Below are 54,837 nucleotides of genomic sequence, written 5' to 3'. Positions count from 1 at the left end.
GCCGCGGGGGGCCGCGGGCGCCGGCAGACTGTTCCGGGGACCTTGGGGGCTCCCGGAGCGGTTCCGTCGGCAGCATAAGAAGAAAGGGTTGGAATCGTGACGACAGCGTCTTCGGCGGACCATCCGACACGCCGTGATTTCTTATTCGTTGCAACGGGGGCAGCTGCAGCAGTAGGGGGCGCAGTCGCGCTCTGGCCCTTTATCCATCAAATGAATCCGGACGCCTCGACCATCGCCGCCGGTGCGCCGATCGAGGTCGATCTGAGCCCCGTCGCGGAGGGACAGGACATCAAGGTGTTCTGGCGCGGCAAGCCGATCTACATCAGCCACCGCACCAAGAAGCAGATCGACGAGGCGCGCGCCGTTCCCGTGGCGAGCCTGCCCGATCCGCAGTCCGACGAGGCCCGGGTCAAGGCCGGCCATGACCAGTGGCTGGTCGTGATCGGCATCTGCACCCATCTTGGCTGCATCCCGATCGCCCATGAAGGCAATTACGACGGGTTCTTCTGCCCCTGCCATGGTTCGCAGTACGATTCGTCCGGCCGCATCCGCCAGGGGCCCGCGCCCGCGAACCTGCCGGTGCCGCCGTACCAGTTCGTTTCCGACACCAAAATCCAGATCGGCTGAGCTTCGGACCCGCGTCCGAAGCCTCGAACCGTCTCGTCGTATTATTTCCTCAGGATCGCATCATGAGCGGACCATCCGAATTCAAGCCGAGCAACCCGGCCCTGCAATGGATCGAGCGACGTCTGCCGATCATGGGTCTCGTGCACTCCTCCTTCGTCGTCTATCCCACCCCGCGTAACCTGAACTACTGGTGGACGTTCGGCGCCATCCTCTCCTTCATGCTGGGGATGCAGATCCTGACCGGCGTGATCCTGGCGATGCACTACACGCCGCATGCCGATCTCGCCTTCAGGTCGGTCGAACTGATCGTTCGTGACGTGAACTTCGGCTGGCTGCTGCGCAACATGCATGCCTGCGGCGCGTCGATGTTCTTCTTCGCAGTCTACGTCCACATGCTGCGCGGCCTCTATTACGGCTCCTACAAGGAGCCGCGCGAGGTGCTCTGGATCCTCGGCGTCATCATCTATCTCCTGATGATGGCGACGGGCTTCATGGGCTACGTGCTGCCGTGGGGCCAGATGAGCTTCTGGGGCGCCACCGTCATCACCAACCTGTTCTCCGCCATTCCCTATGTCGGCGAGAGCATCGTGACGCTGCTGTGGGGCGGCTATTCGGTCGGCAACCCGACGCTGAACCGCTTCTTCTCGCTGCACTACCTGCTGCCGTTCCTGATCGCGGGCGTCGTCGTGCTCCACGTCTGGGCGCTGCACGTGGCCGGCCAGAACAATCCCGACGGCGTCGAGCCGAAGACGGAAAAGGACACGGTGCCGTTCACGCCGCATGCGACCATCAAGGACGGCTTCGGCGTCGCCTGCTTCCTGCTGCTCTACGCCTGGTTCATCTTCTACATGCCGAACTATCTCGGCGACGCCGACAATTACATTCCGGCGAACCCGGGCGTGACGCCGCCGCACATCGTGCCGGAATGGTATTACCTGCCGTTCTACGCGATCCTGCGCTCGATCCCGAACAAGCTCGCGGGCGTGATCGGGATGTTCTCGGCGATCATCATCCTGTGCTTCCTGCCCTGGCTCGATGCCGCCAAGACCAGGTCGTCGAAGTATCGTCCGCTGGCCAAGCAGTTCTTCTGGATCTTCGTCGCGGTCTGCATCCTGCTCGGCTATCTCGGTGCGCAGCCGCCGGAAGGCATCTATGTGATCGCCGGCCGCGTCCTGACGGTCTGCTACTTCGCCTACTTCCTGATCGTGCTGCCGCTGCTCGCGCGCATCGAGACGCCGCGGCCGGTACCGAACTCGATCTCGGAGGCGATCCTCGCCAAGGGCGGCAAGGCCGTGGCCTCGATCGCGGTCGCGCTCGTTGCTGCCGGCGCGCTGTTCGCCGGCACCTTGCAGGATGCCCGCGCCGAGGAAGGCGGCACCAAGCCGCCGGGCAACAACTGGTCGTTCGCGGGCCCTTTCGGCAAGTATGACCGCGGTGCGCTCCAGCGCGGCCTGAAGGTCTACAAGGAAGTCTGCTCCAACTGCCACGGCCTGTCCTACATCGCCTTCCGCAACCTCGCGGATGCCGGCGGCCCCGGCTATTCGGTGGCGCAGGCGGCGGCGTTCGCCTCCGACTACAAGATCAAGGACGGTCCGAACGATGCGGGCGACATGTTCGAGCGTCCGGGCCGCCCGGCCGATTACTTCCCCTCGCCGTTCCCGAACGAGCAGGCCGCGCGCGCGGCGAACGGCGGCGCGGCGCCGCCCGATCTGTCGCTGATCACCAAGGCGCGCTCGTATGGCCGCGGCTTCCCGATGTTCCTGGTCGACTTCTTCACCCAGTACCAGGAGCAGGGCCCCGACTATGTCTCGGCGGTGCTGCAGGGCTTCGAGGACAAGGCGCCGGAAGGCGTGAGCATCCCGGAGGGCTCGTACTACAACAAGTTCTTCCCGGGCCACGCCATCAAGATGCCGAAGCCGCTCAGCGACGGCCAGGTGACCTATGACGACGGCTCGCCGGCGACGGTCGCGCAGTACGCCAAGGACGTCACCACGTTCCTGATGTGGACCGCCGAGCCGCACATGGAAGCGCGCAAGCGCCTCGGCCTCCAGGTCTTCGTGTTCCTGATCATCTTCGCGTTCCTGATGTACTTCACCAAGAAGAAGGTCTGGGCCGACTCGCACTGAGCGGCCGACGCGAAACGAGACTGAAGAAGCCCCCGCAAGGGGGCTTTTTTGTTGCACACGCGCGTGTGTTGTTCGGCGCGATTGCCTATCGCGCGCGCAGCCGCCAAAATACCGCCAACCGCTCCCCAGAAACCCATCGGAGGACACCATGGGAACCGCCATCACCTTCAAGCGTCCGGACGGCAAGGACGCCTCGGGCTATCTTGCCAACGCGGCGCGCGGCAACGCGCCGGGCGTGGTCGTGATCCAGGAATGGTGGGGCCTGTCGGACCAGATCAAGGGCCTGTGCGACCGCTTCGCGCTCGCCGGCTTCGATGCACTGGCGCCCGATCTCTACAAGGGCAAGGTGGTGCCGTATCACGACACGGATGCGGCCGGCAAAGAGATGAACTCGCTCGATTTCATGGATGCCACCACGCAGACGGTGCGCGGCGCCACGCAATATCTGTCGCGCAACGGCGCCAAGGTCGGCCTGACCGGCTTCTGCCTCGGTGGCGCCGTCACCATCATCGGCTCGGTGCATGTGCCGGAGCTCGCCGCCGGCGTCGTGTTCTACGGCATTCCGCCGGAGCAGGCGGCCAAGCCCGCCGACGTCAAGATCCCGCTGCAGGCCCATTTCGCCAACAAGGACGATTGGTGCACGCCGGAGCTGGTCAACGGCTTCGAAAAGGCCATGAAGGCCGCCGGCAAGTCGCTCGAGCTGTTCCGCTATGACGCCGAGCACGCCTTCGTCAACGAACAGCGCCAGGCCGTGCACGACCGCGAAGCCGCCGAGCTCGCCTGGGGCAGGGCGACGGAGTTTTTCCGGAAGCATCTGGGGTAGCCTCCGTAGCCCGGCGTGCGGGGTGGCGCCCTTGACGCCGTCCCCGCGCCATGGTGAGTATCCGCCCCATGAGCACCGCAGCCCGCCCATCCCGTCGTTGGTGGCGCACCTCCTAAGAGGTGGCCGGTGCGATTTATTTCCCCCCAATCGCTAGAGGTCGCCAGCACAGCGCGGCGGCCTGATCGTTTGTCCTGTGTGGTGTTCCCTCGGCAAGTTTCGTAAGAGGACCCCATGAACAGGACAGTCTTTGCCCTCCCGGCCAGAAGCGACTACGTCACCCGCGGCGGTCTCGCGATCACGCGCGTGGCCGAACAGTTCACCGGCCACGCCGACCGGCTCGACGATCTTATCAGCCTGCTCGATCGTCGCCGTGGCGTGGTGCTGTCCTCGGGCACGACCGTGCCCGGCCGCTACGAGAGCTTCGACCTCGGCTTTTCCGATCCGCCGCTCAAGCTCGAAACCACCGGGGTCAATTTCAAGCTCGAAGCGCTCAATGCGCGTGGCGAGGTGCTGATCGCCTTCCTCGCCGACGTTCTGCGCGAACCCTGCGTCGTGATCTCCGAGAAGACCACGACGCGGCTTGCCGGCCACATCATCCGTGGCGACGCGCCGATCGAGGAAGACCAGCGTACGCGGCGCGCCAGCGTGATGTCGCTGGTGCGCGATCTCGTCGCCGCTTTCTCGTCCAATGACGATGGGCTGCTCGGCCTGTTCGGCGCCTTCGCCTACGATCTCGTGTTCCAGATCGAGGACCTCGTGCAGAAGCGTCCGCGCGAGAATGATCAGCGCGACATCGTGCTCTACGTTCCCGACCGCTTGCTTGCCTATGACCGCGCCACGGGGCGGGGCGTCGTGCTCAGTTACGATTTCGCGTGGAAGGGCAAATCGAGCGAAGGCCTGCCGCGCGAGACGGCCGAGAGCCCGTATCTGAAGACGGGGCGCCAGGGCTTTGCCGATCACGCGCCCGGCGAATATCAGGCCACTGTCGAGACTGCGCGCGCGGCCTTTGCCCGCGGTGATCTCTTCGAGGCCGTGCCGGGCCAGCTCTTCGCCGAGCCGTGCGAGCGCTCGCCGGCCGAAGTGTTCCAGCGCCTCTGCGTCATCAACCCGTCGCCCTATGGCGCGCTGATGAATCTCGGTGACGGCGAATTCCTCGTCTCCGCTTCTCCGGAAATGTTCGTGCGCTCCGACGGACGCCGCGTCGAGACCTGCCCGATCTCGGGCACGATCGCGCGCGGCACCGATGCGATCGGCGATGCCGAGCAGATCCGCCAGCTGCTGAACTCGGAGAAGGACGAGTTCGAGCTCAACATGTGCACCGACGTCGATCGCAACGACAAGGCGCGCGTCTGCGTCCCCGGCACGATCAAGGTGCTGGCGCGGCGGCAGATCGAGACCTATTCAAAGCTGTTCCATACCGTCGATCATGTCGAAGGCATGCTGCGTCCCGGCTTCGATGCGCTCGACGCCTTCCTCACCCATGCCTGGGCCGTGACCGTCACAGGTGCGCCAAAGCTCTGGGCGATGCAGTTCGTCGAGGATCACGAGCGCTCGCCGCGGCGGTGGTATGCCGGCGCGATCGGCGCGGTGAATTTCGATGGCAGCATCAACACCGGTCTCACCATCCGCACCATCCGCATGAAGGATGGTCTCGCCGAGGTCCGCGTCGGCGCCACCTGTCTGTTCGACTCCGATCCCGCCGCGGAAGACCGCGAATGCCAGGTGAAAGCCGCAGCCCTGTTCCAGGCGCTGCGCGGCGATCCACCGAAGCCGCTGTCCGCGTTTGCCCCCGATGCCACCGGTTCGGGCAAGCGCGTGCTGCTGATCGACCACGATGACAGCTTCGTCCATATGCTGGCAGATTACTTCCGTCAGGTCGGCGCCAGCGTCACCGTGGTCCGCTATGTGCATGCGCTCGACATGCTCAAGCAGAAGAGGTGGGACTTGCTGGTGCTGTCGCCCGGCCCGGGCCGCCCGGAGGATTTCGGGATCAAGACAACCATCGATGCGGCGCTGGAGAACAAGCTGCCGGTGTTCGGCGTCTGCCTCGGTGTGCAGGCGATCGGCGAATATTTCGGCGGCGAGCTCGGCCAGCTCACCCATCCCGCGCACGGCCGGCCCTCGCGGGTGCAGGTGCGCGGCGGGCGCTTGATGCGCAATCTGCCGAACGAGATCGTGATCGGTCGCTACCATTCGCTCTTTGTCGAACGCGACAGCATGCCGGATGTTCTGAGCGTCACTGCGAGCACCGAGGATGGCGTCGCCATGGCGCTGGAGCACAAGACCCTGCCGGTCGCAGGCGTCCAATTTCACCCGGAGTCGCTGATGTCGCTCGGCAACGAGGTCGGCTTGAAGATTGTCGAGAACGCGTTCCGGCTGGATGCGCCGGTCAATTGAGAGGCACCAATGACCTTTGACCACGACCTGAAGGCGAGCGTCCGCACCATCCCGGATTATCCCAAGCCGGGGATTATGTTCCGCGACATCACGACCTTGCTCGCGGACGCACGCGCCTTCCGCCGCGCGGTCGACGAACTGGTGAACCCCTGGGCCGGCAACAAGATCGACAAGGTTGCCGGCATGGAGGCGCGCGGCTTCATCATCGGCGGCGCGGTGGCGCATCAGCTCTCGGCCGGCTTCGTGCCGATCCGCAAGAAGGGCAAGCTGCCGCACACCACCGTGCGCATCGCCTATTCGCTGGAATACGGCATCGACGAGATGGAGATGCACATCGATGCGATCCAGCCCGGCGAGCGCGTGATCCTCGTGGACGATCTCATCGCCACCGGTGGCACCGCGGAAGGTGCGGTGAAGCTGCTGCGCCAGATCGGCGCCAATGTCGTCGCCGCCTGCTTCATCATCGACCTGCCCGATCTCGGCGGCGCCGCCAAGCTGCGCGCGATGGACGTGCCCGTGCGTACGCTGATGACGTTCGAGGGGCATTGAGCAGCCGCCGCGGCGATCGTCAGATCGCCTCGGCCTTCAGCTCCGTCAGCCAATGCAGCATGCGCTCCTTCAGCAGCGCGTTCCTGACATAGGCGCTTTCCTCATCTTCCAGCCGTTCGCATTCGCTGAAGGTCAGGCCGGCCTCACCATGCGCCTTCCAGGCGGCCTGAAGGCTGCGGCAGGGGTGGCTGCCCTGGCGCAGGGTGAACCAGATGCGGTTCTGGATGGTCTCCAGGTTCGGTGCCTGGCCGACCCAGGCCTCGCCTGAGGCCGCGCAGCGGACCGCATAAATGCCCGCAACGGTCTTCCGCTCCTTGTAGGCGGCGATGGCTGCTTTCCGGTCGATGCTCACGGCTGGGCCCTGGCTGGAGGGGACGTTGAAGCTCGTCTCACTACGCCCAACGTGGCCAGTCGTCAATATTATCCGGGTATAATTTGCGACCTAGGAGCGTTGCAGGATCAGGCTGAGCTCAAGTTCGCGGAAGGCGAGGTAATTGCGCCGGGTCCATTGGTGCAGCTCGGTCGAGGAGTCCTTCTCCTGGCGCAAATAGCCGGTGAAGGAGAAGTTCAGCCGGTCGATATAGGTCTTGAGGAAGCCCGGCAGCGCCGGCAGACGGAACAGCCGGCCACCGGCCATCGCGGGCGGCAGCTCGCCGCGGATGACGAACTCGTTGTCGACGGTGATCAGGTTGATCCGCGGGATCTGCTGGCGCAGCATCTCATGGGCGCGGGCCGAGACGCGGTCGGTGTCGGCGACGAACAGGATCATCGGCGCCACATGCCGGCGCGCCGCTTCCTTGAGCAGGCCGATCTCTTCGGTCATCTTGAAGAATTCGTCGAAGGCGTGGAAGCCGAGGTCGATGACCTTGGCAAGCCCGTCATCGACGATGACGCGGTCCATCAGCTGCATCTTGCCGTAGGTGTCGACCACGTCAGCGGTTTCCGTGACCTTCGGCAGATAATCGAGCAGCGACGGTTCCTTCAGATTGACGTCGAAGGCCGTGACGTTGCCGTTCTTGAGCAGCAGGAATTCGGCGAGCAGCCGCGCCAGCAGCGTCTTGCCGACCTGCGGGCGGGGCGAGCAGATGATGTAGAGGGGCGTCGCGGACATCGACAGCTATATCAGGCCAACTTGCCGCCCAATCCAGCCGTATCAGCCCGGCCTGCGCAACTATTTTTCGCTGTTGCGGGAGGTGGGCTTCGAGCCGACGATGTCTGTCAGCCGGATCCGGTCGAATTCGCTCCAGACGTTCGCCAGCCAGTGCCGGACATAGCCGCGCAGCACGAACGAATAGTTCGCAGCCTCGTCGTTGATGCCCTTGTTGGCGACGAATTTCAGGAACGGAACGGACGAGACCTCGACCTGTTCATAGGCCATTTCGTTGAGCTTCGGGATCGTCAGCTCGGTCGCATCCTTGATGCGGTGGAAGTAGGAATTGTAGGTGGCCTGGTCCCACTGGAAGAACTGGGTGTCGTTGATGAAGTTCTTTACCAGGAAATATTTTGCGCCGGTCATGAACCCGGCCGTCTCGGCGATCTCCTCGAGCGAGGCGATCGAGGGGCCGAGGATGTGGAACACCGCAAAGGTGATCTGGCCGGCCTTGGCGGCATCGAGGAAGCCGATGTCGCGCAGCGACGCCAATGCCGGCGAGAGCAGGCCGGCGCGGACGTCGATCACGGTCACCGACGGGCTCACGGCGTTCAGCGTGTCGAAGATCTTCATCTGGTCCGACGTCGTCGTCATGTCGACGATCTCGGTAATCTCCGGGTGGAAGCGCTTCAGCGTTCCGCGCGGTGACTCCGTGTCGAAGGCGCGCGTTTGCACGTTGTTGGCGGAAAAATAATCGAGCAGGGTGCGGGACACCGTCGTCTTGCCGACCCCGCCCTTGTCCGCGCCCACCACAACCACTGCCGGCTTTGCCATTGCTGTCCCCTAACGCGCCCCCGATCGCGAGGTCGCAATCGGCCGGGCCCCAAATCGATGTCCCAAGGATGTCCCAAGGAAGTCCCAAGTCTGCTGTTGGGCGCGAACATGGCAGAAACAAGGGAGAATTCAAATCTCTGGCACAGCTCGGCGGCAATTCCCGCAGTTTTTCCCAAACGTTGTGAAACCGGCGCGAGGCGCGGCAGATCGCAAGCTCAGTGGCGGCCCCACGGACCCATGGGATTGCCGATGGGACCCAGCGGATTGCCGGCTGCGGTTCCGGCAGGGCTCGGTGCAGGCACGGGCGGCGGACCGGGTGGGTTGCCTGCATCGTTCCACGGGCCACGCGGGACCGGAGGAGGGGCGTTCTGCGGATCGGTCTGTGCGTCGGGCTCGTCGGTCTCGGGCTGGTCCGTCTCCTCAGAGGGTGGCGGCAGCGGACCGGGATCATGGCCGCCGGCGAACTTGACCAGCGCGTCGACGCGGGACTGCACCGAGGGGTGGGTCGCGAACAGATCCGAAAAGCCTTCGCGCGGATTGTCGAGGCAAAGCTCCATCACCGCGGAGGTCGCGCCCGGCAATTCGCCGCGGTTCTCGATCTTGCGCAACGCGGAGATCATGGCATCGGGATTCTTGGTCAGCTCGACCGAGCCGGCGTCGGCCAGATATTCGCGCGATCGCGATAGCGCCAGCTTGACCACTTGCGATACCAGCCAGGCCACCACGATCAGCACGACCGCGATGATGATGACCACGATGGCGCCGCCGCCTGAGCTCTTGTTGTCGCTGGACGAAGAGGACGACCGCGACGACGAGGAAGAACCCGACGACCACGAGCCGCCACCGGAGCTCCAGCTCAAATTGGTGAACAGCCGGAAGAACAGTTCGCCGAAGAAGCCGACCACGCCGGCGATGATGACGGCGACCACCATCAGCTGCACGTCGCCGTTCTTGATGTGGGTGAGCTCGTGGCCGAGCACAGCCTCGATCTCCTGGTCGTTCAGCGCTTTGAGGAGGCCCGTTGTGACGGTGATCGCATATTGCCGCGGGTTGAGGCCGGTCGCGAATGCGTTCAGCGCCGGGCTCTCCATGATCTTCAGCTTCGGCATGGTGATGCCGCGCGAGATGCAGAGATTTTCCAGCAGATTGTAGAGCCGCGGCTCCTCCTGCCGCGTGACGTCATGGCCGCCGGTCACCGCGTCGATCATCGACTGATGGAAGAAATAGGCGATGATGATCCAGGCAACTGCCGCGATCGTCGCAAAGGGGAAGGCCTTGAGCAGGTCAGCAAAGGCGCGGCTCAGATAATAGGCGACGGTCTGGTTGCCGTTGCTGACGACCTCGGCGACCAGCGCGCCGGCATAGACCAGCACATAGACCAGCGCGAACAGGCCGGCGAGCAGCAGCATCGAACGAAACTTGTTCGAGGCGATGTGCGTGTAGAGACCATACGCGGCCATGACGCGTTGCCCTGCCGGTCTGTCGGCTCAGATCAGAACTTCACCTGAGGCGCAGCCTCGACCTCGGCGCGGCTCGCGCCCAGATCGAAGAAGTCCTTCTTGGTGAAGCCGAACATGCCGGCGAACAGAGCCGCGGGCATCTGCTGGATGCCGGTGTTGTATTCCTGGACCGCGTTGTTGAAGAAGCGGCGGCTGGCCGCGATCTTGTTCTCGAGGTCGGAGAGCTCGGACGCGAGCTGCTGGAAATTGGCGTTGGCCTTGAGGTCGGGATAGGCCTCCGACAGCGCGATCAGCCGGCCGAGCGCGCCGGAAAGCTGGTTTTCGGCGGCGGATACTTGCGCCGGCCCCTGCGCCGACATCGCCGAATTGCGCGCCTTGATGACGTCGTCGAGCGTGCCGCGCTCGTGCGAGGCATACCCCTTCACCGTCTCGACCAGGTTCGGGATCAGATCGTGACGCTGCTTGAGCTGCACGTCGACGTCGGCAAAGGCCTGGCCGACGCGCTGGCCCAGCGCTACCAGCCGGTTGTAGGCGCTGAAAGCGAACAGCACGAGGACGACGATGACGCCGAGAACGATCCAGCCGGTCGACATGGAGAACTCCTGAAGGGGAATTGGGGCGGACAGCGTAACCCAAAATGGGGCCGGGGCGAGCCCCGCGCGGAGGGAAGGTAAGACTTGGTCGGATCGGGAGCCATCCGAGTTCAAGGGAAAAACCCGGAACGGGGTTAACTTTCGGACAGAACGGCATCGCCCCAGCGCCAGCGACGGGCGCCTGCATAGGCGGCCTTGTCGCGCCGCGCGACCTTGGCGAGTTCGACACCGTCCTTCGTGCAAAGCTTGGCCGTGATCTCGGCCTTGCCGACATCTGGCGGCGCCAGCACGCGCGCGGCGCGCGCTGCCGGCGGTGTGCGGGTCAGGGCAACGTAGATGAAGCGTTCGTCCTCGAACGGCACCTCGGCGCCCTTGATCTGGCGGTGCGCCTGCGAGCGTGGCAGGCGCTGGTTGAAATGGCACCAGTCGGGCGCAACGAGCGGGCAGGGCCTTTCGTGTGCGCAGGGCGCGGCTACAAAAGCGCCAAGCGCGGTCAGTTGCTGGCGCAGTGCAAGGATGCGGGCATAACCGGCGGGCGTGCCCGGCTCGATCACGACCAGTGCGTGGCGCGCTTTGGCCCACATCGTCGCTGCGAGCTTGCGCTGATCGCTCTCGCCGAGCTCACCGATGACGTAGCTCGCGACGACGAGATCGGCTTGCGGCACCTCGGCGAGGTTGGTGCCGGCATCGCCTGGCAGATAGCGGCAATCCGCGAGGCGCGAGCTGTCGCGCACGAGCTCGAGCGCGAGCCGGCTCAGCGTGGCGTTGGCGTCGAGCAGCGTAAAATCCTGCAGCGACGAAAAGGCCTCCGCGGCGGCCCAACTCGCGGTGCCCGGGCCCGCGCCGACGTCGAGCAATGTTTCGGGAGCGAGATCCGGCGCAATCTCGGTGAGCGCGCTCAGGCTTGCGGCGACGGCCGCGTAAGTCGCCGGCATCCGCGCCAGCGCATAGGCAAGCGCATCGGCTTCCGACTTGATCGTGGCGGAGCCGCCGCCGGCGCGATAGGTCGTCGAGATTTTCTGCGATCGCTGCGCAGCGTCGGTGCGGGAAAAGCCCTGCAGCCTAGCGTCGAGCGCAGCTTTGAGTTCGGCGGGGAGGGTGGGTGAGATCATGATGGCCTACCGTCATCCAGGGTTCTCGCTCCGCGAGGTCCGGAATGACGGCAGAGATATCACGCCACGTTCTGATCGAGAATGTCCACGGCTTCGGACAGGCTCACCGAGACGAGTTGGGAGACGCCGCGCTCGGCCATGGTGACGCCGAACAGGCGGTTCATCCGCGCCATCGTGATCGGATTGTGCGTGATGATGACGAAGCGCGTGTCGGTCGAGCTGGTCATTTCGTGCAGGAGGTTGCAGTAGCGTTCGACGTTGTGGTCGTCGAGCGGCGCGTCGACTTCGTCCAGCACGCAGATCGGCGAGGGGTTGGTCAAGAACACCGCGAAAATCAGCGCCATGGCGGTCAGCGCCTGCTCACCGCCCGAGAGCAGCGACAGCGTCTGCGGCTTCTTGCCCGGCGGCTTTGCGATGATTTCGAGGCCGGCTTCCAGCGGATCGTCGCTTTCGATCAGGTGCAGCGCGGCCTCGCCGCCGCCGAACAGCTCGACGAACAGGCGCTTGAAGTGGTTGTTGACAACCTCGAACGAGGTCAGGAGCCGCTCGCGCGCTTCCTTGTTGAGGCTCTGGATGCCCTGGCGCAGCCGCTTGATGGCTTCGACCAGGTCGTCGCGCTCGGTAACGAGGCCCGTGTGCTGGGTCTCGACCTCGCGCAGCTCTTCCTCGGCGCGCAGGTTCACGGCACCGAGGCGCTCGCGATCCCGGCGCATCTTTTCGAGGTCCTCCTCGATGTCGTGCAGCGGCGGCAGCTCCGCGCCGGGCTCGAGCTCGGCGAGGCCGGCGACGGCCTGCGGCTCGACTTCGAGCATGTCGCGGATCTCGCGCTCGATGTCCTCGAGCCGGCGCCGCGAACCTTCCATGCGCTCCTCGGCGCGGGCAGTGGCTTCGCGCGAGCTGGAGAGCGCTTCGAGGGTCAGCTTGGCGACACGATCGGTCTCGGCCATCGCGGTCTCGGCGGTGGCGAGCGCATCGGCGGCCATGCGGCGGTCGTTCTCGGCGTACTCGATCTCGGTGATCAGCGCGCTGCGCTTCTCGGCGAACACGGCGGGCGCGTTCTCGAGGTCGCTGCGCTCGATCGAGACCTCGGTGATGCGGGTCTGGATGGTGTCGATATGGGAGGCCGCGCTCTCCTTGCGGTTCTGCCATTCGGTGCGCTCGGCGAGGATCGCCTGGACGCGACGGTCGGCGAGCTCGGCCTCGCGCGCCAGCGCCTGGGCCTCGGCGCGAACCTGCGCGGCCATGCGGCGATGGTTTTCGATGTCGCTGCGGACGGCGGCGAGACGGGTCTCGGTGTCCTCGCTCGACGGCAGCTCACTGATGCCGGCCTCGGCGTATTCGTAGGCGGCCTCGGCCTCGGCGCGATCGGCGGCGAGACGGCTGTGCGCTTCCGACAGCGTCGCCTTGCGCGCGGCGTGGCGGCTGATCTCGCGCTCGGCCGTGGCGTGGCGCTCGCGTGCGACGTTCAGCTCGCGCTGCGCGGCGCGCCAGGCCTCGCGGCTGGCGCCTTCGGTGCTGGCGGCCATCTGCAGTTCGGACTCGGCGTTTTCCAGCGCCTGACGCTTGATCTGCGCGTCGATGCGGGCCTGCTCCAGCTCGTTCTCGATGTCGACGAGACGGGCGCGCTCGGCGAGGCGCCGCGCGGCGCCGGTCGGGGCGTGGGCGGCGGCGACAAAGCCGTCCCAGCGCCAGACGTCGCCTTCGGGCGAAACCAGCCGCTGGCCGGTCTTGAGCTGCGACACCAGCTCGGCACCGCGCTCGCGCGGCACGACGCCGATCTGCGCGAGGCGGCGCGTCAGCTCGGCCGGCGCCTGAACATGGTTGGCGAGCGGCGTGACGCCTTCGGGCAGTTCCGGATCGCCCTCGGTGACGCCGGCATTGGTCCAGCGCATCGGCGCCGACGGATCGACGGGCGCATCGAGATCGTCGCCGAGCGCGGCGCCGATGGCCTTTTCAAAACCCTTGTCGACCGTGATGCCGTCGATGATCGGCGGCCACAGATTCTTGGTCTCGCCGTTGACGATCTTGGAGATCGTGCGCGCCTCGGTGTCGAGCCGCTGCACGCGCTTGTCGGCTTCGACCAGCGGCGAGCGCGAGGATTCCAGCGTCTGGCGCGCGGCGACGTGCGCGGCTTCGCTCGCCTGCGCGGCAGCTTCGGAGGCGGCGAGCGTCTGCTCGGCGGTCTCGACCACGGCGGTCAGTTCGTCGAGATCGCCGAAGCCGCCGGTCTCAGTGGCCAGCTTCTGCTCTTCCGCGGAGACGTTCGCGATCTCCTGGTCGAGACGCGCGAGCTTGTCGCGGTGGGTACGGACGTTGGCTTCAAGCTGGTTGCGCTTGGCGGTCAGGTCGGCGAGCGCGGTGGTGAGCTCGGAAAACTGCTGCTCGGTTTCGGTCAGCACCGCCTCGGCCTCGCCGACACGTTCGTCGACGCCGGAGCGCTTCTCGACGCGCGACTTGATTTCTTCCTTCAGCTCGGCATCTTCGGTGTCGAGCCGCTGCAGCGCGACGTCGGCGTCCATGGTCTGCTGCTGGGCGCGGGAGATGTCGCCCTCGAACTGGGCGAGGCGACGCTCGAGCTCGGCGACACGCTCCTTGGCGCGCTCTTCCTCGCGGTCGAGCAGCTCGCGGGCATTGGTCAGGCGCTGCAGGCCGGCGGCGGCGCGCGCTTCGGCATCGCGCAGCGCCGGCATTTCGGCGGCGCGGATCGCCTGGATACGGGCGGCTTCGGCCTGATGCTGGGTACGCTCGGCCATCTCGCGCACGGCGAGATCATGGGTCTGGCCGGATTCATTGACATCGGCGTGCGCGCCGATCCAGCGCAGGTGGAACAGCGTGGCTTCCGCCTTGCGGACCTTGGCCGCGACCTCGCGATAGCGCACCGCCTGGCGGGCCTGCTTTTTCAGGCCTTCCATCTGGCCGGAAAGCTGGCCGATCACGTCCTCGACACGGGTGAGGTTGGTCTCGGCCGCCTTCAGCCGCAGCTCGGCCTCGTGACGGCGGGCGTGCAGACCGGCGACGCCGGCGGCGTCCTCCAGCACGCGGCGGCGCTGCTCGGGCTTGGCCTGAATGATTTCGCCGATCTTGCCCTGGTGGACGAGGGCGGGCGAACGCGCGCCGGTGGCGGCGTCAGCAAACAGGATCTGCACGTCGCGGGCGCGGACGTCACGGCCGTTGATGCGATAGACCGAGCCGGCTTCGCGCTCGATGCGGCGAGAGATTTCGAGCAGCTGGCTGTCGTTCATCGCCGCAGGCGCGGTGCGATCGGCATTGTCGATCGTCATCGTCACTTCGGCGTGGTTGCGCGCGGGACGATTGCCGGAGCCGGCGAAGATCACCGCGTCCATGTCGGCGGCGCGCAAGCTCTTGTAGGACGTCTCACCCATCGCCCAGCGCAGCGCCTCGACGAGATTCGACTTGCCGCAACCGTTGGGGCCGACCACGCCGGTCAGGCCGGGCTCGATGACGAAGTCCGTGGGCTCAACGAAGGACTTGAAGCCGTGCAGGCGTAGGCGGGTGATTTTCATAAGCACGCATCTCTGTTGGCAGGCGCGAATCCCCCTGCCGAGACAATACCATGGAAGGCAATGTCACTCTCTGGGGCGAGTCGCGCTCGGCGCCTCATGCGGCGGACAATGGCCGTGGTGTGCCGCGAGGGCAACCTGCGAAAGCCGCTTTTCCCAAGGGATTTATGCCGGGAAAGCTACGGCTTTCGAGATGCGAATCAGGATCTTGACGAGCGAATCAGCTCTTCAGCAGCGGATTGATCTTCTTCGCGAATTCCTCGAACGAGGTCTCGCCCTTGATCTTCTCGCCGTTGATGAAGAACGTCGGCGTCGAATCGACCTTCAGAACGTCGCTGGCATATTTCTGGTCGGCGGCGATCTTGTCGAGCAGCGCTTGGTCCTTCAGGCAGGCTTCCACCTGCTGCTGGGTGAGGCCGGCCTGCTTGCCGATCCGCGTCAGCGTCTCGGTGGTGTTCTTCATCACCCAGTCGTTCTGCTGGCGGAACAGCATGTCGGTGACGGCGAAATATTTCGGCGCGTCGCCATTGGCGATGCAGCGCGACAGCATCGAGCCGGCGGCGGCCTTGATGTCGAGCGGGAACTCGCGGAAGACGTAACGGATCTTGCCGGTGTCGATGTATTCCGACTTGATCTTGGGGAACACCTGCTCGTTGAAGGCTGCGCAATGCGGGCAGGTCATCGAGGCGAATTCGGTGATGGTGACGGCGGCGTCCTTCGGGCCGAGCGCCATGTCGGGCAGCGACACCGGCTTGGCGACATCGCCGGCGGCCTGAGCCATTGCTTCGGAGATGAACCGCAGCGGCGAGAGCCCGGCGAGCGCGGCAAGACCGGTCAGCGACAGCATCGTGGTGAAGGCGCGGCGGGTGATGATCAAGGTCGGCTCCCGAATTGGCGTGGTCTCGCGCCCTGAGCTCCCATCAGGGTTCCCGGGCGGCCTGTCGCTAGCTTGAAACGTGGTTTGAGGCAATGGCGAGCGGCAGGGACGGGTCCAGATTGGCCGCGAAATGAGGCTCAATTTCGCTTGATGGCGGCCCCGAGCCGCGCCAGCGCCGTCTTCAGTTCTTCATCTTCGATATCCCCCAGGCTCTCCGCCACCTTGGCGACGGCCTTGGGGTCCGGCGGGGCGGGCCGGGCCGGGCGGCGGGCACGCGACAGGGGGCCTGGCGGAAGGCGAGCTTGCCGACCGCGCTCCAGCCGAAGAAGCGGTTCACCCGCTCCAGGATCACGTCGGCCGAGTGCTGGATCTCCAGCGCCATCGGGCCCTCGACCCGCAACACCAGCGTCGCCGGCTCCTGCGGCTGGCCCTCGACCGGCCGCGGCCATTGCATCTTGAGCGGCTCGGCATGGGCGGCGATCTCGGGTCCCGCAATCTGCTCCCACCGCGTCACCAGCTCGCGCGCCGCAAAACCCTGCTTGGCATAGGCCTCGGCAAAGACGTCGTTGAGCAGGATCCCGAGCGGCTTGGCGCTGATGGGGCCGGGTTTGGGAGGGAATTTGGCCATGGGCCGTGTCCGCTACGCTGCCGCGCGAGGCCGGATGGCCTTGAGGTCGCGGTCGATCTCGCGCCGTCGCTGCATCAGATCGTAGTCCATCTGGAGCCCCAGGAAAAAGCCCTCCGACAGACCAAAATAGCGGGCAAGCCGCAGGTCGGTGTCAGCCGTGATGTCGCGCTTGCCGAGTACGATCTCGTTGATCCGCCGCGGCGGCACGCGCACAGCGCGCGCCAGCGCATTCTGGCTGAGGTCCATCGGCTTTAAGAACTCCTCGAGCAGGATCTCGCCGGGATGAGGATTGCGGAGGAGCCCGTTCCTAATCGTGGTAGTCGACAATTTCGACATGTTTCGGTCCTCCGTCATCCCAGACAAAACAGATGCGCCACTGATCATTGATCCGGATCGAATGCTGACCTTGGCGATCGGCCTTCAGTGCTTCGAGCCGGTTGCCCGGGGGAACCCTGAGATCGGTCAACACCCGCGCTTGATTGAGTAAACGCAGTTTTCGCAAGGCTACATTCTGAATGTCGGGCGGCAGTTTCCTGCTGCGTCGCCCGGACCAGATCAGCTCTGTCTCGGAGTCGGCGAAGCTCTGGATCATGTTTGTGTATAACGCAAGGCGTTATAGCCCGCAACGGTCGGGTCGCGCTGGCCACAGGCGAAATCCTCCTCTAGTAAAGGCGAATGTCCTCCACGACCGCGCGCAAGAAGGAGCGGAGCACCACGGCGACCACGCCGTCGGCTCGCCCCACATTGCTGCTCGCCTGGTACGACCGCCACCGCCGCAGGCTGCCGTGGCGTGCCGCGCCGGGGGAAACGTCGGATCCCTACCGTGTCTGGCTGTCGGAGATCATGCTCCAGCAGACCACCGTGAAGGCGGTCGGGCCTTACTTCGAAAAATTCGTCGCGCGCTGGCCGGATGTCACGGCGTTGGGGAACGCCTCGCAGGATGATGTGCTGCGGATGTGGGCCGGGCTCGGCTATTATTCGCGGGCGCGCAATCTCTACGCTTGCGCTGTGGCGGTGACGCGCGAGCACGGCGGTGTCTTCCCCGATACGGAAGAGGGGCTGCGTGCGCTTCCGGGTATCGGGCCCTACACGGCCGCGGCGATCGCGGCGATCGCGTTCGACCGCCACACCATGCCCGTCGACGGCAATATCGAGCGCGTGGTGTCGCGCCTGTACGCGGTCGAGGAGGAACTGCCGCAGGCAAAACCGCTGATCCAGCAGCTGGCGGCAACGCTGCTCGCCAATTCCCGCGCCGGCGATAGCGCGCAAGCCTTGATGGATCTCGGCGCCTCGATCTGCACGCCGAAGAAGCCGGCCTGCTCGCTGTGTCCGCTGAATGAGGATTGCACGGCCCGTGCGCAGGGCACGCAGGAGACGTTTCCACGCAAGGCGCCGAAGAAGAGCGGAACGCTGCGGCGTGGGGCCGCTTTCGTCGTCACGCGCGGTGACGAGCTGCTGGTCCGCTCGCGGCCCGAGAAGGGTCTGCTTGGTGGCATGACCGAGGTGCCGGGCTCCGACTGGCGCGCCGGCCAGGAGGACACGGCGGCAAAACAGCAGGCGCCGGAATTAAAAGGGCTGTCGCGCTGGCAACGCAAGGTCGGCGTGGTCACCCACGTCTTCACGCATTTCCCGCTGGAGCTCGTGGTCTACACCGCGAAGGCGGAGGCGCGCACGCGCGCGCCCGAAGGCATGCGCTGGGTGCCGATCGCGACGCTCGCCGACGAGGCGCTGCCCAACGTCATGCGCAAGGTGATCGCGCACGCGCTGGACTGAGGCTCAGGCGGCGCGCGCGGCGCGTTCGTCCTCCGCCGGCATCAGGAAGGTGCGGTTGCGTCCCGTTTTCTTGGCCACATAGAGGCCCTGGTCGGCGCGCTCGATGACGTCCTGCACGTCGCGGTCGGCTTCGTCGAACAGTGCAAGCCCGACCGAGACGGTGAGGGGGATGACGGTGTCGCCATGGCGCACCGTGGTGCTCGCGATCGAGGACCTGATGCGGTCGGCGAGCAGGATCGCAGTCTCCTGGTCGATTTCGCGCAACAACACCACGAACTCCTCGCCGCCGAAGCGGGCCGCCTTGTCAGTGGTCCGGATCGACTGGCTGACGATCTCGGCGACACGCTTGATGGCGTCGTCGCCGGCGGTATGGCCGTAGGTGTCGTTGATCTTCTTGAAATGATCGATGTCGATCATCAAGGTCGCCATGTTGCGCTTGTAGCGGCGGCTGAACGCGACCGCGTCTTCGGCGACGGCGAGGAAGGAGCGGCGGTTCATCAGGCCGGTCATGAAATCGGTGTCGGCGAGATGGCGCAGCTTCAGCATGTCCTCCTGGAGCTGCAGCGCATTTTCGGTGGCGCGCAGCTCGGCTTCCTTGGTGCGTTCCTCGGCATGACCGATGCGGCGCAGCAGCGAACGCAGCGCACGCGAGAGCTGGACGACCTCCACCGAGCCGCTCTGCCGCGCCAGCATGGTCGGTCCATGGGCGCGTCCGATACGGTCCGCCTCCTGCGTCAGCGCGATGATCGGGCCTGCGATCCGGCGCGAAACCAGCACGGCCAGCGACAGCGCGATCAGGGCGGTGACCCCGCCGATCGCCAGGATCGTTTGCGCTGACGACATCGCGGCGGCGAGCGCCACGCTCGCGGGCTGGCTTGCGGTGACGATCCAGTTCAGGCCCTGGTAGTCGCGGTAGCCGTGGCCGACGTGGAACGCCGTCAGCATCTGCTGTCCGTCCGCCGTCTCGCGGAAGGTGCCGTCGCGCGCCGTCAGGATGTCGGCGAGTTGGTCGCCACCGTAGCGGATGGTTTCCTTCTGCGGACCGACCAGCACCATGCCGCCCTTGCTCAGGATCGTCAGCCGCGTATCGGTATTGCCGTCGTTGGCTTCTGCGTCCTTGATCAGGTTGCTGGCCCAGGTCCAGTCCAGATGTCCGCCCAGCACGCCGAGCACCTTGCCGGAGGCATCGCGCACCGGCACGGCGATATCGACGAAACGATAAGGCTCGTTGTTGGCGCGCTGCGTCAGCAGCGAGGCCAGCAGGATCGCCTCGTGCACGTCGCTGACGGCGATCTTTTCAAGACCCTGCTTGAACCAGGGGCGCGCGGTCACGGATTTGCCTTGCAGCAGGCCGCCGGTCGAGGCGACGACGTTGCCGTCGATATCGGCAAAGCCGATCCAGGCGAAATCGAAGGAATGCTGGAGCGCCTCGAGCGCGCTGCGCAATTCGTCGGGATTGCCCTGCCACAGATGCTGCATCGGCTGCAGCTCGGCGAACAGCTTCATCTCCTGCTGGCGCGTCGCCATGAAACGGTCGAGCCGGCCGGATGTGGTCGATGCAATTCCGGCCAGGCTGTTCTCGACCAGCGCGGCGGTGCGCTTATAACTGATCAGTGCGGCGCCTGCGGCGAGCGTGCCCACGAGCACGATGGACATGGCAGCGACGGCCGCAGCGATCTGCGTCCGTACCGTCAGTCGATCTTCGATCGCGTGCAGGTGGTCTGTGATCCGTTGAAGGAAAGTCCGCATGGAAGGCTCCGGTGTCACCGTCGCTCATGCCATGTCGTAACTTCCAACCGCTTACCGGCCGATTGCTCAATTGGATCGTATTGAATCGGTCGTGAAACCGGTTGGTTGAAGCGGGCTTAATCGGGCGCGCAATGCCCTGAATTCGTACAGTTTTCCGTAATTTTCCGGGAGTTTGTGCTGCGGCGGATCGCCTGCTGCCATGAGGCTGTCAGCAGGTCTACGCTAGGTCTTGACGGTCACGGAGGTTCGCATGGTCAAGACTGCGCTCGACAACTTCAAGAGACCGCCCTGCGCCGAGCTGCTCGGATGGCGCCTGCTCGATGCCCGTCCCGAGGACGGCTGGATCAAGCTCGGCTTCGACGGCAGACCTGAGTTCTGCAATCCCGCCGGCTTCATCCAGGGCGGCCTGCTCTCCGCCATGCTGGACGACACGATGGGCCCTGCGGTGCTCGTGATGAGCGAGGGACGGCTCTACACCACGACCATCAGCATGACCGTGAATTTTCTCAGCCCCGCAAGGCCTGGGCCGATCATCGGCGAGGCGCAGGTGACGCAACTCGGCAAGACGATTGCGTTCGTCGAGGCCAAGCTGATGGCGGAAGACGGCACGGTGCTGGCGACGGCGAGCGCGAGCGAGCGGTTGTTGGAAGCGGCGAGGGTGGTGGTGAAGTGAAATAGTCTACCCGCGGACCAGACGCGGTGCTGGCGGACGGCAGCAGTCGCTCGACCACCGTCCGCCAATGGGCTCTATCAATACCGGTAGGGATACTGACCCGGACAGACCCAATTGCCGTAGGTGTCGTAGGTGCAGCCGCTGTTGTAGTTGTTGTAGTAGCCGTAGGCGCCTGCCGCTGCGGCTCCGGCGGCCGCACCGTAAGCGGCGCCACGCCAGGCGCCGCCATAGTAGCCCGCATTGCGATAGACGCCTCCGCGCACTGCCGCGCGTGCTACCGGACGACCAGGTATTGGGCGATATCCGTAGCCGCGGCCAGCGGCGCCATATCGGCCGCCTGCAACCCGATATCCGCCACCCCGCACATGGCCGGCGCGTATACCTCCGCCGTGATAGCCTCCGCCACGCGCACCCCCGCCGTGGAATCCGCCGCCACCGCCACGTCGGGCGAACGCCTCATCCGGAACGAGGCTCGCAGTCACGAGAGCGAGTGCTGCCACGGCAGCGAGAATATATCGGAGCATGGTGCACCTCCGTAGACCTTTATCTCTAGTCGTCATCATCTTCGTCTTCGCCATGATGCTCGATCGCATCTCGCATTCCGCGCATGGCGACGTATGATACGAAGGCCATCCTTTTCTTCTGATCCGGGCTCAGTGTTTTGTAGAGAGGCGCCCAGGCGTCAGCGAGCTTTTTGAGATCGGTACCGCGCTGGACGAGCATGTCCGCCCGACGCTGCATGATGTCGACCGGATTGCGATCGTGAAGGGCGTCCATTGCGCCGTTCTCGTGCAATTCGGCTACGTGCTCGAGGCGAGCTTGCCGGTTCTTCGCTCTGGCGCGGATGGCATCCTCCACGGCCGGCCAATATTTCTCCTGTTCGGACGTCATTTGCAGGGTCGCTTTGACGATGCCGACACGCATATCCGTCAAGCTACTCATGTCGGCTGCGCTGGGGTGTCCCATTCCGACAGTGGACGTGGTCTCAGCTGCGTAGATGAGAGGCGACGTCGTCAGAAGAATTGCAATCGCTGCAACGGCTGCTTTCGTCATCTCGGACTCCTTGAACTTTGGCGCCCCCGCGTAAAACATCGCGCGCGCACCTGTGGGGAGTTGATCCAGATCAACGATGAAGGCCATTCAGTAAGGACGTAGTCCTGACCGTTCTTGAACTCCCCGGCGAATGGTCACAGAGGATTGGCGTAGTCGCGCGCCACGCCGTGCGTTGGCGTAGTTCGGCTTTCGCTCTTGGCGGGTGAAGTGGAGCCCGCGGCAGGCCGACGAGCTAACTCGCGCGCGCGTCCTTGCTCACGATCGGCGGCTTCGCATTCAGCGCCTCGACCTGGAAGCCCGCAACGCGCTTGTAGTTCGCGGCGATGTCTTCCAACTCCTTCTGCGACAGCACGTCGGTGACGACATTGTAGCCGTCCGGCGCGCGCTCCTCGACGAGCTGCATCACCTGCTCCGGCCCGTTCTTGCGGTTGAGCAGCACGAGGTCGGTGGTCGCGGGCCGCCGCTCGGCTTCATAGGCGAGCAGCGCCGCGGTCGTCGGACCATGCGCCAGGATCTCGCGGGTGATGGTGCGGGCATCGAGGATCGCCTGCGAGGCGCCGTTCGAGCCGATCGGGTACATCGGATGCGCGGCATCGCCCATCAGCGTGACCTTGCCGAAGGTCCATTGCGACACCGGATCGCGGTCGACCAGCGGATATTCGTAGGCGTGCGGGCAGTTCCTGATCAGGCCGGGCACGTCGAGCCAGTCGAACTGCCAGCTCTCGAACCAGGGCAAGAACTCGTCCAGCCGCGCGGTGCGGTTATAGTCCTCGCGGCGCCACTGATAGGTCGGCGGCATGTGGCGCTCGGCGACCCAGTTGATCAGATGATGGCCCGCGGCATCCGGCTCCTTCGAGATCGGGTAGCAGACGAATTTCAGGATCTCGTGGCCGGCCATGATCATGGTGCGGCCGCTGAGAAAGGCCTTTGCCGGCGTCACGCCGCGCCAGAGGATGCGGCCGTTCCAGATCGGCGGGCCCTCCTGCGGATACAGCTTTTCTCGCGCGGCGGAATGGATGCCGTCGGCGGCGATCATGATCGCGCCATCATAGGAGCCTGCGGCCTTGCCGGTGGCCCGGTCGATGAAGTCGGCGCGGATGCCGTCGGCCGTCTCGGTCCAGCCGGTCAGATGATGGCTGGTCAGAATGTTGTCGCGGCCGAGCCGCTCGACCGCCGTGTCGAGCAGGAGTTGCTGGAGCGTGCCGCGATGGATCGAGAACTGCGGCCATTTGTAGCCGGCTTCCAGCCCGCGCGGCTCGCTCCAGATCGGCTTGCCGTGCTTGGAGAAATAAGCGAGCTCGCGGGTGCGCACGCCGCTGGCGTCGAGCTTGTCCATCAGCCCGAGCTCGATCAACTCGCGCACCGCATGCGGCAGCACGTTGATGCCGACGCCGAGGGGCTTCAGTTCCGCGACGCTCTCGAACACTTTCACGGGAACGCCGATTCCGTGCAGGCTGAGCGCAAGCGTCAACCCGCCGATGCCGCCGCCGGCGATGAGTACCGTCATGACCAAACCCCTCCGACTGCGGGCGTCTTGGCATAGCCGGGCCGCGGTGGGCAACTGCGAAGAGCAGGAGCCCCGAGACGCGCGCTATGGACCTGGCGGCCCGCAGCCGTTAGTTTCCAATTTTCCCATGAGGTCCGACATGCTCAAGCTCTACTACGCCACCGGCACCTGCGCGCTCGCCACCTACATGACCCTGGAGGAGGCCGGCGCCGACTACACGGCTGAACGGCTGAGCTTCAAGGACAACCAGCAGAACAGCCCGGAGTACCTCGCGATCAATCCCAAGGGCCGCGTGCCGGCGCTGGTGACCGATCGCGGTGTCCTCACCGAGACGCCGGCGATGCTGGCCTACATCGCGCAGACCTTCCCCAAGGCGAAGCTCGCGCCGCTCGACGATGCCTTCGACTTCGCCCAGGTGCAGTCGTTCAACTCCTATCTCTGCTCGACCGCGCACATCAACCACGCCCACAAGATGCGTGGCGCGCGCTGGGCGACGCAGGAGAGCTCGTTCGCCGACATGAAGGCGAAGGTTCCGGAGACCATGGCAGCCTGCTTCAAGCTGATCGAGCAGAAGATGTTCAAAGGCCCCTGGGTGATGGGCGACCAGTTCACGGTTTGCGATCCCTACCTCCACACGCTTTCGCACTGGCTGGAAGGCGACAGCGTCGACATCAACGCGACGCCGAAGATCGCCGATCACTTCAAGCGCATGTCGGACCGCCCCGCGATCCGCAAGGTGATGGACGCGCAGAAGGCGTGAGAGCCCGGACATAGCAGGCCGGCTGACCGGCGTTACGAAGCTAGGTCGGAGTGGCCCATAATTCGCGCTCTCCGGCCGGCTCGATCCGGTAACCATGCTGCTTCAAGATGGACGGCGCCTGTTCGAAGGCGCCGTCGTGCAGAGCCAGGAAGATCGCGCTCCTGTGCTCGGACAAGAGCCGCGCCGCGCCCGTGAGAGCCAGCGTCTCGGCGCCCTCGATATCCATCTTGATCAGGTCCGGAGTGGGAAAATCGTCGAGCCGCACTGTCCTGACAGGCGTGCCCGATCCCGAAATCTTCCCCATGTAACCGTAAGCGCTGGCTCCCTCGTTGGCATGAAAGAAGGTCTCTCCGACCCGATCGGTGACCGCTGCCTCGATGACTTCGGCGTTCTTGATGTTATTGAGATCCAGATGTTTGCGGAGCTTCGTCGCGTTGGCGGAGTTTGCTTCGAACGCAAGGACACGGCCTTGTGGTCCAACAAGCCTGGAAAGCATCAGGGTGTAATATCCGGCGTGTGCGCCGACATCAAAAACCGTCATGCCCGGTTTCACGCGGGCGGCGATCGCCCTGGCATGGTCGCTTTCGTATGTTCCGAGCCAGCAACTCTGGTTGCCGGCCCCCGCGACCCATTTCAGACCCCGGTTCGGCCCGCTGAGCACCCGCATGACGGACGATGGCGAAACCAGCTTGAACGGAAGACGGATCAACCATCCAAGTGGTTGGTGCGGGCCCAGCATGCTGTCGATCCCCTTCGGTTCCTGTGGCTGGCTCATTAAAGGCACTGAGGGCTCGTATCAAGTCGAGCGACCTGCGACGTCGCTTTGGTGCTCATCGTTTGCCTTTCTCCAGCTCCCGTCCCGTCTCCAGCATCAGCCGCCGTAGCCAGATCGAGCCCGGGTCCATCTGCGCCCGCGTTGGATAGAACAGGAACTGCTCGTCGATCCCGGGATCGAGCGGCGGCGTGACCGTGACGAGGCCGAGCTGTTTCGAGAGCGCCGCGATCAGCCGGCGCGGCACGAAGGCGACCAGGTCGGTGCGCGCGGCGACGTGGAGCGCTTCGAGATAGCCTGACACCACCAGCGAAATATGCCGCTCGATGCCCTTGGTACGAAGCCAGATGTCGATCAGATCCTCGCTGGCGCCGCGGATGATCACGCCGACATGGCGGGCCGCCAGGAATGTCTCGCGTCGCTTCAACTTCGCGGCCATCGGATGGCCGCGCCGCACCGCCAGCGCGTCGATGTCGGTGTAGAGCAACTGGCGGTGAAAGCCCTTGAAGGCGTTGCCGATCGAAATGACGAGGTCGATGGTGCGGGCGAAGTCCGCATGGAAGATCGCCGATCCCCGCCACGGCACGACGTCGATGCGGACGTTGGGCGCAAGGCGAGTGACCTTCTCCATCAGCGGCGGCATCAGAAGCTCGACCGCGAGATCCGGCATCATCAGGCGGAATGCCCGCTCGCTGCGTGCCGCGTCGAACTCGTCGGGCACGAACAGCCCGCGCACCTGGTCGAGCGCCTGCGCCAGCGGCGCGCGCAGCGCTTGCGCCCGCGGCGTCAGCTCCATCCGCGCGCCGGTGCGCACCAGCAGCGGGTCGCCAAAGATGTCGCGCAGGCGTTGCAGCGCGTGGCTCGTGGCCGGCTGCGACAGCCCGATCCGCATGGCGGCGCGGCTGACATTGGCCTCGCGCAGCAGCGCGTCGAGCGCGGTCAATAGATTGAGATCGAGTGAATTCAAATTCATGAGGTGAATAGATATCATATTCGCTATCGATTTGAAGAATTACCGTCGAGCGGCGATGCTCTCCGTGTTGCCACCAAACGGAGATGCCGCCATGAGCGCGAGCGCCAACAAGAAATTGATGCAGGATATTTTCGCCGCCGCCGCCAGCCCCGACCCGGCTGTGCGCGACCGTTCGCTGTTCACCGCGAGCCTTGCCGACGACGCCAAATGGATCGTCACCGGCCAATATTCCTGGTCGCGCACGTTCACAGGGAAGGACGAGATCCTCAACGATCTGCACGGCTATGTGCGCACCCGCTTGCGCGACCGGACGCGCACGGTCGCCGAGCGCTTCATCGCCGACGGCGACATCGTCGTGGTGGAGGCCAAGGGCGATAACATCACGCCCGAGGGCGTCCGCTACGACAACGACTATTGCCTGGTGTTTCGGATCGAGAACGGCAAGATCAAGGAGATCCGCGAGTACTGCGACTCGGTCCTGACCGAGAAGGCGCTCGGACCGTTTCCGCAGACGCCGGTGAGGGCCGCGAGCTGAGCTCAGTGAGTGGCGTCGCGTCCGCCGGTCGGTGCGGTCCGTCATGGCGGGCGATTGTCGCGCGGGCCTGGCGGGCCCTGGTCAAGATCATGCAAGCCCGTCGGGAGCGGTCGCGGGACCGGGTTCAGCTCGCCGCCATGACCGAGCGGGACCTGCAAGACTGCGGGATGACCCGGGCGGAGATCGAGTACGAGCTCCATAAACCGCGGCGGCGAAAATAAAGGGGGAGGCGGGGCGCATGGCCTCGCCTCCATTTTTTCGACCGTTGGCGGGAACCTTTGGGTTCCCGCCAACGTTTGCACAGTTCCGGAGCAATCGCGCTCCGGCATTGCGCGCGTTCGGGAATTTCATGCTGGCCGGGGCTTTGGACGTTTCAACTCGTGTGGGGCACAGCCTTCCCGGACTTCGCGAACGATTGAGAGATGCGACTGCGGCCGCGCATCGCGAGCTGGATGCGCAGATGTCCGCATTCGATCTCACCGTCTTCGCCGGCTATCGCCGCTTTCTTCAGGCCAGCGCCGGCGCGCTGCTGCCGCTCGAAGCGGGGCTTGTGGAAGGCGGGGTCGCGAGGCTGTTTACGGACTGGCCCGAGCGCGCACGCAGCGCCGCGATCGCGGCGGACCTCGACCGGCTCGGCGGCGAGGCGCGCGCCACCGTGTCGGTGCTGCCGCTGACGCCCAGCGGCATGATCGGCACCATGTATGTGCTGGAAGGCTCCCGGCTCGGCGCCAAGTTCCTGCTGAAAGCGGTCGCGGATGCGGCCGATCCCCGCATGGCCGAGGCTACGGCCTATCTCGACCACGGTGCGGGAAAACGGCTCTGGCAGAGTTTTCTGGCGAAGCTTGCGAGCGAACATAGCTGCGACGAGGACGAGGCGATCGAAGCGGCGCGCAGCGCGTTTGCCGCATTCGAGCAGGCGGCGGATCGCGCATGAACGAGGCGGTCAATCTCACCAATTGCGATCGCGAGCCGATCCACATTCCCGGCAGCGTGCAGCCGTTCGGCTTCCTGCTCACGCTGCTGTCCGACTTCACCATCTGCATGGCTTCGGACAATGCCGGCAGCTTTCTCGGCGTCGACGTCACCGACCTCCTGCAGCGGCCATTGGCCGGCGTCTTTTCGGAAGCCGCGATCGAGACCATCCGCAGCCGCGTCGACCAGCTCGGCGGTCCTGATTCGACCGAGCGCGTGTTCGGCGTCGAGATCCAGCCCGGCAAGCCGCTCTACGATCTCTCGATCCATTTCTCCGGTGCCTATCTCGTCGTCGAGGCCGAGCCCAGCGTCATCGAGGCGGACGTGAATTCCGGCGAGCTCGTGCGGCTGATGCTGGAGCGGATCCGCAAGACCCGCGGCATGACCGAGCTTGCCCGCGAGGCGGCGCGCCAGCTCAAGGTGCTGACCGGCTTTGACCGCGTCATGGTCTACCAGTTCCATCCGGACGGGTCGGGCGAGGTGATCGCGGAGGCCGCCGAAACGGGCCTCGAAAAGTTTCTCGGCCTGCACTATCCGGCCTCCGACATCCCCAAGCAGGCCCGCATCCTCTATCAGCGCAACTGGCTGCGCATCATCGCGGACATCAATGCGAAGCCGGCGGCGCTGGTGTCGACGGCCACGCACAATGCGGGGCTGCTCGATCTCTCCATGAGCGTGCTACGCTCGGTGTCGCCGATCCACGTCGAATACTTACGCAACATGGGCGTCGGCGCCTCGATGTCGGTCTCGATCCTGCGCGACGGCAAGCTCTGGGGCCTGTTCGCCTGCCATCATTACTCGCCGCACTACATTTCATTCGAGAAGCGCACGGCCTCCGAGCTGTTCGGGCAGATGTTCTCCTGGATCGTGGAGGGGCGCGAGCGCGAGGGCGACGTGGCCTACGAGGCCAGCGCCCAGAAGATCCAGGAACGGCTGATCGAGACCGCTGCGACCCACGAGCACAGCCGGCGCGCGATCGTCGACTTCGTCGGCGATTATCGCAGGATGATCGCCTGTGACGGCGTGGCGATCTGGTCCGACAACAAGATCACGCTCGACGGCGAGACGCCGACCGAGGACGAGGTCAAGGAACTCGTCACCTTCATCAACCGCACCTCGCCGGGCCGCATCTGCGCCAGCGCGGAGATTGCAAAGCTCTATGCGGCCGGCGAGGTGTTTCGCGATCGTGCCGCCGGCTTCCTCGCCATTCCGATCTCGCGCACCCCGCGCGACTGCCTGATCTTCTTCCGCCGCGAGGTGTTGCGCTCGGTGACCTGGGCGGGCGCGCCCGAGAAGGTCTATGAGGAAGGCCCGAACGGGCCGCGCCTGACGCCGCGCAAGAGCTTCGAGCTGTGGCAGGAAACGGTCGCGGGCCAGTCGAAGCCGTGGTCGGCGGCGGACATCCGCATCGCCGAGAGCCTGCGCGTGACCCTGCTCGAGGTGATCCTGCAACTCTCCGACCTCGCCGCCCGCGAGCGCCGCGGTGCGCAGGAGCGGCAGGAGCTGATGATTGCCGAGCTCAATCATCGCGTCCGCAACATCCTGAGCCTCGTCCGTGCGCTGGTGGCGCAGAGCAAGGACACCGCCAAAAGCGTCGACGAATTCGCCACCGTGCTCGGCGGCCGCATCCAGGCGCTGGCGCGCGCCCATGACCAGATCACCAATCTGAACTGGGCGCCGGTGGCGTTGCGCACGCTGCTCGAATCCGAGGCCGGCGCCTATCTCGGCTCGCGCGCGGACCGCGTGAAGATCGGCGGACCGGACGTGGCGCTCGATCCCAAGGCCTTCGCGACGCTGGCGCTCGTCGTCCACGAGATGATGACCAATTCCGCCAAATACGGCGCGCTCGCCGATTCCACCGGCCAGGTCGAGGTGGTGTGGCGGGTCGACCCGAATTCGAGCCTCGAGATCGAATGGAAGGAGAGCGGCGGCCCGCCGGTGCAGCCGCCGTCGCGCCGCGGTTTTGGCACCACCATCATCGAGCGGTCTGTGCCGTTCGATCTCAAGGGCGAAGCCGAAATCCGCTTCGATCTGCTGGGGGTCCAGGCCAGGTTCGTCATCCCGCCAAATTTTGTCGAGCTGGTGCCATCAATCGCAGGAGCCAAAATGCGCGTCGAGGAACAACAGCCCGCCCGCCCCCGCATTTCCGACACGGCCCTGATCGTCGAGGACAATCTCATCATCGCCATGGCGGCGGAGGTCATCCTGCTGGACCTGGGGGCGCGACATGTCGACACGGCAGCGAGCGTCGACCAGGCGCTGCGCGCGATCGAGCGCACCCGCCCGGACTTTGCGCTGCTTGATCTCAACCTCGGCAATGAGAGCAGCATCAAGGTGGCGATGAAGCTGAAGGAGATCGGCGTGCCCTTCATCTTCGCGACCGGCTATGGCGAGCGCGCGCCGATCCCGGTCGATCTGGCCTCGGCGCCGGTGGTGCAGAAGCCCTACACGCTGGAAGTGGTCGAGCACGCGCTCGGCAAATTGCAGCAGGCGACGGTCTGACACGCCCATCGCCGCGCCGTTTGCAGCGATCTGCATACGCATGCGGGCCGTGCGCCAAATCCGTGCGCAGCTGCCGCTAATATCAGCAGGTTTTATGCGCGGCTTCGGAGACATGCGCGAAAAATCAGAAGGTTCAATTAAGAAGTGTCCCGCATTGTATCGCGGTGCAGCGTGAGTCGCCGGAGAGGTGACGCGCGGCTGCTGGGGTGGCCGTGACGATCGCCGGAGTTGTGCGTCCGCCTGAATTCACATGCATCCGGGTGGAAGTGGGAATGCCGAGCTTTCGTTTGCGGATCAGGGGCCGTCTCTATGCCGGCTTCATGGCACTGGTCGTGGTTGGTCTCGTGATGGCGGTGGTGGCCATCTGGAATTTGCGGTCCGTGCAGGACCAGGTTGCCAAGGCTTCGGCGTTCTCGGACAGCACCGCGCGGGTGCTGGAGATCTCGACCCATCTCCAGGCCATCCAGCGCGCCAATCTGCGCTACATCTACGACGCCAACGAATCCGCGATGCGCGAGGCGTCGGAACGGGAGGCCGCGGCGACCGAGCTGCTCCAGGTCGGTGCCAAGGGGACGCTCTCCGAGGAGCGGCGCAGGCTCTACAGCGATCTGATCGCCGACATCGCGAAGATGAAGACGTTGCGTGACAATCTCGGCGACGCCGTCAACGAGGCGCGGACCGGCAAGGCCACGCTGCTGCCGAGCGGCGACGAGCTGACCGTCAAGATGAACAAGCTGAGCGACGTGGCGCGCGCGGCCGTCGACGAGGACACCGCGTCCCTCGTCGCCGATCTCGAATCCCGACTGCTGCTCGTTCAAATCGCAAACTGGCGCTTCCTGGCCCTGCGCGACACCAAGGGGCCCGCCAACTTCAGGACCAATGTGGACAGGGCGTCGCAGCGGCTTTCGGCGCTCGAAAAGAGCCCGCAGGCGACCGAGCTGCGCGCCACGCTCGCGCCGGTGAAGACTTCGCTCGGAATCTACAAATCCGCGTTCGAGACCACCTCGGCTGCGATGCTCCAGGCCGACGAGATCTATCACAAGAGCCTCGCGCCGCTCATCGTCGACAGCATCGCCAAGCTCAAGGTCGCCGAGACTGCGCTGAAGAAGGACTACAAGGATTCGCGCAGCCAGGCCGAAGCCACGATCGACGGCACGACCTCCATGCAGGAGATCGTCGGCGGCGTGGCCACCCTGTTCGGATTGATCGTGGCCGTCCTGATCGCTCGCAGCATCGTCGGGCCGCTGACCTCGATGACGCGGGCGATGGGGCTGCTCGCCGGCGGCGATCTCGCGGTCGAGGTCCCCTCGCGCGGCAAGACGGACGAGATCGGCGACATGGCCAAGGCGATCCAGGTGTTCAAGGACAACATGATCGACACCGAGCGGATGCGTCACCAGCAGACCGAGATCGAGGCGCGGCAGGCCGAGGAGCGCAAGAAGGACATGGTCCGGCTCGCCGACCAGTTCGAGCAGGCGGTCGGCGAGATCGTCGACACCGTGTCGTCGGCATCGAACGAGCTCGAGGCCTCCGCCGGTACGCTAACGGCGACGGCGACGCGCGCCCAGGATCTGTCGACCGAAGTCGCCTCCGCCTCGCAGGAAGCCACCGCCAACGTCCAGGCCGTCGCGTCCGCCACCGAGCAGCTGTCGTCCTCGGTGAGCGAGATCGCGCGTCAGGTCCAGGAATCCGCCCGCATCGCCGGCGAGGCCGTGGGCCAGGCGACCAAGACCAACGCCCGCGTCGGCGAGCTCTCCAAGGCGGCCGCGCGCATCGGGGACGTGGTCGAGCTGATCAGCACCATTGCCGGCCAGACCAATCTTCTGGCGCTGAACGCCACCATCGAGGCGGCGCGCGCCGGCGAAGCCGGCCGCGGCTTTGCCGTCGTGGCTTCCGAAGTGAAGGCGCTGGCCGAGCAGACCGCAAAGGCCACCGGCGAGATCGCCCAGCAGGTCTCCGGCATCCAGGCCGCGACGGAAGAGTCGGTCGGCTCCATCAGGGAGATCAGCGGCACCATCGAGCGGTTGTCGGAAATCTCGTCGACGGTGGCCGCCGCCGTGGAGGAGCAGGGCGCGGCGACGCAGGAGATCTCCCGCAACGTCCAGCAGGCCGCGCACGGCACCCAGCGCGTCTCGACCAATATCGGCGACGTCCAGCGCGGCGCCTCCGACACCGGCTCGGCCTCGTCGCAGGTGCTCTCGGCGGCCCGCTCGCTGTCGGCGGACAGCAGCCGGCTGAAGCAGGAAGTCGCAAAATTCCTGAGCTCGGTCCACGCCGCCTAAGCGCAAAAGGCCACGCGCAAGCGCGTGGCCTTCGACCGCGACGAGATGTGCTCAGGCCACCTTCGTCGTCATGTGCCTGAACATGTTGCCTCTCGCCTCGTCGTCCATCTCGGCCTTGAAGGTGAACTTGTCCTTCAGCGCGATCGCGCGGCCGGCGGCCGGCCGCGCCGAGATCTCGTCGATCAGCCGCTTCACGTTCGGGTAGCGCGCGAAGGCGTCGTCGCCGAGCTTGAACGGCACCATCCGCGCCCAGCCCCACAGCGCCATGTCGACGATCGAATAGCTGTCGCCGACCATGTATTTGCGCCCCGCGAGGTGACCGTCGAGAATCTTGTAGTGGCGGTCGGTCTCGTACTGGTAGCGGTTGTGGGCGTAGTCGTGGTTCTGGTCCTTCGGCGCAAAATGCTTGAAGTGCACGGCCTGGCCCGAATACGGGCCGACGCCGGTGGCCACGAACATCAGCCAGGACAGCAATTCGGCGCGGTTCGCCGGGAGGAATTGTCCGGTCTTCTCGGCGAGATAGAGCAGGATGGCGTTGGAATCGAAAACGATCGTGCCGTTGTCGTCGATCGCCGGCACCTTGGCATTCGGATTGATCTTCAGATAGTCCGGCGTGAACTGCTCGCCCTTGCGGGTGTCGACCTTCACGGGCTCGTAGGCCAGGCCGGCCTCCTCGAGGAACAGCGCGACCTTGGTCGGGTTCGGCGACCCGTTGAAATAGAATTTGAGCATCTGGCGTCTCTCCAGTGTTGGTGGTCAACAGCGAACGCGGTTAGTCGTCGAGAGCGGACGCAGCATCATCGCCGCGCGGCGGTCTTTTCATGCCTGAATTTTCGCAGGGAGAGCAACCGGCGAGATTGCCGTGAGGTATCTGCGCGCCGCGCAGACCGGCCGGCGTAACACGGGCCCGATGGGCGCCGTAGAAGCCACGGCGCAGGTGCCGTAGGGTGGGCAAAGCGACTTGTCCGCCATAGCTCGAAGAGCGACGGCGGAAGCGTGCCCACGAATTCCATCAAGCATGAAAGAGATGGTGGGCACGGCGCTTCGCGCCTTTGCCCACCCTACGAGAGCGGTGATTGGAAGCGGCTATTCCGCCGCCATGCCGGCGCGGATCTCGGCGCGGAGCTCGTCGATCAGCTTGAGACCCTTCTTGGTCTCGACATGCCAGAAGGTCCAGCCGTTGCAGGCCTGCGCGCCCTGCGCCACCGCGCCCATGCGGTGGATCGAGCCGACCTTGTCGCCGAACATGATGGCGCCGTCGGCGCGGACCAGCGCGCCGAGCTTCTTCTTGGAGTCGAACAGTTTCGTGCCGGGCATGATCATGCCGCGCTCGATCAGCTCGGAGAACGCCACGCGCGGGGCTTCGCGCGCCGTCATGAACGGGGCGAGGCTCTCTTCCGGCAGCGGCTCGACCGCGGCGATGCGGGCTGCAGCGGCCTTGGCGTAGGTCTTGTCGCGCTCGAAGCCGATATAGGAGCGGCCGAGGCGCTTGGCGACGGCGCCGGTGGTGCCGGTGCCGTTGAAGGGATCGATGACGAGATCGCCGGGCTTCGAGGACGACAGTAGCACGCGCGCGAGCAGGCCTTCCGGCTTCTGCGTCGGATGCACTTTCTTGCCGTCGGCGCCCTTGAGGCGTTCCTCGCCGGTGCACAGCGGGATCAGCCAGTCGGAGCGCGCCTGCACATCCTCGTTGGCCGCCTTCAGCGCTTCGTAGTTGAAGGTGTAGCCCTTGGCCTTTTCATCGCGCGCGGCCCAGATCATGGTCTCGTGCGCGTTGGTGAAACGGCGGCCGCGGAAATTCGGCATCGGGTTGGTCTTGCGCCAGACGATGTCGTTCAGGAGCCAGAAGCCGAGGTCCTGCATGATCGCGCCGACGCGGAAGATGTTGTGATAGGAGCCGATCACCCAGATCGTCGCCGACGGCTTCATCGCGCGGCGCGCGGCCAGCAGCCAGGCGCGGGTGAAATCGTCATAGGCGGAGAATGAATCGAACTTGTCCCAGTCGTCGTTGACGGCGTCAACGTGGGACTCGTCGGGGCGCTTGAGATCGCCCTTGAGCTGGAGATTGTAGGGCGGGTCGGCGAACACGAGGTCGACCGAACCAGCCTGAAGCTTCGACATCTCGGCGACGCAATCACCGAGGATGATGCTGTGCGAAGCGGACTCAAAATTTGTGCGGGGCGCCTTTGCAGACGCCCCGCGACGCGACACTACCATGACTCAAGAACTCTGACTCAGGCGACGCTGTCGGCGACGCGGGACCAAACAACCGACTGACCGTTACAATGAAGCGGCAAAGTAAAAGTCGACTTAACGCGCTGCTTTCGTGAGCAGGTCGGACATCGCGCGTTGCGCGCGGGTCGCTGCGCGCATTTGCCGTGTTTTGCAGTGTGTTTCGCGTTTCTTCGCGTTGCGGGAGTGGCTGGAGCTGCAAAAGACTCCAAATTTCTCTCGGAAAAAAATGCTCGGCCCTCGGAAAAAATTGCTGGCGTCGCACGCTGTCGCACTAGGCAATAATTGCCGAGCGGGATATTGATTAACGCAATGGAAATTTTACGTATGTGGCGCGTTGAGGTTTTCGCGTTTCCGCGCGCCCACGCCATGCAATCGTCGACCTGAGGGAAGCCCACCATGCGCTACGATGATTTTCGCCGCAGCGACGACGTCGAGGATCGTCGCGACGACAGTGGCGGAGGGTTCGGCGGTGGCGGCGGCGGGTTCGGCCTGCCGATGGGCGGTGGCGGCCTTGGCATCGGCACCATCATCGTGCTCGGCCTGGTCGGCTATGCCTTCGGCATCGATCCGCGCATCCTGATCGGCGGCGCCGAGATCCTCACCGGTGGCGGCCAGGCGCCGAGCTACCAGACCGACCGTCCGTCGTCCCAGGCCAAGCGCGGCGCGCCGACCGACGAGATGGGCAGCATGATCTCCGGCATCCTCGGCGAGATCGACGATCGCTGGAGCGAGATCTTCCAGGCCAGCGGCCAGTCCTACACCGGCCCGAAGGTCGTGCTGTTCCGCAACGCCACCAATGGCGGCCGCTGCGGCCGCGCGGAGTCGGCGATGGGGCCGTTCTACTGCCCGCCGGACCGCACCATCTTCCTCGACACCGCGTTCTTCCGCGAGGTCGAGACGCGCTTCCGCGGCTGCTCGGGCCAGTCCGCGTGCAATTTCACCACCGCCTACATCATCGCGCATGAGGCCGGCCATCACATCCAGAACCTGCTCGGCATCATTCCGAAGGTGACGCGACTGCAGCAGCAGGCCGGCAGCAAGGCCGAGGCCAATGCGCTCCAGGTGAAGGTCGAATTGCAGGCCGACTGTCTGTCCGGCGTCTGGGTCAATCGCGAGGCGAAGAAGCGCCCGAACTTCCTCGAAGCCGGCGACATCGACGCCGCTCTGACCACGGCGAGCGCGATCGGCGACGATACGCTGCAGCGTCAGGCCACGGGGCGCGTCGTGCCCGACTCCTTCACCCACGGCTCGGCCGCGCAGCGCAAGCAGTGGTTCATGACCGGCTATCAGCAGGGCACGCTGCAGGCCTGCAACACGTTCGGCGGCGGCGGGCCGTAGTGGTCACGTGCCCCGGACGCTGCGCAGCACGAAGTGATGCGCTGCAGAGCCGGGGCCCACAACGCCGGTGCTCGCGTCTCTCACAATGGGTCCCGGCGCTGCGCAGCAGCGTTTCACGCTGCAGCGCGTCCGGGACACGAGAGGAATGAGCAATGGCCTCCATCGACGAAAGCAAGCAATTCATCCCGCTCAACATCGCGGTGCTCACCGTCTCCGACACCCGTGCGCTCGCCGACGACAAGTCCGGCCAGACGCTGGTCGATCGCCTCACCGCGGCCGGCCATCATCTCGCCGCGCGCGAGATCGTCACCGATGACGTCGAGGCCATCCGCGCCGTGATCCGCCGCTGGGTTGCGGATGCCGGCGTCGATGTCGTCATCACCACCGGCGGCACCGGCTTCACCGGGCGCGACGTCACGCCGGAGGCGATCGAGCCGCTGTTCGAGAAGCGGATGGATGGTTTCTCGATCGCCTTCCACATGCTGAGCCACGCCAAGATCGGCACCTCGACGATCCAGAGCCGCGCCACCGCGGGCGTGACCGGCGCGACCTACATTTTCTGCCTGCCCGGTTCGCCCGGCGCCTGCCGCGACGGCTGGGACGGCATCCTCGCGGCGCAGCTCGACTACCGCACGCGCCCCTGCAATTTCGTCGAGATCATGCCGCGGCTGGATGAGCATCTGCGCCGGCCGAAAGCGCAGGGCGCGACGGTGTAACTTCTTCCTTCTCCCCTTGCGGGAGAAGGTGGCGCGAAGCGCCGGATGAGGGGTATCTATCGGCACGGAGTGCTCGGAGAGATACCCCTCACCCTGATGCGTTCGTGTCTTCGAGCGGAGATGCCCTCTCCCGCAAAGGGAGAGGGCGCATTCATGCGCAGCGCGCCAAACTTGGCTAAAGATCCCGCTCCCAGGTCTCGCCAACCAGATCGTGCCCAAAACTGTGATGCGGCTTCGTCGCGACCAGCTCGAATCCGGCGCTCTTGTAGATGCCGCGTGCGGCGACCAGGATGCTCTGCGTCCACAGCGTCATCCTCCGATAGCCCCGCTCGCGCGCGCCCTGCATGCATTGCTCGACCAGCGCGCGGCCGACACCAAGCCCACGCGCTTTCTTCTCCACCTGCAACAGGCGGAGCTTTGCGATCTCGTCCGTGGCCTTGACCAGGAAGACCGAGCCGACCGGCTCGCCGCCGACTTCCGCGATCCAGCAGTGCTCGCGTGCGGCATCGTAGTTCTTGATGAACTGGGCACAGATCTCGGCGATCAGCGCCTCGTAGCTGATGTCCCAATTGTAGTCCGCGGCATAGGCGGCCGCTTGCTTGGAGATGACCCAGCCCATGTCACCGACGCGATGGCTGCGCAGCACGACGGAAGCGGGCTGGTCTCGACGATGCTCCAGCACGGTCTCGATGGTCGCCATCGCCTGCGTGAGCCGCGTTGCATCGCCGGCGGAAAGCTGCGCCAGCATGGCGGCGACTTCGTTCTGCGAGCTCAGGCTCAGCTTGGCGAAGGTCTGGCGGCCCTTGGCGGTGAGGCTGAGCTGGTACTGCCTGCGATCCGCGGGCAGGGGCGTCCGGGTGATCAGTCCCTTTTCGTCGAAGCCTTGGACGATGCGGCTGAGATAGCCGGGGTCGAGGCCGAGCTCGGTTCCGATCTCCTTGGCCGCAAGGTCGTCGCGATGCGCGAGCTCATAGAGCACGCGGGCCTCGCTGAGCGAGAACGGACTGTTTCCCAAATGCTGGTCGAGCACGCCGAGCTTGCGGGTATAGAAGCGGTTGAAGGCGCGAACCGCTGCGATCTGGTCGTCGGTACCGTCGAATGCCATGGGACACCTCAATAATTGCCATTGTCAAGTAATTATTTGACTTTGGCAAGTATTAGGTGGCCTCATGCGACCATGACGATCCGGCTGCGCAGCATCGTCCGGGAGGAGCGGCCGAGCCGCCTGAGCAGCCTGGCTTCGGACCGGCGAGCCTGGGGCGGGTAGCCGCCGATCCGGTCATAATGATCGCGCGCGATCAAAAGCCCCTGATCGCCGAGGGGGCCGACCAGCTTGCGCGCCACGGACCACAGGACGTCGCGGAAGCCGGTATCGGCGTAAGGCGAGCGGGCATAACGGAACACGGCTGCACGATCCCGGCCGCTGGCCGCGACGGCCTGGATGAACTGGGTGGTCTCCTCGATCCAGCCGGTGTCCAGCACCGCGCCGGCGGGAAGGAACATCAGCCAGGGAGAACGGGCCTCGCGCGCGCCGGCGGCTAGCGCCGCGCCTTGCGTCGAGCCCTCGCAATCGACGAAACGGCAGCCGGCGACGTCTGCAACGCGCGCAATGACGCCGTTGCTCGTGCCGTCGACCAGCAGGACTTCCTTGATGATGCCCGCGGCGGCACCAGGGACCAGCGCGGCCAGAGTTGCGACTGCGGTCTGCTCGACGCCTTCGGTCGGAATGATGACGCTCAGCATGATTGAGACTTCGATGTCCGCAATTCGGGAGAAGCGTAACTCGTTATGATGTTGTCATAAACACGCTGCGGTGCCGAGTGCAACTTTTCGGCTGTGCCCTCGGCGTGCGATGGTAAACTCGCGCGGGCCCGGCGCAGCCGAATATGTCGTGCGCGGGGGCCCAAATTGCCGAATGTTTCGGCGAATATCGGTTTCGCGAGCTTTAAGCAGGGCGTTTCTCTGCCGATATCGCGGGTGACAGCTGTTCCCGTGCGGATGGGAAAAACCTGCAGCCGCCGTTGCGCAGAACGGGATCAAGTCCAATGAACGCCGATCAACTCCCTGTTGCCGCAACACTCGCATCGCCGAAGCCGGCCGCCGCGCCGACCTTGCGGATCCGCGCCGTAATGCTGGGCGAACGCATCAATCCATCGGGGCTCGAGATCGGGCCGACGGTCTCCTCGACGCCGGCTGCCTTTCGGGTCCACGGCGGCCTCGCCGTGATCTTCCGCTACGGTGTCGTGGTGCTGATCGGCCTTCTGCCTTCGGAGGAGAAGGTGCTGCTCGACAGTCTCAAGTCCCGCGTGACTGGCGAGCTCAGCCCCCACGAAGAGGAGACCGCGCAGGCTCAGCTTTGCCACGATGAAAATGCCGAGGCGATCCAGCCGGGCGGGCCGATCAACCTCTCGAAATTTTCCGACGAGCGGCTGCTGCTGATCGCGGACGCGCTCGCCAAGAGCACGTCGCTGGCGCGCGACGAACGCCGCGTCGCGGCGGTCTTCGACGTCATCGAGCCCTTCGCGCGGGAGCTCGCCGAGAAAGGCCGGACGTCGCGACGACGCAGGGGCATCCTGCAGCTCATCGGCAATGCGCTGCTGGTCCAGCAGCGCGTCGCCGGCCGCGTCGCGGTGGCCGAAAAGCCCGACGCGCTCTGGGAAAAACCGCAGCTCGATCGCCTCTATGCGCGTCTCGAAGACGAGTACGAGCTGAAGGAACGCCTCGACACGCTCGAGCGCAAGCTCACGGTCGTCGCAGAAACGGCCGATGCCCTGACCGACATCATCGACACCCAGCGCTCGCTACGGCTCGAGATCGCGGTGGTGGTGCTGATCGTGATCGAAGTGGTGATTGGCTGCATCCAGATCTTTGCCGGGAGGCACTGAGTGCTCGCCACGAGTCCGGTATCGTAGGGTGGGCAAAGGCGCCCTTGCGCCGTGCCCACGATTTCTGAATGACGAGGAAGATCGTGGGCACGCTCCGCTTTGCCCACCCTACGATACTGTCCTCGTAGCTTGCAGCACCGCAACGCAATGCCGTGCGATCGTCAGTTCCTCGTTGGTCGGGATCACGAAGACATCCGCGGCGCTGTCGCCGGCATTGATCCGCTCGCGCGCTTCGACATTCGCGGCCGCATCGATGCGCACGCCGAGCCAGGCGAGCCGTTCGCTGATCGCGCTGCGAATCTCCGTGGCGTGCTCGCCGATGCCGCCCGTGAACACGAGACAGTCGAGCCCACCGAGTGTGTTCGCCATCATCGCGACCTCCTGCGCGGCACGGAAAGTGAAGAGATCGACCGCTTCCCGTGCCGAAGCCTCGCCGCTCGCCAGCAGCGTGCGCATGTCCGCAGAGATGCCGGAAACGCCGAGCAGGCCGGACTCGTGATAGAGCAGATTCTGCAAATCCCCGGTGGTCATCCTCTCGTGCTGGAGCAGATAGAGCAGCACGCCGGGATCGATGGTGCCGCAGCGCGTGCCCATCACGAGGCCGTCGAGCGGCGTCAGTCCCATCGTGGTGTCGATGCTGCGGCCGTTGCGCAACGCGCAGAGGCTGGCGCCATTGCCGAGATGGGCGATGACGGTGCGCCCGGCGGCGAGCTCCGGTGCGATTGCTGCGAGCCGGCCTGCGACATATTCGAACGAGAGCCCGTGAAAGCCGTAGCGTCGGAGGCCGCGCGCCTCAAAGCGTCCAGGAATGGCGAAGCGGCTGGCGGGGGGCGTCATGCTGTGATGAAACGCCGTGTCAAAGCACGCGATCTGCGTGAGCGGGGGACGGATCGCCCGGAGGGCGCGGACCGGTGCCAGGCAACGGGGCTGATGCAACGGCGCCAGCGGTGTCAGGGCTTCCAGCTTCGCCTGGACGTCGTCCGTCAGCGCGATCGGGCCGGAGTAATCCGGACCGCCATGGACGATGCGATGCCCCACGGCGCGCAAGCACCCTTCGCCAAAGCGGTGCTCGATAAAGGCGATAACGTCCGCGAACAGATGACCACCATCCGCATCCGACGCTTCTCTCCGCTTTTCGAACAGCGTCTCGCCCGATGGACTGCTGGCCACGAGCCGCGGCTTCGCCTCGTGCTCGTCGAGCAGGCCCTTGCAGAGCAGGGCAGGCTCGCTGCCCGAGATCTCGAACAGGCCGAACTTGATGCTCGAGGAGCCTGCGTTGAGGACGAGGACCGACGCCGTCATCAGATCACCGCGCCTTGCCCGGCCAGACCCAGTCGCGGATCACGGGCATGTCCTCGCCGTGCTCGCGCACGTAACGCGCATGCTCGAGCAGCGCGTCGCGGAACCGCTGCTTCACATGCGCGGCCTTGGTCGCGAGATCAGGCACGCGCTCGATCGCCTCGATCGCGAGATGATAGCGGTCGAGCCCGTTGAGCACGACCATGTCGAACGGCGTCGTCGTGGTGCCTTCCTCGGCGAAACCGCGCACATGCATGCCGGCATGGTTGGTGCGGTTATAGGTGAGGCGGTGGATCAGATAGGGATAGCCGTGATAGGCGAAGATGACAGGCTTATCGCGCGTGAACAGGCTGTCGAAATCGCGATCGCTGAGGCCATGCGGATGCTGCTCCTTCGGCTGCAGCGTCATCAGGTCGACGACGTTGACGACGCGGATCTTCAGGTCCGGCAGCGCCTTGCGCAGCAGGTCGACGGCGGCGAGCGTCTCGAGCGTCGGGACGTCGCCGGCGCAGGCCATCACCACATCGGGCTCGCCATTCGCGTCCTCGTTGCCGGCCCAGGGCCAGATGCCGATGCCCGCATCGCAATGCGTCGCGGCCTCCTGCATCGACAGCCATTGCGGCGCCGGCTGCTTGCCGGCGACGATGACGTTGATGCGGTTGTAGGTGCGCAGGCAGTGGTCGGCGATCCACAGCAGCGTGTTGGCATCCGGCGGGAAGTAGATGCGGACGATGTCGGCCTTCTTGTTGGCGACGAGATCGACGAAGCCGGGATCCTGATGGCTGAAGCCGTTGTGATCCTGCCGCCAGACATGCGAGGTCAGGAGATAGTTCAGCGAGGCGATCGGCCGCCGCCACGGCAGATGCCGCGTCACCTTCAGCCATTTGGCGTGCTGGTTGAACATGGAGTCCACGATGTGGATGAAGGCCTCGTAGCAGGAGAAGAAGCCGTGGCGTCCGGTGAGCAGATAGCCCTCGAGCCAGCCCTGGCAGAGATGCTCGCTCAAGACCTCCATCACGCGGCCGTCCTGCGCCAGATGCACGTCATAAGGTTCGATCGGCTCCATCCAGACCCGTTCGGTGGCGTCGAACACCGCATCGAGCCGGTTTGACGCGGTCTCGTCCGGGCCCATGAGGCGGAAGTTGCGGTCCTCGGCGTTGAGGCGGATGACATCGCGCAGGAATTTGCCGAGCTCGCGCGTTGCTTCGCCCGTTACGGAGCCTGGCTGTGGCACGTCGACGGCAAAGCTGCGGAAGTCCGGCAGCTTCAGTTCCTTCTTGAGCAGCCCGCCATTGGCATGGGGATTGGCGCCCATGCGGCGATTGCCTTCGGGCGCGATCGCCCTTAGCTCCGGGATCAGCGCGCCATTGGCGTCGAACAGTTTGTTCGGCTCGTAGCTGCGCATCCAGTCTTCGAGAATCTTCAGATGCGCCGGGTTCTCGCGACAGCTCGCGACCGGCACCTGATGCGCGCGCCAAAACCCTTCGACCTTCTTGCCGTCGACCTCCTTCGGGCCGGTCCAGCCCTTCGGGCTGCGCAGCACGATCATCGGCCAGCGCGGCCGCTCCACGCTCGTCCGCCCGTCGCGGGCCTGCTGCTGGATCGAGCGGATGCTGGCGAGCGCGACGTCGAGCGCGTCCGCCATGGCCTGGTGCATCAATTTGGGATCGTCGCCCTCGACGAACAGCGGCTCGTGGCCGAACCCGTGGAAGAGATCGCGGATTTCGCCGTCGGGCATCCGGCCGAGCACGGTCGGATTGGCGATCTTGTAGCCATTGAGGTGGAGAATCGGCAGCACCGCGCCGTCATGGGTTGGGTTCAGGAACTTGTTGGAATGCCAGGACGCCGCGAGCGGACCGGTCTCGGCCTCGCCATCGCCGACGACGCAGGCGACGATGAGGTCGGGATTGTCGAAGGCCGCGCCATAGGCGTGCACCAGCGCGTAGCCGAGCTCGCCGCCTTCGTGGATCGAGCCCGGCGTCTCCGGCGCCGCGTGGCTCGGAATGCCACCGGGAAAGGAGAACTGCCTGAAGAGCTTTCGCAATCCGTCCGCATCGCGCGGGATGTTTGGATAGATCTCGCTGTAGCTGCCTTCCAGATAGGTGTTGGCGACCATGCCCGGGCCGCCATGGCCGGGACCGCAGACATAGAGCACGCTGAGATCCTGCTCGCGGATGACGCGGTTGAGGTGGGCGTAGATGAAGTTCAGCCCGGGCGTCGTGCCCCAATGGCCGAGCAGGCGCGGCTTGATGTGCTCGGGCCGCAACGGCTCGCGCAGCAGCGGATTATCGAGCAGATAGATTTGCCCGACGGAGAGATAGTTCGCGGCACGCCAGTAGCGATCGAGCAGGTCGAGGTCGCTGCTCGCGGCGGACGATTGTTGTTGATTTGTCATATTCCTGACGACCTTCACTCGGGATCGTCACCAACCGAGTTCCGGCGAGATCGATCCCAAAATTGATACTTGCTCGCATCAAACGGGGATCGGCCTCACGCGGTGTTGCGTGAGGTCAAAGGTCGGCGCGTGAAGATTGGGCAGCGCTACTGTGCATGGGGTTGTTTTCGCGTTTTTCATTCTTGTTCTTGATTTGTTCCTTTGGCATGCTATCTTGGCTTCATGAGTCCAGCTTCTTCTTCTGCTCTCAAGCACCCGCCGGTCACGGCGCCCTCCGAGCCGGCGGGTGCGCCTTCTGATTTCCCCGAACTTGCGGTCGCCATCGACAAGCAACGCAGGCGAGGGCGTGGCGCGCAATCCAATGCCAGCGGCCGCTTTGAGGCCGAAGCGCGCGTCGCCTTCGACGACGGCTGGCAGAGCCTGGAAGAGCTGCCGCCGTTCAAGACGACGGTCGGCGTCGACACCTCGCGCAAGGTGATCACCCGCAACGAGTCGCCCGACATCGGCTTCGATCGCTCGATCAATCCCTATCGTGGCTGCGAGCACGGCTGCGTCTATTGCTTCGCGCGGCCGACGCACGCCTATCTCGGCCTGTCGCCGGGGCTCGATTTCGAGTCAAAGCTGTTCGTCAAGCCCGAGGCGCCGGCGCTGCTCGAGAAGGAGCTCGCGGCCTCAGGCTACGAGCCGCGGATGATCGCGATCGGCACCAACACCGATCCCTATCAGCCGATCGAGCGCGAGCGCAAAATCATGCGCGGCATCCTGGAGGTGCTGGAACGCACCGGCCATCCCGTCGGCATCGTCACCAAGTCCGCGCTGGTCGTGCGCGACATCGACATTCTCGCAGCGATGGCCAAGCGCAATCTCGCCAAGGTCGCGATCTCGGTGACCTCGCTCGACCCAAAGCTCGCGCGCACCATGGAGCCGCGCGCCTCGACGCCGCCGAAGCGGCTGGAGGCGCTGAAGCAGCTCTCGGAGGCCGGCATTCCCACCACCGTGATGGTGGCGCCGGTGATCCCCGCGCTGAACGATTCCGAGATCGAGCGCATCCTCGATGCCGCCGCCCATGCCGGCGTCAAGGAAGCCTCCTACGTGCTGCTGCGGTTGCCGCTCGAGGTGCGCGATCTCTTCCGCGAATGGCTGATGGCGAACTATCCGGACCGCTATCGCCACGTCTTCACGCTGATCCGCGATATGCGCGGCGGCCGCGACTACGATGCCAAATGGGGCGAGCGGATGAAGGGCACCGGGCCAATGGCCTGGACCATCGGCCGCCGCTTCGAGATCGCCTGCGACCGGCTCGGGCTCAACAAGCGCCGCTCGAAGCTGACCACGGATCATTTTGCCCGGCCAAAGCAGAACGGCGAGCAGCTCAGCCTGTTCTGAGGCGCGGAGCGTATGAGGTGTGTGATGAGCAAGGAACTGCCGGCTCCGGTACCGCGGCTCACGGTGATCACGCTTGGCGTCAACGACATCCGCGCCAGCATCGCCTTCTATGACGCGCTCGGGTTTGCGCGCCGGCTGAAGGCGACGGGCGAGGCCGTTGCGTTCTTCGACACCGGTGGTCCGGTGCTCGGCCTGTTTCCCTGGGACCAGCTCGCCGCCGACGCCAAATTGCCGGACGATCCGAGGCCAACGACCTTCCGCGGCATGACCCTGGCCTGGAACTGTGCTTCGCGCGAGGAGGTCGATGCGGTGCTGGCGTTTGCGCTTCGTAAGGGCGCGACGCTGCTGAAGGCCGCGCACGAGACCGATTACGGCGGCTATTCCGGCTATTTTGCCGATCCCGACGGCCATCCCTGGGAGGTCGTCGTCGCCCCCGGCATCGAGGTCGGCGACGACCGGCGGGTGCATCTGGCCGAGTAGGGCGACCCGCCTGAATAACGGGAATTGTCTGGGGTTCCCGGTTGCGCGGGCGAGGCGGCTTGCGCACGATCCCGACCATGATTCGGGACAAGTCCGCCAAAAAGCCAGTCAAGGCCAAGCCAGCGAAGGCAAGCTTCCGCCGCGAGCGCGCGCTGATCAAGCGCGGCATCTGGCCGATCGCCGGCTGCGACGAGGCCGGCCGCGGGCCGCTGGCCGGTCCGGTGGTGGCGGCCGCGGTGATTCTCGATCCCGACCGCATTCCGCGCGGCATCGACGATTCCAAGCGGCTGACGGCGGAGGAGCGGGAGACGCTTTTCGCCAAGATCTGCGCGACTGCACAAGTCTCGGTCGCCGTTGCCTCGCCCGCGCGGATCGACCGCGACAACATCCTGCGCGCCTCGCTCTGGGCGCTGAAGCGCGCCGTGGTGGCGCTGCCCGAGGCGCCGAAGCATGTCTTCGTCGACGGCCGCGACCGGCTCGACACACCTTGCGACTGCGAGGCGGTGATCGGCGGCGACGGCATCGTGCTGTCGATTGCCGCCGCCTCCATCGTCGCCAAGGTGACGCGCGACCGGCTGATGTGCGCGCTGGCGCAGGACTGCCCGGGCTACGGTTTCGAGCAGCACAAGGGCTACGGCGTGCCGGAGCATCTCGACGCGCTCGATCGCCTCGGCCCCACCATCCACCACCGCAGCTTCTTCGCTCCCGTCGCGGCCGCCCGCGCCAAGCACATGCCCTGGACCGTCGAACCGGTGCGGGACCTGTTCGAGGTCGCCGACGTCGAGGTGCAGGTGGAGACCGCAGTTGAAATCGATGCTTCGGCAGGCCTTTAAGCTAGACTGTCGTTGCCACGACGCACGGCGCCCATTATCAAAATACACCTGAGCGAATAGGGCCGGCTGGACGGGTTGGCTGCATCTTGCGGGCGTTGCATGCGGTTTACCTCCCTGGTCATCGAGCTCATTCGCGCCCGGCCGCGGCTGATCGTCTGGATTGCCGTGCTCGCGCAGGCCGCGATGTGGCTGCTGGTGGCGCTTTTGTTCTACCGCAGCCCGCCCGGCAGCCTCGCGACCCTGCTCGCCTTCGGCAGGGAGTACCAGGTCGGCACTGATCTCGGTCCGCCGCTGTCGGTCTGGCTCGCCGATATCGCCTATCGTGCCGCCGGCGGTCACATGTTCGGCGTCTATGTGCTCGCCGAGCTCTGCGAGATCGCGACCTTCATTGCGCTCTATCACCTGGCGCGCGCCGTGGTCGGCACCCAGCAGGCGGTGCTCGCCGTGCTCCTGACCATGACGGTGCTGGCTTTCTCCTCGTCTGCGCTCGACTTCGGCCCCCTTGTGCTGGCGCGTCCGCTCTGGACGCTGTTGCTGCTGCATTCCTGGCAGATCATCGGTCAGCGCCGCGGCAATGCCTGGTTCGCCTGGTCGATCGAGGCGGGCCTGTTGCTGCTGACCACACCGGCCGCGATCTTCCTGCTCGCATTGCTCGTCATCTTCGCGCTCGCGACCGCCGGCGGCCGCCGGACGTTGCGCGCACTCGATCCGCTGTTCGCTCTCGTCGTCGTTGCCGTGCTGGCGCTGCCCTATGCCGTCTGGCTGATGCGGGCCGAGACCCTTGTGCTGCCGGCCCTGCCGCACGTGACCGACCTCAGTGCCCGCGCGCTCCACGCCGCCTGGCTGCTCGGGGGTCTTGTGCTCGGCGCAGTCGCGGTCCCGGTGCTCACCTTCCTCAACACGTCCCTGTTCGCCGGCAAGAGCGAAGAGGCGCCGATCATTTACCGGCCGCCGGTCGAGCCGCTCGCGCGCAACTTCGTCTATTTCTTTGCGCTCGCGCCGGCGCTCGGTGCGGTCCTGATCTCCGGCCTGTTCGGGCTCGAGGCCGTCGTCGGCGGCGCCGGCGTGGTGCTGGTCATGTCGGGCCTCGCCATGGTCGTCGTGGCCGGCGATCTCATTGCGATGCGCCGCGCACGGATGCTGCGCACGGTATGGCTGGTGGCGATCGCGGCTCCGGCGGCCGGCGTCGTGCTGGCCGTGTTGTTCCTGCCCTGGAGCGGCACCGGCGAGATCGCGACCTCGATGCCGGGGCGCGCGATCTCGGACTTCTTCGATGACAGCTTTGCCCGCCGCACCAACCATCGCCTGCGCGCGGTCGCAGGTGAAACCGAGCTTGCGAGCCTGATCGCGCTGCACTCCGGCCGGCCGCATCTGTTCATCGATGCCGCGCCCGCGCGGACGCCGTGGATGTCACAGGCAAAATTCAGCGAGAGCGGCGGCGTCGTGGTCTGGCGCGCCTCGGATACCGCCGGCACCCCGCCACCCGAAATCCTCGCGCGCTTTCCCGGCATCGTGCCGGAAGTGCCGCGTGCCTTCGAATGGCTGGTCAATGGCCGTCAGGGATTGTTGCGCGTCGGCTGGGCCATCGTCCGGCCGAAGGGGACGTAGCGACAAACGCTGAAACCGTAGGGTGGGCAAAGGCGCAAAAGCGCCGTGCCCACGTCAAGCCTATCGGTCGCAACGATAGAGGTGGTGGGCACGCTCCGCTTTGCCCACCCTACGAGATCTATCCCGCCAGCACCTTCGCGATCGCCCGCAGATCCTGCCACGCGAGCCGCTTGTAGGACGGCGAGCGCAACAGATAGGCCGGGTGGAAGGTCGGCAGCGCGCGGATGGTGCGTTGGCCCGTGTCGTAGTCGAACCAGCGTCCGCGTGTCCGCATGATGCCCTCGCGGGTCGAGAGCAGCGTCTGCGTCGAGGGATTGCCGAGCGTCACCAGCAGGTCGGGATTCACCAGCTCGATATGGCGCTGGATGAAGGGCAGGCAGATCTGCGTCTCCTGCGGCGTCGGCGTGCGGTTGCCGGGCGGCCGCCAGGGAATGACGTTGGTGATGTAGGCCGTGGTGCGGTTGAGGCCTATGGCGCCGATCATCAAATCGAGCAGCTTGCCGCTGCGTCCCACGAACGGCAGTCCCTCGATGTCCTCGTCACGGCCCGGTGCCTCGCCGACGAACATGATGCGTGCCTGCGGATTGCCGTCGGCGAACACCAGCCGGGTCGCAGTGTGCTTGAGCGCGCAGCCCTCGAAGTTCTGCATCAGCTCGCGCAAGGCCTCGAGCGTCGGCGCGGTGCGCGCGGCCTCGCGGGCCGAAGCAATGGCGACGTCGGGCGCCGGTGCCGCCTCGCCACGCATCACCGCAGGCGCGGCGACAGGCCGCGGTGTCTCGACCGGCGCCGCGCGCGGGGCCGGCGGCGGAGCGTCTAATTCCGCCAGGCGGTCGACCGGTTCCTCGGCGAGCGCGCAGTCGACACCGGCCTCCAGATAGAAGGCGAGAAGCTCTCGGACGGTGGGTGCGGGCTCGGGGATCATTTGGAAAGTCAGACTATTAGTTCATCTTAAGGCGCCTTGCATCCCAGCGGAACGCATTTCCGTGGTTGTCCTACCCGGAAAAATCGGAAACAAGGGAGCGCAAATGACAAGGAACCGTCTCAAGGGCTGAGATCAGATGAGCACCGAAGAACTTCCCCCGCGCGAATCCATGGAATTCGACGTCGTCATCGTCGGCGCCGGCCCCTCGGGCCTGGCCGCGGCGATCCGGCTGAAGCAGATCAATGCCGATCTCAACGTCGTCGTGGTGGAGAAGGGCTCCGAGGTCGGTGCGCACATTCTCTCCGGCGCCGTGATCGATCCGGCCGGGCTCGACAAGCTGATCCCGGACTGGCGCGAGGATTCCGACTGCCCGCTGAAGACGCAGGTCAAGGACGACCGCTTCTACTGGATGACGGCGGGCGGCGCGATCAAGCTGCCGAACTTCATCATGCCGCCGCTGATGGACAACCATCACTGCTATATCGGCTCGCTCGGCAATGTCTGCCGCTGGCTGGCGCGCAAGGCCGAGGCGCTCGGCGTCGAGATCTATCCGGGCTTTGCCGCCGCCGAAGTGCTCTATGACGAAAAGGGCGCCGTGAAGGGCATCGCCACCGGCGACATGGGCATCGGCCGCGACGGCAAGCCGAAGGACTCCTTCACCCGCGGCATGGAGCTGCTCGGCAAGTACACGCTGTTCGCCGAAGGCGCACGTGGCAGCCTGACCAAGCAGCTGATCGCCAAGTTCGCGCTCGATGCCAAGAGCGAACCGGCGAAGTTCGGCATCGGCCTCAAGGAAGTCTGGCAGATCGATCCCGCCAAGCACCAGAAGGGCCTGATCCAGCATTCGTTCGGCTGGCCGCTCGACCTGAAGACCGGAGGTGGCTCGTTCCTCTACCATTACGACGACAATCTGGTCGCCGTCGGCTTCGTCGTGCATTTGAACTACGACGATCCGTATCTGTCACCGTTCGACGAATTCCAGCGCTTCAAGACCCATCCCTCGATCCGCGGCACCTTCGAAGGGGCCAAGCGGCTTGCCTATGGCGCGCGTGCCATCACCGAAGGCGGCTATCAGTCGGTGCCGAAGCTGACGTTCCCCGGCGGCGCGCTGGTCGGCTGTGCGGCCGGCTTCGTCAACGTGCCGCGCATCAAGGGCGTGCACAACGCGATGGGCACCGGCATGCTCGCGGCTGAGAATGTCGCGGCCGCGCTCGCGGCCGATCGCGCCAACGACGAGATCGTCGACTACGAGAATGCGTGGCGATCCTCGCCGGTCGGCAAGGACCTGTTCCTGGTCCGCAACGTCAAGCCGCTGTGGTCGAAGTTCGGCACCGTGCTCGGCGTCGCGCTCGGCGGCTTCGACATGTGGTTCAACACGCTGTTCGGTACCTCGCTGTTCGGCACGCAGTCGCATGCGAAGCCCGATCGCTCGACGCTCGATCCAGCCAAGCAACACGCGCCCAGGAACTATCCGAAGCCCGACGGCAAGATCTCGTTCGACAAGCTGTCCTCGGTGTTCCTGTCCAACACCAATCACGAGGAAGATCAGCCGATCCATCTCCGGGTCGCGGACATGAACCTGCAGAAGATGTCCGAGCATGACGTCTTCGCCGGTCCGTCGAACCGCTATTGCCCGGCCGGTGTCTATGAGTGGGTCGAGGAAGGCGCGAGCCCGCGCTTCCAGATCAACGCCCAGAACTGCGTCCACTGCAAAACCTGCGACGTGAAGGACCCCAACGGCAATATCACCTGGGTTCCTCCGGAGGGCGGCGGCGGTCCGAACTACGAGGCGATGTAAGGGCGCGCCGGGTGACCAAATAGGTCCGAAGGGTGATGTAGCGCACGTTCGCGTGAGGACCCGGCTGCGGCCACCCGCCGCGGCCACGATAAGGCCATAGTAGCGGCGTCTTGGGGCACTTGACCGTCACGCGAACGGTTACTTGGCCGATTTGGGGCGTGCGGAGGGGATGCCCGGTCCGAATCCTTGCGGTGAAGCGCCAAAAGCGGCATTGTCCGGACCCGACGGTTCCGGGTCCCATGTTGCCGGCCGCGTTCGCGTGCGAGACGGCCTTTTGCTTCAAACCCAGGCACTACCAACTCAAGGCGAGCCCTGATGTTTTCAAATCGTTTCAACCGCTGGACTGCTGCTGTCATCGCCCTTGCCGGCTCCGCGATCGTGGCGGTCCCTGGCGGAGTGCTGGCGCAGACGCCGGATCATCCGGCCGACACGGCGGCGCAGTTTCCGACCCGAAACGATCTGAAGTCGCTCACCACCGCCGGCAGCTATCTCGCCGCCCGTCACGCCAGCGTCGAGCGCGACGCGACCTCGGCCGCCGCCTTCTACCGCTCCGCGCTGCGGACCGACCCCAAGAACAACGAGCTGCTCGACCGCGCCTTCATCGCCTCGGTCGGCGACGGCGACATCGACGAAGCGGTCAAGCTCGCCGAGCGCATCCTCACCATCGACAAGACCAATCGCGTCGCGCGCCTCGTGGTCGGCGTGCATGATTTGAAGCTGAAGAAATATCCGAGCGCGCAAAGCAACATCAACCAGTCGATTCGCGGGCCGATCACCGATCTCGTCGCAACGCTGCTGTCCGGCTGGGCCGCCTACGGTGCGGGCGATGCCAAGGGCGCGGTCGCGACCATCGACAAGCTGGCGGGCCCGGAATGGTATCCGCTGTTCAAGGACCTGCATGCCGGCATGATCCTCGAGAACGCCGGCAAGGAGAAGGACGCGGGCGTCCGTTTCGAGCGCGCCTACAAGCTCGACGATTCCATGCTGCGCGTCAGCGAGGCCTATGCGCGCTGGCTGTCGCGCAACAAGGACGCGGCTTCGGCGACCGCGATTTATGAAGCCTTCGACAAGAAGCTCGCCCGTCATCCGCTGATCGTGGAGGGCCTCCGCGAGACCAAGGCCGGCAAGAAGCTGCCGTCGCTGGTCGATTCCGCGCAGGCTGGTGCTGCCGAGGCGCTCTACGGCATCGGCGCCACGCTGACCCGCCGCGGCGGCGAGGATCTGGCGCTGGTCTATCTCCAGCTCGCGCTCTATCTGCAGCCCACGCATCCGCTGGCCCTGCTCTCGCTCGCCGACCTCTATGAATCCGTGAAGCGGCCGCAGATGGCGATCAAGATCTATGAGCGCGTGCCATCGTCTTCGCCTCTGAAGCGCAATGCGCAGATCCAGCTCGCCATCGATCTGGATTCCGCCGACCGCACCGACGAGGCGATCAAGATCCTCAAGGGCGTGACCGCCGAGGACTCCAAGGATCTCGAAGCCATCATGGCGCTCGGCAATCTCGAGCGCGGCCGCAAGAAGTTCGCCGACTGCGGCGCGACCTATTCGCGGGGCATCGACGTATTGCCGGCCGGCAACGACAAGGCCAACAGCGTCTGGTACTACTACCGCGGCATTTGCGAGGAGCGCACCAAGGAGTGGGGCAAGGCCGAAGCCGACATGAAGAAGGCGCTCGAGCTGCAGCCCGACCAGCCGCATGTCCTCAACTATCTCGGCTATTCCTGGATCGACCAGGGCGTGAACCTCGACGAAGGCATGAAGATGATCAAGCGTGCCGTCGAGCAGCGTCCCGACGACGGCTACATCGTCGATTCCCTCGGCTGGGCCTATTACCGTATCGGCAACTACGAAGAGGCGGTGAAGAACCTCGAGCGCGCGATCGACCTCAAGCCCGAGGATCCCACCATCAACGACCATCTCGGCGACGCCTATTGGCGCGTCGGCCGCACGCTGGAAGCAAAATTCCAGTGGGCGCATGCCCGCGATCTCAAGCCCGAGCCGGACGATCTGCCGAAAATCGAGGCCAAGATCGCCAATGGCATGACGGAAGACAATTCGAACTCTTCGGCCGCGCAGGCGGACAAGAAGAAGGACGACGGCAAGGGCGGCTAACTGAGTGACTGGGGGCGTATCGCCGATGCCGGCGTTGGTTGAAGAAGGGCGCGCGAAGGTCAATCTGAGCCTTCGCGTGGTCGGCCGTCGTGCCGACGGCTATCATGATCTCGAAAGCGTGGTTGCGTTTGCCGATTGTGCCGACCGGCTCACGCTGGAGCCGGGGGGCGAGCTCAGGCTTGCGACCACGGGGCCGCTCGCCGCGGCCTGCGGCGAAACATCAGACAATCTCGTGTTCAAGGCCGCCAAGCTGCTGGCGGACGCGGTGCCGAATTTGAAGCTCGGCGCCTTCGCGCTCGACAAGGTCCTGCCGGTGGCAGCCGGTATCGGCGGCGGCTCGGCCGATGCGGCGGCGGCGCTGCGTCTTCTCGCGCGCCTCAACGATCTCCCGCTCGATGATCCCCGCCTGCAGCAGGTCGCGCTTGCGACCGGGGCCGACGTTCCGGTGTGCCTGTTCTCTCGGGCCTGCGACATGACCGGCGTCGGCGAGCAGCTGCTGCCGCTGGCGTTGCCGAGCATGCCTTGCGTGATGGTCAATCCGCGCGTGCCGGTCGCGACCAAGGACGTGTTCAGGGAGTTGGGCCTGCGCAACGGCGAATTGCTGGTTGGCCCGACCGATGTGCTGGAAGCTCCGGCCTGGCCGGAGCAGGGCGGCTCGATTTCGGATTGGGTCGAGGTTCTCGAAACCGTCGCCAACGACCTCGAAGCCCCTGCACTGCGCATCGAACCCGTCATCGGTGACGTGCTGGGCGCTTTGCGCTCGTCCGCCGGCGTCAAGCTCGCGCGGATGTCCGGCTCGGGCGCGACCTGTTTTGCGATCTACGGTGCGGCGAATGATGCGCACGCTGCCGCCGAAAAGATCCGGCGCGACCATCCCGGCTGGTGGGTGCATGCGGGGACGTTGAGCTAGGCGCAGCTGCCGTAGGGTGGGCAAAGGCGCGCTAGCGCCGTGCCCACCATCATCATGTGGCGGGCACGCTTCGCTTTGCCCACCCTACGCCAGCGTCGCTAGCCGACGCTCTCAAGCCCGAGAAACTGCCGGATCTCACCCAGCACCTCCTCCGGCTTGTCGTGCTGCAACCAGTGCCCGGCGCCGGCGATGGTCGCGATGCGCGCCTGCTGGAAATAGCGTTCCAGGCCCGCGGCGCGGGCGCCGGCGAGAAAGCTTTCGCCCGCATTCAATAGCAACGTCGGGCACGTGATGCGCGACCACAGCGCGACGTGGTCGTCCGGCCACAGCCGATGCGGCGCGGAGGCGCGCTGGTAGGGATCAAACTTCCAGCTATAGGTGCCGTCCTCGTTCCGGCGCGCGCCGTGCGTGGCAAGGTGCAGCGCGAGGTCGCGGGCGAGGCGCCTGTTGTGAAGCACCATCTGCGCGGCCGCGTCCTCGAGGGTCGCATAGCGCCGCGGCGTGCGATCGTGCAGCCTGTCGAGCTGGCTGACCCACTTGCCGATGCGCTCATGCGTCGGGGGCTTTGGCGCATCAGGCAGCATCGTCACGCCGTCGAGAACGACGAGCTTGGTGACCTGCTCGGGGAATGCGCCTGAAAAGATCAGGCTCACCATGCCACCCATGGAATGGCCGATGAGCGTCACGTGAGGCGCTGCGATGCTGCGGACGAGCTGGGCGAGATCGTAGACATACTCCGTCAGCGCGTAGCTGCCGCCCTTGGTCCAGTCGGAATCGCCGTGGCCACGCAGATCGGGCGCGATCACATGGAAGTGCGGCTGCAACGAGCGCGCGATGGCATCCCAGCTCCGGCAATGATCGCGGCCGCCATGTACCAGGATGAGTGGCGATGCGCTCTCGTTGCCCCAGTCGGCGTAATGCAGGCGCAGTCCGTGGGACTCGTAATTGCGACTTTGCGGGGCGAGCATCTGGCCGCGTTCCTCGACTACCGGGTAAGACTGCATTGAACTAGCCTGCTGCCGGTCATTCGACAAGCAAGCGCGCGGTCATGCCGGCTTCGGTGCCGGGCCGGGTGGGCGTCGGCTGATACGCCCAGCGGTTGCGTTGCCGGATCTTGAATAGCTTCGCAGCGCGCGCGGCACGCGACAACGAATTTGGCAGGAGGTGATAACGCGACCAGGACATCATCTTCATCGAACCCTCCATCGCAACATCAATGGGTGAGCTCTTGGCGATGCCTCGTTCGAATTGCGCGCGTTACATCTCGGCAAGTCATGACGGATCGGACAGCTTGTTCATCGGCGTTAAACCTTCGTAAGCCACCGAACGCGCTCGTCGTTCACCGCCTCCAACGAATGTTAGGAGGTGAAAATCATGAAACTCGTTTCTGCGTTCGTCGGCCTCGCCGCTCTCGGTGGTGTCGCCTTGTCCACCGGAGCAGCATCGGCGCAGCCGATCGACGTCCCCGGTGCGTCGGGCGTCGTTCCGGCCGGCTACATCTGCAACGAATGGGGCCATTGCTGGCACCGCCATTATTACGGCGGCGGCTATTATCACCCGCATTATTGGGGTGGTTACGGCTGGCACCATCATTGGGGCGACGGCTGGCGCTGGCACCGCTGGCATCATTGGCACCACTGGCATCAGTGGTGAAATCCGGGAAAGGGGCTTCGGCCCCTTTCTCTTTTCAAGCCGCCTATCGCGTCACGGCCGTCAGGTTCATGGTCAGCAA

Annotated in this window: 50 protein-coding genes and 1 pseudogene (1 of these 51 only partly in view); 24 read left to right on the top strand and 27 right to left on the bottom strand. The window is 65.4% G+C overall.

Annotation, left to right across the window (positions count from 1 at the left end; all coding sequences use genetic code 11):
• Nucleotides 1–96 precede the first annotated feature (96 nt).
• The 5 genes from petA to QA645_RS34185 all read left to right on the top strand — a co-directional run bounded on the left by petA (nucleotide 97) and on the right by QA645_RS34185 (nucleotide 6,522).
• Nucleotides 97–627, top strand: a complete 531-nt coding sequence (petA, locus tag QA645_RS34205) for a ubiquinol-cytochrome c reductase iron-sulfur subunit (protein WP_254129321.1) — start codon at nucleotides 97–99, stop codon at nucleotides 625–627.
• A gap of 62 nt (nucleotides 628–689) precedes the next feature.
• Nucleotides 690–2,753 carry a cytochrome b/c1 gene (gene fbcH, locus QA645_RS34200; RefSeq protein WP_283045633.1) on the top strand — a complete coding sequence of 688 codons (2,064 nt, stop codon included), beginning with the start codon at nucleotides 690–692 and terminating at the stop codon, nucleotides 2,751–2,753.
• A 148-nt stretch (nucleotides 2,754–2,901) separates the two neighbouring features.
• Complete coding sequence (locus QA645_RS34195; protein WP_007607077.1) at nucleotides 2,902–3,576, top strand: dienelactone hydrolase family protein; 675 nt, start codon at nucleotides 2,902–2,904, stop codon at nucleotides 3,574–3,576.
• A gap of 231 nt (nucleotides 3,577–3,807) precedes the next feature.
• Nucleotides 3,808–5,973, top strand: coding sequence for an anthranilate synthase component I (locus QA645_RS34190; protein ID WP_283045629.1), 2,166 nt, complete (start codon nucleotides 3,808–3,810; stop codon nucleotides 5,971–5,973).
• Nucleotides 5,974–5,982: 9 nt separating this feature from the next.
• Nucleotides 5,983–6,522 carry an adenine phosphoribosyltransferase gene (locus QA645_RS34185; protein WP_254129324.1) on the top strand — a complete coding sequence of 180 codons (540 nt, stop codon included), beginning with the start codon at nucleotides 5,983–5,985 and terminating at the stop codon, nucleotides 6,520–6,522.
• A gap of 19 nt (nucleotides 6,523–6,541) precedes the next feature.
• Here the strand turns inward: QA645_RS34185 and QA645_RS34180 are convergent, their stop codons facing one another.
• From QA645_RS34180 to QA645_RS34130, 11 genes and pseudogenes are all read right to left on the bottom strand, one after another.
• The gene (locus tag QA645_RS34180; RefSeq protein ID WP_283045627.1) at nucleotides 6,542–6,874 is read right to left on the bottom strand and encodes a GIY-YIG nuclease family protein; all 333 of its coding nucleotides are present in this window, start codon (nucleotides 6,872–6,874) and stop codon (nucleotides 6,542–6,544) included.
• A 90-nt stretch (nucleotides 6,875–6,964) separates the two neighbouring features.
• Nucleotides 6,965–7,633 (bottom strand): hypothetical protein, encoded by a 669-nt coding sequence (locus QA645_RS34175; RefSeq protein ID WP_254129326.1) that lies wholly within the window; start codon nucleotides 7,631–7,633, stop codon nucleotides 6,965–6,967.
• Nucleotides 7,634–7,693: 60 nt separating this feature from the next.
• Entirely contained in the window at nucleotides 7,694–8,446 is a 753-nt protein-coding gene (locus QA645_RS34170; RefSeq protein ID WP_254129327.1) for a hypothetical protein, read from the bottom strand.
• Between the two features lie 215 nt (nucleotides 8,447–8,661).
• A complete protein-coding gene (locus QA645_RS34165; RefSeq protein ID WP_283045624.1) occupies nucleotides 8,662–9,906 on the bottom strand; it encodes a M48 family metallopeptidase in 1,245 nt (414 codons plus the stop codon).
• Nucleotides 9,907–9,938: 32 nt separating this feature from the next.
• The gene (locus QA645_RS34160; RefSeq protein WP_254129329.1) at nucleotides 9,939–10,499 is read right to left on the bottom strand and encodes a LemA family protein; all 561 of its coding nucleotides are present in this window, start codon (nucleotides 10,497–10,499) and stop codon (nucleotides 9,939–9,941) included.
• Between the two features lie 134 nt (nucleotides 10,500–10,633).
• Nucleotides 10,634–11,611, bottom strand: coding sequence for a small ribosomal subunit Rsm22 family protein (locus QA645_RS34155; protein WP_283045623.1), 978 nt, complete (start codon nucleotides 11,609–11,611; stop codon nucleotides 10,634–10,636).
• A gap of 59 nt (nucleotides 11,612–11,670) precedes the next feature.
• Nucleotides 11,671–15,135 carry a chromosome segregation protein SMC gene (gene smc, locus QA645_RS34150; protein ID WP_283045622.1) on the bottom strand — a complete coding sequence of 1,155 codons (3,465 nt, stop codon included), beginning with the start codon at nucleotides 15,133–15,135 and terminating at the stop codon, nucleotides 11,671–11,673.
• 217 nt (nucleotides 15,136–15,352) lie between these two features.
• Nucleotides 15,353–16,009 (bottom strand): DsbA family protein, encoded by a 657-nt coding sequence (locus tag QA645_RS34145; RefSeq protein ID WP_254129332.1) that lies wholly within the window; start codon nucleotides 16,007–16,009, stop codon nucleotides 15,353–15,355.
• Nucleotides 16,010–16,146: 137 nt separating this feature from the next.
• Nucleotides 16,147–16,637 (bottom strand): annotated as a pseudogene (locus QA645_RS34140) (DciA family protein).
• Nucleotides 16,638–16,649: 12 nt separating this feature from the next.
• Complete coding sequence (locus QA645_RS34135; protein ID WP_283045620.1) at nucleotides 16,650–16,973, bottom strand: HigA family addiction module antitoxin; 324 nt, start codon at nucleotides 16,971–16,973, stop codon at nucleotides 16,650–16,652.
• Nucleotides 16,945–17,229 (bottom strand): type II toxin-antitoxin system RelE/ParE family toxin, encoded by a 285-nt coding sequence (locus QA645_RS34130; RefSeq protein WP_283045619.1) that lies wholly within the window; start codon nucleotides 17,227–17,229, stop codon nucleotides 16,945–16,947. The genes QA645_RS34135 and QA645_RS34130 overlap by 29 nt, the downstream gene beginning before the upstream one ends.
• An 83-nt stretch (nucleotides 17,230–17,312) precedes the next feature.
• On the opposite strand from QA645_RS34130, the gene mutY reads away from it, so the two are divergent.
• Nucleotides 17,313–18,410 carry an A/G-specific adenine glycosylase gene (gene mutY / locus QA645_RS34125; RefSeq protein WP_283045618.1) on the top strand — a complete coding sequence of 366 codons (1,098 nt, stop codon included), beginning with the start codon at nucleotides 17,313–17,315 and terminating at the stop codon, nucleotides 18,408–18,410.
• Between the two features lie 3 nt (nucleotides 18,411–18,413).
• Here mutY and QA645_RS34120 read toward each other — a convergent pair whose 3' ends face one another.
• Nucleotides 18,414–20,159: a sensor domain-containing diguanylate cyclase gene (locus QA645_RS34120; RefSeq protein WP_283045617.1), complete on the bottom strand. Its 1,746-nt coding sequence runs from the start codon at nucleotides 20,157–20,159 to the stop codon at nucleotides 18,414–18,416.
• A 250-nt stretch (nucleotides 20,160–20,409) separates the two neighbouring features.
• Between QA645_RS34120 and QA645_RS34115 the strand changes: the two genes are divergently transcribed.
• Nucleotides 20,410–20,832 carry a PaaI family thioesterase gene (locus tag QA645_RS34115; RefSeq protein ID WP_283045616.1) on the top strand — a complete coding sequence of 141 codons (423 nt, stop codon included), beginning with the start codon at nucleotides 20,410–20,412 and terminating at the stop codon, nucleotides 20,830–20,832.
• A 77-nt stretch (nucleotides 20,833–20,909) separates the two neighbouring features.
• On the opposite strand, the gene QA645_RS34110 is transcribed toward QA645_RS34115, so the two are convergent.
• The 3 genes from QA645_RS34110 to QA645_RS34100 all read right to left on the bottom strand — a co-directional run bounded on the left by QA645_RS34110 (nucleotide 20,910) and on the right by QA645_RS34100 (nucleotide 23,392).
• Complete coding sequence (locus tag QA645_RS34110; protein ID WP_283045615.1) at nucleotides 20,910–21,356, bottom strand: hypothetical protein; 447 nt, start codon at nucleotides 21,354–21,356, stop codon at nucleotides 20,910–20,912.
• Nucleotides 21,357–21,381: 25 nt separating this feature from the next.
• A complete protein-coding gene (locus tag QA645_RS34105; RefSeq protein ID WP_283045614.1) occupies nucleotides 21,382–21,885 on the bottom strand; it encodes a Spy/CpxP family protein refolding chaperone in 504 nt (167 codons plus the stop codon).
• A gap of 232 nt (nucleotides 21,886–22,117) precedes the next feature.
• Nucleotides 22,118–23,392, bottom strand: coding sequence for a flavin-dependent oxidoreductase (locus tag QA645_RS34100; RefSeq protein WP_283045613.1), 1,275 nt, complete (start codon nucleotides 23,390–23,392; stop codon nucleotides 22,118–22,120).
• Between the two features lie 139 nt (nucleotides 23,393–23,531).
• Here QA645_RS34100 and QA645_RS34095 point away from each other — a divergent pair, with 139 nt between their 5' ends.
• Complete coding sequence (locus tag QA645_RS34095; RefSeq protein WP_283045612.1) at nucleotides 23,532–24,152, top strand: glutathione S-transferase family protein; 621 nt, start codon at nucleotides 23,532–23,534, stop codon at nucleotides 24,150–24,152.
• Nucleotides 24,153–24,192: 40 nt separating this feature from the next.
• On the opposite strand, the gene QA645_RS34090 is transcribed toward QA645_RS34095, so the two are convergent.
• Entirely contained in the window at nucleotides 24,193–24,927 is a 735-nt protein-coding gene (locus QA645_RS34090; protein ID WP_283045611.1) for an FkbM family methyltransferase, read from the bottom strand.
• Between the two features lie 55 nt (nucleotides 24,928–24,982).
• Nucleotides 24,983–25,897: a LysR family transcriptional regulator gene (locus QA645_RS34085; RefSeq protein ID WP_254129340.1), complete on the bottom strand. Its 915-nt coding sequence runs from the start codon at nucleotides 25,895–25,897 to the stop codon at nucleotides 24,983–24,985.
• A gap of 91 nt (nucleotides 25,898–25,988) precedes the next feature.
• On the opposite strand from QA645_RS34085, the gene QA645_RS34080 reads away from it, so the two are divergent.
• The 5 genes from QA645_RS34080 (at nucleotide 25,989) to QA645_RS34060 (ending at nucleotide 32,188) form a co-directional block, all read left to right on the top strand.
• Entirely contained in the window at nucleotides 25,989–26,432 is a 444-nt protein-coding gene (locus tag QA645_RS34080; RefSeq protein WP_254129341.1) for a nuclear transport factor 2 family protein, read from the top strand.
• Between the two features lie 89 nt (nucleotides 26,433–26,521).
• The gene (locus QA645_RS34075; RefSeq protein WP_254135297.1) at nucleotides 26,522–26,653 is read left to right on the top strand and encodes a DUF1127 domain-containing protein; all 132 of its coding nucleotides are present in this window, start codon (nucleotides 26,522–26,524) and stop codon (nucleotides 26,651–26,653) included.
• 17 nt (nucleotides 26,654–26,670) lie between these two features.
• Nucleotides 26,671–27,366 (top strand): biliverdin-producing heme oxygenase, encoded by a 696-nt coding sequence (locus QA645_RS34070; RefSeq protein WP_349253148.1) that lies wholly within the window; start codon nucleotides 26,671–26,673, stop codon nucleotides 27,364–27,366.
• Nucleotides 27,363–29,906, top strand: a complete 2,544-nt coding sequence (locus QA645_RS34065; protein ID WP_283045609.1) for an HWE histidine kinase domain-containing protein — start codon at nucleotides 27,363–27,365, stop codon at nucleotides 29,904–29,906. Before QA645_RS34070 ends, QA645_RS34065 begins: the two co-directional genes overlap by 4 nt.
• 272 nt (nucleotides 29,907–30,178) lie before the next feature.
• Nucleotides 30,179–32,188 carry a HAMP domain-containing methyl-accepting chemotaxis protein gene (locus tag QA645_RS34060; RefSeq protein ID WP_283045607.1) on the top strand — a complete coding sequence of 670 codons (2,010 nt, stop codon included), beginning with the start codon at nucleotides 30,179–30,181 and terminating at the stop codon, nucleotides 32,186–32,188.
• A 51-nt stretch (nucleotides 32,189–32,239) separates the two neighbouring features.
• Here the strand turns inward: QA645_RS34060 and QA645_RS34055 are convergent, their stop codons facing one another.
• Both QA645_RS34055 and QA645_RS34050 read right to left on the bottom strand, forming a co-directional pair.
• A complete protein-coding gene (locus tag QA645_RS34055; protein WP_283045605.1) occupies nucleotides 32,240–32,920 on the bottom strand; it encodes a glutathione S-transferase N-terminal domain-containing protein in 681 nt (226 codons plus the stop codon).
• A gap of 354 nt (nucleotides 32,921–33,274) precedes the next feature.
• On the bottom strand, nucleotides 33,275–34,405 hold the full coding sequence (locus QA645_RS34050) for a site-specific DNA-methyltransferase (RefSeq protein ID WP_283045604.1): 1,131 nt from the start codon (nucleotides 34,403–34,405) through the stop codon (nucleotides 33,275–33,277).
• A 414-nt stretch (nucleotides 34,406–34,819) separates the two neighbouring features.
• On the opposite strand from QA645_RS34050, the gene QA645_RS34045 reads away from it, so the two are divergent.
• Together QA645_RS34045 and moaB are read left to right on the top strand one after the other, a co-directional pair.
• Nucleotides 34,820–35,761 (top strand): neutral zinc metallopeptidase, encoded by a 942-nt coding sequence (locus QA645_RS34045; RefSeq protein WP_283045602.1) that lies wholly within the window; start codon nucleotides 34,820–34,822, stop codon nucleotides 35,759–35,761.
• Nucleotides 35,762–35,913: 152 nt separating this feature from the next.
• Nucleotides 35,914–36,477: a molybdenum cofactor biosynthesis protein B gene (moaB, locus tag QA645_RS34040; RefSeq protein ID WP_200472616.1), complete on the top strand. Its 564-nt coding sequence runs from the start codon at nucleotides 35,914–35,916 to the stop codon at nucleotides 36,475–36,477.
• Nucleotides 36,478–36,652: 175 nt separating this feature from the next.
• Here moaB and QA645_RS34035 read toward each other — a convergent pair whose 3' ends face one another.
• Both QA645_RS34035 and QA645_RS34030 read right to left on the bottom strand, forming a co-directional pair.
• Nucleotides 36,653–37,582 carry a helix-turn-helix domain-containing GNAT family N-acetyltransferase gene (locus tag QA645_RS34035; RefSeq protein ID WP_283045600.1) on the bottom strand — a complete coding sequence of 310 codons (930 nt, stop codon included), beginning with the start codon at nucleotides 37,580–37,582 and terminating at the stop codon, nucleotides 36,653–36,655.
• Nucleotides 37,583–37,644: 62 nt separating this feature from the next.
• Nucleotides 37,645–38,220, bottom strand: a complete 576-nt coding sequence (locus QA645_RS34030) for a glycosyltransferase (protein ID WP_254129349.1) — start codon at nucleotides 38,218–38,220, stop codon at nucleotides 37,645–37,647.
• 302 nt (nucleotides 38,221–38,522) lie between these two features.
• Between QA645_RS34030 and QA645_RS34025 the strand changes: the two genes are divergently transcribed.
• Nucleotides 38,523–39,362 (top strand): RMD1 family protein, encoded by an 840-nt coding sequence (locus QA645_RS34025; RefSeq protein ID WP_283045598.1) that lies wholly within the window; start codon nucleotides 38,523–38,525, stop codon nucleotides 39,360–39,362.
• Nucleotides 39,363–39,470: 108 nt separating this feature from the next.
• Here the strand turns inward: QA645_RS34025 and QA645_RS34020 are convergent, their stop codons facing one another.
• Together QA645_RS34020 and QA645_RS34015 are read right to left on the bottom strand one after the other, a co-directional pair.
• Nucleotides 39,471–40,664: an acetate/propionate family kinase gene (locus tag QA645_RS34020; protein ID WP_283045597.1), complete on the bottom strand. Its 1,194-nt coding sequence runs from the start codon at nucleotides 40,662–40,664 to the stop codon at nucleotides 39,471–39,473.
• Between the two features lie 4 nt (nucleotides 40,665–40,668).
• Complete coding sequence (locus tag QA645_RS34015) at nucleotides 40,669–43,056, bottom strand: phosphoketolase family protein (RefSeq protein ID WP_283045596.1); 2,388 nt, start codon at nucleotides 43,054–43,056, stop codon at nucleotides 40,669–40,671.
• Between the two features lie 222 nt (nucleotides 43,057–43,278).
• Here QA645_RS34015 and QA645_RS34010 point away from each other — a divergent pair, with 222 nt between their 5' ends.
• The 4 genes from QA645_RS34010 (at nucleotide 43,279) to QA645_RS33995 (ending at nucleotide 47,363) form a co-directional block, all read left to right on the top strand.
• Entirely contained in the window at nucleotides 43,279–44,442 is a 1,164-nt protein-coding gene (locus QA645_RS34010) for a PA0069 family radical SAM protein (protein WP_283045595.1), read from the top strand.
• Between the two features lie 24 nt (nucleotides 44,443–44,466).
• Nucleotides 44,467–44,922, top strand: a complete 456-nt coding sequence (locus tag QA645_RS34005) for a VOC family protein (RefSeq protein ID WP_254192319.1) — start codon at nucleotides 44,467–44,469, stop codon at nucleotides 44,920–44,922.
• A gap of 77 nt (nucleotides 44,923–44,999) precedes the next feature.
• On the top strand, nucleotides 45,000–45,755 hold the full coding sequence (locus QA645_RS34000) for a ribonuclease HII (RefSeq protein WP_283045593.1): 756 nt from the start codon (nucleotides 45,000–45,002) through the stop codon (nucleotides 45,753–45,755).
• A gap of 99 nt (nucleotides 45,756–45,854) precedes the next feature.
• Nucleotides 45,855–47,363, top strand: a complete 1,509-nt coding sequence (locus QA645_RS33995) for a glycosyltransferase family 39 protein (protein ID WP_283045592.1) — start codon at nucleotides 45,855–45,857, stop codon at nucleotides 47,361–47,363.
• Between the two features lie 118 nt (nucleotides 47,364–47,481).
• Here QA645_RS33995 and QA645_RS33990 read toward each other — a convergent pair whose 3' ends face one another.
• Nucleotides 47,482–48,285 (bottom strand): uracil-DNA glycosylase, encoded by an 804-nt coding sequence (locus QA645_RS33990; protein ID WP_283045591.1) that lies wholly within the window; start codon nucleotides 48,283–48,285, stop codon nucleotides 47,482–47,484.
• A gap of 136 nt (nucleotides 48,286–48,421) precedes the next feature.
• Here QA645_RS33990 and QA645_RS33985 point away from each other — a divergent pair, with 136 nt between their 5' ends.
• The 3 genes from QA645_RS33985 to QA645_RS33975 all read left to right on the top strand — a co-directional run bounded on the left by QA645_RS33985 (nucleotide 48,422) and on the right by QA645_RS33975 (nucleotide 53,105).
• The gene (locus QA645_RS33985) at nucleotides 48,422–50,083 is read left to right on the top strand and encodes an electron transfer flavoprotein-ubiquinone oxidoreductase (RefSeq protein WP_283045590.1); all 1,662 of its coding nucleotides are present in this window, start codon (nucleotides 48,422–48,424) and stop codon (nucleotides 50,081–50,083) included.
• 315 nt (nucleotides 50,084–50,398) lie between these two features.
• Nucleotides 50,399–52,195, top strand: a complete 1,797-nt coding sequence (locus QA645_RS33980) for a tetratricopeptide repeat protein (protein WP_283045589.1) — start codon at nucleotides 50,399–50,401, stop codon at nucleotides 52,193–52,195.
• Between the two features lie 25 nt (nucleotides 52,196–52,220).
• Nucleotides 52,221–53,105, top strand: a complete 885-nt coding sequence (locus QA645_RS33975; RefSeq protein ID WP_283045588.1) for a 4-(cytidine 5'-diphospho)-2-C-methyl-D-erythritol kinase — start codon at nucleotides 52,221–52,223, stop codon at nucleotides 53,103–53,105.
• Between the two features lie 98 nt (nucleotides 53,106–53,203).
• Here QA645_RS33975 and QA645_RS33970 read toward each other — a convergent pair whose 3' ends face one another.
• Together QA645_RS33970 and QA645_RS33965 are read right to left on the bottom strand one after the other, a co-directional pair.
• On the bottom strand, nucleotides 53,204–54,073 hold the full coding sequence (locus tag QA645_RS33970) for an alpha/beta hydrolase (protein WP_283053462.1): 870 nt from the start codon (nucleotides 54,071–54,073) through the stop codon (nucleotides 53,204–53,206).
• Nucleotides 54,074–54,128: 55 nt separating this feature from the next.
• Entirely contained in the window at nucleotides 54,129–54,299 is a 171-nt protein-coding gene (locus QA645_RS33965) for a hypothetical protein (protein ID WP_283045587.1), read from the bottom strand.
• A 180-nt stretch (nucleotides 54,300–54,479) separates the two neighbouring features.
• Between QA645_RS33965 and QA645_RS33960 the strand changes: the two genes are divergently transcribed.
• Nucleotides 54,480–54,758: a hypothetical protein gene (locus QA645_RS33960; RefSeq protein ID WP_254129361.1), complete on the top strand. Its 279-nt coding sequence runs from the start codon at nucleotides 54,480–54,482 to the stop codon at nucleotides 54,756–54,758.
• 43 nt (nucleotides 54,759–54,801) lie between these two features.
• Here the strand turns inward: QA645_RS33960 and QA645_RS33955 are convergent, their stop codons facing one another.
• Nucleotides 54,802–54,837, bottom strand: the end of a protein-coding gene (locus QA645_RS33955) for a Rid family hydrolase (protein ID WP_254129362.1). The gene runs 357 nt beyond the window's last position; 36 of the gene's 393 nt are visible here — the last part of the coding sequence; the start codon falls outside the window, past its right edge — the gene reads right to left on this strand; it ends in the stop codon at nucleotides 54,802–54,804.

The sequence above is a fragment of the Bradyrhizobium sp. CIAT3101 genome (assembly GCF_029714945.1).
Taxonomy (GTDB): Bacteria; Pseudomonadota; Alphaproteobacteria; order Rhizobiales; family Xanthobacteraceae; genus Bradyrhizobium.
Note: the sequence above shows the minus strand (reverse complement) of the source record. Positions and strands in the feature narration are given on the sequence as shown.

What these genes read in the sequence shown, in the direction of transcription:
- QA645_RS33995 (WP_283045592.1), top strand. Translation starts at nt 45,855, where the DNA reads ATGCGGTTTACCTCCCTGGTCATCGAGCTCATTCGCGCCCGGCCGCGG.
- QA645_RS34025 (WP_283045598.1), top strand. Translation starts at nt 38,523, where the DNA reads ATGAACGCCGATCAACTCCCTGTTGCCGCAACACTCGCATCGCCGAAG.
- QA645_RS34035 (WP_283045600.1), bottom strand. Translation starts at nt 37,582, where the DNA reads ATGGCATTCGACGGTACCGACGACCAGATCGCAGCGGTTCGCGCCTTC.
- QA645_RS34085 (WP_254129340.1), bottom strand. Translation starts at nt 25,897, where the DNA reads ATGAATTTGAATTCACTCGATCTCAATCTATTGACCGCGCTCGACGCG.
- QA645_RS34185 (WP_254129324.1), top strand. Translation starts at nt 5,983, where the DNA reads ATGACCTTTGACCACGACCTGAAGGCGAGCGTCCGCACCATCCCGGAT.
- QA645_RS34075 (WP_254135297.1), top strand. Translation starts at nt 26,522, where the DNA reads ATGCAAGCCCGTCGGGAGCGGTCGCGGGACCGGGTTCAGCTCGCCGCC.
- QA645_RS34120 (WP_283045617.1), bottom strand. Translation starts at nt 20,159, where the DNA reads ATGCGGACTTTCCTTCAACGGATCACAGACCACCTGCACGCGATCGAA.
- QA645_RS34135 (WP_283045620.1), bottom strand. Translation starts at nt 16,973, where the DNA reads ATGTCGAAATTGTCGACTACCACGATTAGGAACGGGCTCCTCCGCAAT.
- QA645_RS34030 (WP_254129349.1), bottom strand. Translation starts at nt 38,220, where the DNA reads ATGCTGAGCGTCATCATTCCGACCGAAGGCGTCGAGCAGACCGCAGTC.
- QA645_RS34195 (WP_007607077.1), top strand. Translation starts at nt 2,902, where the DNA reads ATGGGAACCGCCATCACCTTCAAGCGTCCGGACGGCAAGGACGCCTCG.
- QA645_RS34065 (WP_283045609.1), top strand. Translation starts at nt 27,363, where the DNA reads ATGAACGAGGCGGTCAATCTCACCAATTGCGATCGCGAGCCGATCCAC.
- smc (WP_283045622.1), bottom strand. Translation starts at nt 15,135, where the DNA reads ATGAAAATCACCCGCCTACGCCTGCACGGCTTCAAGTCCTTCGTTGAG.
- QA645_RS33960 (WP_254129361.1), top strand. Translation starts at nt 54,480, where the DNA reads ATGAAACTCGTTTCTGCGTTCGTCGGCCTCGCCGCTCTCGGTGGTGTC.
- QA645_RS34010 (WP_283045595.1), top strand. Translation starts at nt 43,279, where the DNA reads ATGAGTCCAGCTTCTTCTTCTGCTCTCAAGCACCCGCCGGTCACGGCG.
- QA645_RS34095 (WP_283045612.1), top strand. Translation starts at nt 23,532, where the DNA reads ATGCTCAAGCTCTACTACGCCACCGGCACCTGCGCGCTCGCCACCTAC.
- fbcH (WP_283045633.1), top strand. Translation starts at nt 690, where the DNA reads ATGAGCGGACCATCCGAATTCAAGCCGAGCAACCCGGCCCTGCAATGG.
- QA645_RS34020 (WP_283045597.1), bottom strand. Translation starts at nt 40,664, where the DNA reads ATGACGGCGTCGGTCCTCGTCCTCAACGCAGGCTCCTCGAGCATCAAG.
- QA645_RS34170 (WP_254129327.1), bottom strand. Translation starts at nt 8,446, where the DNA reads ATGGCAAAGCCGGCAGTGGTTGTGGTGGGCGCGGACAAGGGCGGGGTC.
- QA645_RS34175 (WP_254129326.1), bottom strand. Translation starts at nt 7,633, where the DNA reads ATGTCCGCGACGCCCCTCTACATCATCTGCTCGCCCCGCCCGCAGGTC.
- QA645_RS34050 (WP_283045604.1), bottom strand. Translation starts at nt 34,405, where the DNA reads ATGGTAGTGTCGCGTCGCGGGGCGTCTGCAAAGGCGCCCCGCACAAAT.
- QA645_RS34130 (WP_283045619.1), bottom strand. Translation starts at nt 17,229, where the DNA reads ATGATCCAGAGCTTCGCCGACTCCGAGACAGAGCTGATCTGGTCCGGG.
- QA645_RS34190 (WP_283045629.1), top strand. Translation starts at nt 3,808, where the DNA reads ATGAACAGGACAGTCTTTGCCCTCCCGGCCAGAAGCGACTACGTCACC.
- QA645_RS34165 (WP_283045624.1), bottom strand. Translation starts at nt 9,906, where the DNA reads ATGGCCGCGTATGGTCTCTACACGCACATCGCCTCGAACAAGTTTCGT.
- QA645_RS34000 (WP_283045593.1), top strand. Translation starts at nt 45,000, where the DNA reads ATGATTCGGGACAAGTCCGCCAAAAAGCCAGTCAAGGCCAAGCCAGCG.
- QA645_RS34100 (WP_283045613.1), bottom strand. Translation starts at nt 23,392, where the DNA reads ATGACGGTACTCATCGCCGGCGGCGGCATCGGCGGGTTGACGCTTGCG.
- QA645_RS34005 (WP_254192319.1), top strand. Translation starts at nt 44,467, where the DNA reads ATGAGCAAGGAACTGCCGGCTCCGGTACCGCGGCTCACGGTGATCACG.
- QA645_RS34055 (WP_283045605.1), bottom strand. Translation starts at nt 32,920, where the DNA reads ATGCTCAAATTCTATTTCAACGGGTCGCCGAACCCGACCAAGGTCGCG.
- QA645_RS34015 (WP_283045596.1), bottom strand. Translation starts at nt 43,056, where the DNA reads ATGACAAATCAACAACAATCGTCCGCCGCGAGCAGCGACCTCGACCTG.
- QA645_RS33970 (WP_283053462.1), bottom strand. Translation starts at nt 54,073, where the DNA reads ATGCTCGCCCCGCAAAGTCGCAATTACGAGTCCCACGGACTGCGCCTG.
- moaB (WP_200472616.1), top strand. Translation starts at nt 35,914, where the DNA reads ATGGCCTCCATCGACGAAAGCAAGCAATTCATCCCGCTCAACATCGCG.
- QA645_RS33975 (WP_283045588.1), top strand. Translation starts at nt 52,221, where the DNA reads ATGCCGGCGTTGGTTGAAGAAGGGCGCGCGAAGGTCAATCTGAGCCTT.
- QA645_RS33985 (WP_283045590.1), top strand. Translation starts at nt 48,422, where the DNA reads ATGAGCACCGAAGAACTTCCCCCGCGCGAATCCATGGAATTCGACGTC.
- QA645_RS34105 (WP_283045614.1), bottom strand. Translation starts at nt 21,885, where the DNA reads ATGACGAAAGCAGCCGTTGCAGCGATTGCAATTCTTCTGACGACGTCG.
- QA645_RS33990 (WP_283045591.1), bottom strand. Translation starts at nt 48,285, where the DNA reads ATGATCCCCGAGCCCGCACCCACCGTCCGAGAGCTTCTCGCCTTCTAT.
- QA645_RS34060 (WP_283045607.1), top strand. Translation starts at nt 30,179, where the DNA reads ATGCCGAGCTTTCGTTTGCGGATCAGGGGCCGTCTCTATGCCGGCTTC.
- QA645_RS33965 (WP_283045587.1), bottom strand. Translation starts at nt 54,299, where the DNA reads ATGAAGATGATGTCCTGGTCGCGTTATCACCTCCTGCCAAATTCGTTG.
- QA645_RS34110 (WP_283045615.1), bottom strand. Translation starts at nt 21,356, where the DNA reads ATGCTCCGATATATTCTCGCTGCCGTGGCAGCACTCGCTCTCGTGACT.
- QA645_RS34160 (WP_254129329.1), bottom strand. Translation starts at nt 10,499, where the DNA reads ATGTCGACCGGCTGGATCGTTCTCGGCGTCATCGTCGTCCTCGTGCTG.
- QA645_RS33980 (WP_283045589.1), top strand. Translation starts at nt 50,399, where the DNA reads ATGTTTTCAAATCGTTTCAACCGCTGGACTGCTGCTGTCATCGCCCTT.
- QA645_RS34115 (WP_283045616.1), top strand. Translation starts at nt 20,410, where the DNA reads ATGGTCAAGACTGCGCTCGACAACTTCAAGAGACCGCCCTGCGCCGAG.
- QA645_RS34070 (WP_349253148.1), top strand. Translation starts at nt 26,671, where the DNA reads ATGGCCTCGCCTCCATTTTTTCGACCGTTGGCGGGAACCTTTGGGTTC.
- QA645_RS34090 (WP_283045611.1), bottom strand. Translation starts at nt 24,927, where the DNA reads ATGAGCCAGCCACAGGAACCGAAGGGGATCGACAGCATGCTGGGCCCG.
- QA645_RS34080 (WP_254129341.1), top strand. Translation starts at nt 25,989, where the DNA reads ATGAGCGCGAGCGCCAACAAGAAATTGATGCAGGATATTTTCGCCGCC.
- QA645_RS34045 (WP_283045602.1), top strand. Translation starts at nt 34,820, where the DNA reads ATGCGCTACGATGATTTTCGCCGCAGCGACGACGTCGAGGATCGTCGC.
- mutY (WP_283045618.1), top strand. Translation starts at nt 17,313, where the DNA reads ATGTCCTCCACGACCGCGCGCAAGAAGGAGCGGAGCACCACGGCGACC.
- QA645_RS34155 (WP_283045623.1), bottom strand. Translation starts at nt 11,611, where the DNA reads ATGATCTCACCCACCCTCCCCGCCGAACTCAAAGCTGCGCTCGACGCT.